This is a genomic window from Lysinibacillus sp. NPDC096382, from assembly GCF_044762845.1.
In the GTDB taxonomy this organism is placed as follows: Bacteria; Bacillota; Bacilli; order Bacillales_A; family Planococcaceae; genus Lysinibacillus.
This window is the reverse complement of the sequence record NZ_JBIWFC010000025.1, coordinates 1-57,671: the sequence shown is the minus strand read 5'-3', so window position 1 is coordinate 57,671 and position 57,671 is coordinate 1. Positions and strand designations below refer to the sequence as shown.

Annotated in this window: 50 protein-coding genes and 1 other annotated feature (1 of these 51 running past the window's edge); of the genes, 11 read left to right on the top strand and 39 right to left on the bottom strand. The window is 36.1% G+C overall.

Features of this window, described 5'->3' with window-relative positions; genetic code table 11:
- From minC to ACIQZA_RS23160, 27 genes are all read right to left on the bottom strand, one after another.
- Positions 1–341 carry the 5' portion of a septum site-determining protein MinC gene (gene minC / locus ACIQZA_RS23290; RefSeq protein ID WP_400932932.1) on the bottom strand. 328 nt of this gene lie to the left of the window's left edge, so only the first 341 of its 669 coding nucleotides appear in the window; its start codon is at positions 339–341; its stop codon lies beyond the left edge, outside the window.
- 27 nt (positions 342–368) lie between these two features.
- The gene (gene mreD / locus ACIQZA_RS23285; protein WP_142509018.1) at positions 369–893 is read right to left on the bottom strand and encodes a rod shape-determining protein MreD; all 525 of its coding nucleotides are present in this window, start codon (positions 891–893) and stop codon (positions 369–371) included.
- Positions 893–1,819, bottom strand: coding sequence for a rod shape-determining protein MreC (gene mreC, locus ACIQZA_RS23280; protein WP_402884170.1), 927 nt, complete (start codon positions 1,817–1,819; stop codon positions 893–895). The genes mreD and mreC overlap by 1 nt, the downstream gene beginning before the upstream one ends.
- A gap of 12 nt (positions 1,820–1,831) precedes the next feature.
- Positions 1,832–2,851 carry a rod shape-determining protein gene (locus ACIQZA_RS23275; protein WP_132356994.1) on the bottom strand — a complete coding sequence of 340 codons (1,020 nt, stop codon included), beginning with the start codon at positions 2,849–2,851 and terminating at the stop codon, positions 1,832–1,834.
- A gap of 606 nt (positions 2,852–3,457) precedes the next feature.
- Positions 3,458–4,129, bottom strand: coding sequence for a RadC family protein (gene radC / locus ACIQZA_RS23270; RefSeq protein WP_402884208.1), 672 nt, complete (start codon positions 4,127–4,129; stop codon positions 3,458–3,460).
- Positions 4,130–4,163: 34 nt separating this feature from the next.
- The gene (locus tag ACIQZA_RS23265; RefSeq protein ID WP_400932922.1) at positions 4,164–4,757 is read right to left on the bottom strand and encodes a Maf family protein; all 594 of its coding nucleotides are present in this window, start codon (positions 4,755–4,757) and stop codon (positions 4,164–4,166) included.
- Between the two features lie 99 nt (positions 4,758–4,856).
- The gene (locus tag ACIQZA_RS23260) at positions 4,857–5,504 is read right to left on the bottom strand and encodes a hypothetical protein (RefSeq protein WP_142509022.1); all 648 of its coding nucleotides are present in this window, start codon (positions 5,502–5,504) and stop codon (positions 4,857–4,859) included.
- 528 nt (positions 5,505–6,032) lie between these two features.
- Positions 6,033–7,286, bottom strand: coding sequence for a bifunctional folylpolyglutamate synthase/dihydrofolate synthase (locus ACIQZA_RS23255; RefSeq protein ID WP_402884172.1), 1,254 nt, complete (start codon positions 7,284–7,286; stop codon positions 6,033–6,035).
- Positions 7,283–8,578: a bifunctional folylpolyglutamate synthase/dihydrofolate synthase gene (locus ACIQZA_RS23250; protein ID WP_402884174.1), complete on the bottom strand. Its 1,296-nt coding sequence runs from the start codon at positions 8,576–8,578 to the stop codon at positions 7,283–7,285. The genes ACIQZA_RS23255 and ACIQZA_RS23250 overlap by 4 nt, the downstream gene beginning before the upstream one ends.
- Positions 8,579–8,870: 292 nt before the next feature.
- Positions 8,871–11,516 (bottom strand): valine--tRNA ligase, encoded by a 2,646-nt coding sequence (locus tag ACIQZA_RS23245; RefSeq protein WP_402884176.1) that lies wholly within the window; start codon positions 11,514–11,516, stop codon positions 8,871–8,873.
- A 126-nt stretch (positions 11,517–11,642) separates the two neighbouring features.
- Positions 11,643–11,921, bottom strand: a binding site (T-box leader).
- Between the two features lie 268 nt (positions 11,922–12,189).
- Complete coding sequence (locus ACIQZA_RS23240) at positions 12,190–13,053, bottom strand: valyl-tRNA synthetase (RefSeq protein WP_402884178.1); 864 nt, start codon at positions 13,051–13,053, stop codon at positions 12,190–12,192.
- Positions 13,054–13,534: 481 nt separating this feature from the next.
- Entirely contained in the window at positions 13,535–13,981 is a 447-nt protein-coding gene (locus ACIQZA_RS23235; RefSeq protein ID WP_400932912.1) for an SRPBCC family protein, read from the bottom strand.
- 646 nt (positions 13,982–14,627) lie between these two features.
- On the bottom strand, positions 14,628–15,920 hold the full coding sequence (gene hemL / locus ACIQZA_RS23230; RefSeq protein ID WP_402884180.1) for a glutamate-1-semialdehyde 2,1-aminomutase: 1,293 nt from the start codon (positions 15,918–15,920) through the stop codon (positions 14,628–14,630).
- Positions 15,921–16,901, bottom strand: a complete 981-nt coding sequence (gene hemB / locus ACIQZA_RS23225; protein WP_400932909.1) for a porphobilinogen synthase — start codon at positions 16,899–16,901, stop codon at positions 15,921–15,923.
- Complete coding sequence (locus ACIQZA_RS23220) at positions 16,898–17,659, bottom strand: uroporphyrinogen-III synthase (RefSeq protein WP_402884182.1); 762 nt, start codon at positions 17,657–17,659, stop codon at positions 16,898–16,900. The genes hemB and ACIQZA_RS23220 overlap by 4 nt, the downstream gene beginning before the upstream one ends.
- A complete protein-coding gene (gene hemC / locus ACIQZA_RS23215; RefSeq protein ID WP_142509030.1) occupies positions 17,649–18,581 on the bottom strand; it encodes a hydroxymethylbilane synthase in 933 nt (310 codons plus the stop codon). The genes ACIQZA_RS23220 and hemC overlap by 11 nt, the downstream gene beginning before the upstream one ends.
- Positions 18,582–18,599: 18 nt before the next feature.
- Positions 18,600–19,427: a cytochrome c biogenesis protein CcsA gene (gene ccsA / locus ACIQZA_RS23210; protein WP_142509031.1), complete on the bottom strand. Its 828-nt coding sequence runs from the start codon at positions 19,425–19,427 to the stop codon at positions 18,600–18,602.
- 189 nt (positions 19,428–19,616) lie between these two features.
- Positions 19,617–20,972, bottom strand: coding sequence for a glutamyl-tRNA reductase (hemA, locus tag ACIQZA_RS23205; RefSeq protein WP_400932902.1), 1,356 nt, complete (start codon positions 20,970–20,972; stop codon positions 19,617–19,619).
- A gap of 985 nt (positions 20,973–21,957) precedes the next feature.
- The gene (locus ACIQZA_RS23200) at positions 21,958–24,861 is read right to left on the bottom strand and encodes a vWA domain-containing protein (protein WP_402884185.1); all 2,904 of its coding nucleotides are present in this window, start codon (positions 24,859–24,861) and stop codon (positions 21,958–21,960) included.
- A gap of 19 nt (positions 24,862–24,880) precedes the next feature.
- A complete protein-coding gene (locus ACIQZA_RS23195; protein ID WP_400932898.1) occupies positions 24,881–26,335 on the bottom strand; it encodes an S-layer homology domain-containing protein in 1,455 nt (484 codons plus the stop codon).
- Positions 26,336–26,632: 297 nt separating this feature from the next.
- Entirely contained in the window at positions 26,633–28,294 is a 1,662-nt protein-coding gene (locus tag ACIQZA_RS23190; RefSeq protein WP_402884187.1) for a hypothetical protein, read from the bottom strand.
- A gap of 161 nt (positions 28,295–28,455) precedes the next feature.
- Positions 28,456–28,629: a YjfB family protein gene (locus ACIQZA_RS23185; protein WP_012295488.1), complete on the bottom strand. Its 174-nt coding sequence runs from the start codon at positions 28,627–28,629 to the stop codon at positions 28,456–28,458.
- A 119-nt stretch (positions 28,630–28,748) separates the two neighbouring features.
- Positions 28,749–29,330: a ribosome biogenesis GTP-binding protein YihA/YsxC gene (yihA, locus tag ACIQZA_RS23180; RefSeq protein WP_400932894.1), complete on the bottom strand. Its 582-nt coding sequence runs from the start codon at positions 29,328–29,330 to the stop codon at positions 28,749–28,751.
- A 4-nt stretch (positions 29,331–29,334) separates the two neighbouring features.
- Positions 29,335–31,659: an endopeptidase La gene (gene lon / locus ACIQZA_RS23175; protein ID WP_400932892.1), complete on the bottom strand. Its 2,325-nt coding sequence runs from the start codon at positions 31,657–31,659 to the stop codon at positions 29,335–29,337.
- A 229-nt stretch (positions 31,660–31,888) separates the two neighbouring features.
- On the bottom strand, positions 31,889–33,160 hold the full coding sequence (clpX, locus tag ACIQZA_RS23170) for an ATP-dependent protease ATP-binding subunit ClpX (protein ID WP_142509037.1): 1,272 nt from the start codon (positions 33,158–33,160) through the stop codon (positions 31,889–31,891).
- 826 nt (positions 33,161–33,986) lie between these two features.
- Entirely contained in the window at positions 33,987–35,276 is a 1,290-nt protein-coding gene (tig, locus tag ACIQZA_RS23165; RefSeq protein ID WP_400932889.1) for a trigger factor, read from the bottom strand.
- Between the two features lie 112 nt (positions 35,277–35,388).
- Positions 35,389–36,378 carry a CDC27 family protein gene (locus tag ACIQZA_RS23160; protein ID WP_402884190.1) on the bottom strand — a complete coding sequence of 330 codons (990 nt, stop codon included), beginning with the start codon at positions 36,376–36,378 and terminating at the stop codon, positions 35,389–35,391.
- Positions 36,379–36,766: 388 nt separating this feature from the next.
- On the opposite strand from ACIQZA_RS23160, the gene ACIQZA_RS23155 reads away from it, so the two are divergent.
- The 7 genes from ACIQZA_RS23155 (at position 36,767) to ACIQZA_RS23125 (ending at position 44,604) form a co-directional block, all read left to right on the top strand.
- A complete protein-coding gene (locus tag ACIQZA_RS23155) occupies positions 36,767–37,234 on the top strand; it encodes a hypothetical protein (protein WP_400932885.1) in 468 nt (155 codons plus the stop codon).
- A 319-nt stretch (positions 37,235–37,553) separates the two neighbouring features.
- Entirely contained in the window at positions 37,554–38,396 is an 843-nt protein-coding gene (locus tag ACIQZA_RS23150; protein WP_400932883.1) for a DUF2785 domain-containing protein, read from the top strand.
- Positions 38,397–39,227: 831 nt separating this feature from the next.
- Positions 39,228–40,169 (top strand): cytochrome aa3 quinol oxidase subunit II, encoded by a 942-nt coding sequence (gene qoxA, locus ACIQZA_RS23145; protein ID WP_142509042.1) that lies wholly within the window; start codon positions 39,228–39,230, stop codon positions 40,167–40,169.
- Positions 40,170–40,196: 27 nt separating this feature from the next.
- Positions 40,197–42,140, top strand: coding sequence for a cytochrome aa3 quinol oxidase subunit I (gene qoxB / locus ACIQZA_RS23140; protein WP_400932881.1), 1,944 nt, complete (start codon positions 40,197–40,199; stop codon positions 42,138–42,140).
- Between the two features lies 1 nt (position 42,141).
- Complete coding sequence (gene qoxC, locus ACIQZA_RS23135; protein WP_142509044.1) at positions 42,142–42,741, top strand: cytochrome aa3 quinol oxidase subunit III; 600 nt, start codon at positions 42,142–42,144, stop codon at positions 42,739–42,741.
- Complete coding sequence (gene qoxD, locus ACIQZA_RS23130) at positions 42,741–43,025, top strand: cytochrome aa3 quinol oxidase subunit IV (protein ID WP_400932878.1); 285 nt, start codon at positions 42,741–42,743, stop codon at positions 43,023–43,025. The genes qoxC and qoxD overlap by 1 nt, the downstream gene beginning before the upstream one ends.
- 718 nt (positions 43,026–43,743) lie before the next feature.
- Positions 43,744–44,604: a DUF6612 family protein gene (locus ACIQZA_RS23125; protein WP_402884192.1), complete on the top strand. Its 861-nt coding sequence runs from the start codon at positions 43,744–43,746 to the stop codon at positions 44,602–44,604.
- Positions 44,605–44,660: 56 nt separating this feature from the next.
- Here ACIQZA_RS23125 and ACIQZA_RS23120 read toward each other — a convergent pair whose 3' ends face one another.
- From ACIQZA_RS23120 to tsaA, 4 genes are all read right to left on the bottom strand, one after another.
- Positions 44,661–44,786: an alpha/beta hydrolase fold domain-containing protein gene (locus ACIQZA_RS23120; RefSeq protein ID WP_400933178.1), complete on the bottom strand. Its 126-nt coding sequence runs from the start codon at positions 44,784–44,786 to the stop codon at positions 44,661–44,663.
- 507 nt (positions 44,787–45,293) lie between these two features.
- Positions 45,294–46,436 carry a DUF418 domain-containing protein gene (locus ACIQZA_RS23115; protein WP_402884194.1) on the bottom strand — a complete coding sequence of 381 codons (1,143 nt, stop codon included), beginning with the start codon at positions 46,434–46,436 and terminating at the stop codon, positions 45,294–45,296.
- 564 nt (positions 46,437–47,000) lie between these two features.
- A complete protein-coding gene (locus ACIQZA_RS23110; RefSeq protein WP_403009991.1) occupies positions 47,001–47,234 on the bottom strand; it encodes a GNAT family N-acetyltransferase in 234 nt (77 codons plus the stop codon).
- 185 nt (positions 47,235–47,419) lie between these two features.
- The gene (gene tsaA / locus ACIQZA_RS23105) at positions 47,420–47,881 is read right to left on the bottom strand and encodes a tRNA (N6-threonylcarbamoyladenosine(37)-N6)-methyltransferase TrmO (RefSeq protein ID WP_402884211.1); all 462 of its coding nucleotides are present in this window, start codon (positions 47,879–47,881) and stop codon (positions 47,420–47,422) included.
- Between the two features lie 296 nt (positions 47,882–48,177).
- On the opposite strand from tsaA, the gene ACIQZA_RS23100 reads away from it, so the two are divergent.
- Both ACIQZA_RS23100 and ACIQZA_RS23095 read left to right on the top strand, forming a co-directional pair.
- Positions 48,178–49,182, top strand: coding sequence for a nucleoid-associated protein (locus ACIQZA_RS23100; protein WP_402884196.1), 1,005 nt, complete (start codon positions 48,178–48,180; stop codon positions 49,180–49,182).
- 159 nt (positions 49,183–49,341) lie between these two features.
- Entirely contained in the window at positions 49,342–49,650 is a 309-nt protein-coding gene (locus ACIQZA_RS23095; protein ID WP_400932868.1) for a hypothetical protein, read from the top strand.
- A gap of 310 nt (positions 49,651–49,960) precedes the next feature.
- Here the strand turns inward: ACIQZA_RS23095 and ACIQZA_RS23090 are convergent, their stop codons facing one another.
- From ACIQZA_RS23090 to ACIQZA_RS23070, 5 genes are all read right to left on the bottom strand, one after another.
- Positions 49,961–50,230, bottom strand: coding sequence for a metallophosphoesterase family protein (locus ACIQZA_RS23090; RefSeq protein WP_402884200.1), 270 nt, complete (start codon positions 50,228–50,230; stop codon positions 49,961–49,963).
- A complete protein-coding gene (locus ACIQZA_RS23085; protein ID WP_402884201.1) occupies positions 50,211–50,498 on the bottom strand; it encodes a metallophosphoesterase family protein in 288 nt (95 codons plus the stop codon). The genes ACIQZA_RS23090 and ACIQZA_RS23085 overlap by 20 nt, the downstream gene beginning before the upstream one ends.
- A gap of 22 nt (positions 50,499–50,520) precedes the next feature.
- Positions 50,521–51,024, bottom strand: a complete 504-nt coding sequence (locus ACIQZA_RS23080) for a DinB family protein (RefSeq protein WP_400932862.1) — start codon at positions 51,022–51,024, stop codon at positions 50,521–50,523.
- Between the two features lie 74 nt (positions 51,025–51,098).
- Complete coding sequence (locus ACIQZA_RS23075; RefSeq protein ID WP_402884202.1) at positions 51,099–51,641, bottom strand: TlpA family protein disulfide reductase; 543 nt, start codon at positions 51,639–51,641, stop codon at positions 51,099–51,101.
- A 50-nt stretch (positions 51,642–51,691) separates the two neighbouring features.
- On the bottom strand, positions 51,692–52,069 hold the full coding sequence (locus tag ACIQZA_RS23070) for a hypothetical protein (protein WP_142509053.1): 378 nt from the start codon (positions 52,067–52,069) through the stop codon (positions 51,692–51,694).
- A 309-nt stretch (positions 52,070–52,378) separates the two neighbouring features.
- On the opposite strand from ACIQZA_RS23070, the gene ACIQZA_RS23065 reads away from it, so the two are divergent.
- Together ACIQZA_RS23065 and ACIQZA_RS23060 are read left to right on the top strand one after the other, a co-directional pair.
- Positions 52,379–52,858 carry a DUF6530 family protein gene (locus ACIQZA_RS23065; RefSeq protein ID WP_400932857.1) on the top strand — a complete coding sequence of 160 codons (480 nt, stop codon included), beginning with the start codon at positions 52,379–52,381 and terminating at the stop codon, positions 52,856–52,858.
- A 19-nt stretch (positions 52,859–52,877) separates the two neighbouring features.
- Positions 52,878–54,254 (top strand): MATE family efflux transporter, encoded by a 1,377-nt coding sequence (locus ACIQZA_RS23060; RefSeq protein WP_400932855.1) that lies wholly within the window; start codon positions 52,878–52,880, stop codon positions 54,252–54,254.
- A 609-nt stretch (positions 54,255–54,863) separates the two neighbouring features.
- On the opposite strand, the gene ACIQZA_RS23055 is transcribed toward ACIQZA_RS23060, so the two are convergent.
- From ACIQZA_RS23055 to ACIQZA_RS23045, 3 genes are read right to left on the bottom strand one after another with little or no spacing between them, the layout of a single operon-like run.
- Positions 54,864–56,219, bottom strand: a complete 1,356-nt coding sequence (locus ACIQZA_RS23055; protein ID WP_402884204.1) for a sensor histidine kinase — start codon at positions 56,217–56,219, stop codon at positions 54,864–54,866.
- The gene (locus tag ACIQZA_RS23050; protein ID WP_400932851.1) at positions 56,216–56,854 is read right to left on the bottom strand and encodes a response regulator transcription factor; all 639 of its coding nucleotides are present in this window, start codon (positions 56,852–56,854) and stop codon (positions 56,216–56,218) included. The genes ACIQZA_RS23055 and ACIQZA_RS23050 overlap by 4 nt, the downstream gene beginning before the upstream one ends.
- 12 nt (positions 56,855–56,866) lie before the next feature.
- Entirely contained in the window at positions 56,867–57,442 is a 576-nt protein-coding gene (locus tag ACIQZA_RS23045) for a glycoside hydrolase family 73 protein (protein WP_402884207.1), read from the bottom strand.
- Positions 57,443–57,671: the final 229 nt, after the last annotated feature.

The following is a 57,671-nucleotide window of genomic DNA, read 5'->3' as shown; positions in this document are numbered from 1 at the left end:
GACGAACGCAGAACTTGACCCGATCTGACCACACCAATATATGTATCTTGTTGACTTTCAATCCTTTTCTGGTTGCTCTCATGGACAGTCAGTACTTCACTTTGCACCTTTGAAACAATTAATTGCTCAGTTTCCTGAACAATTTTAATAAGCTCTTTGATTTGTTCAGCAGAACAGTATCGATAGCCCAAATATAATTGTACATCTACTTTACTATCGATACCGCTTTCTGACACTTTCTTTTTAAGCTCTTCTACTAAATCGACATACGAACATTGATCGTCTAAACGAAGAACAAATCCATCCTTTGTCCCCTTCATATTAACTAACTGTTTTTTCATGAATGCCTCACCCCACGTTGTTCTTTATTAAGAAACTTCACGTGCTCTCTGCAAGACACGCGCATTAATTAGATACTTGAAGGCCCAACCAAGAATCATTAAAAACAGTGCATTTGCAATGATCGTTGGCAGCAGTCGTGAACGTAAAAATTCCGATAATGGGATCGTTGTAAAGTCAATAAGATAGAAGAATTGATAGAGTATAAATTCTAAAATTGCTACTAAAACAACTGAAATCGTCGTTGTCACAACTAAGTGCTGATGAATAACTTTCACAATAGACCCTGCTAAAAAACAAATAAGCGGAAACAGTACTGAATATAATCCAATAATATCAATGTAAAACACATCATACAAGACACCAAAAAAAAGTCCATACATTACCGCTCGCTGACGGCTGTAATAGATGGATATAAATATTAAATATAAGATTAAAAATCTCGGAACTAAATAAAAGATTTGCCCTTTCACTTCAATCGGTGAAAACATAGCAAACTCCGGTTCTACCAAAAATAGTAAAACTGCCACAGAGGGGATGAGAAACCGAACCATTATTCCGCCTCCTCTTTACCCTTTTGTGGATGTGTTAAATCCTTGTTCGATGTATTACCAACAGATGTATTACCATCAAATCCATCTATTACGGTAGCGGACCGTTTAGCAATAACAACATAGTCTAAAATTGAAAAATCAGCAGCTGGTTTAACATAGGCCAATTTTGTTAAGCCAAAATCATCTGTACTTACTTCCGTTATTTCTCCGATTGGCACATTTTTAGGGAAAATACCGCCGAGTCCTGATGAAACAACTTGCTGACCCTTTTTAATTGTTAAACTTGAATCGATTCGCTTCATGATGAGTTCATTACGCTCTTTATCATAGCCCTCAATTAAACCGTATGCTTGTTTATCTCCTTGAACCATCGCAGAAACACGATAGTTTGATTTATCAGTATATAAAAGCTCTACCTCAGACGTGAAGGGTGTCACTGAAATAACTTTACCAACTAACCCTTTTGCTGTCATAACTGCCATATTTTTTTCTACACCGTGTGAAGATCCTTTATCTAAAATAATCTTCTGTTCCCACTGGTCAGGATTTCTAGCAATAACTGTGGCATGAATCGGATCATAAGCTTTTAAACTTTCCGATTTGTCCGTAAGCTCTTGAAACTTTTTAATATCAGATTTCAAGTCCGATGCCTCAGCCTGTACGGCTGCAAATTCATCTAAGCGTGCTTTTAAACGTTTATTTTCTTCGTACGTGTTTAAGAGGGAATCAATACTATTAAAAACACCAGTAATATAATTCGCCGGCTTCGCAACAATAGATTGTGCGACGCCGACAGTGTCTTTAATAATTTGCTCTGGTAAAGTTGCATTCGTCCGTTCACGTAATGAGAAGCTAATCAATGCCACAAGAAAAACCATGCCTACGAGTAGCAAAATTAATTTCTTATTGAAAAAAAAATGTGGCATTGCCAAACCCCCTTACCCTTTAACTTGTTGTTGACGAATTAAATCAATATGTTCTAGAGCCTTACCTGTACCAATAGCAACACAGTCCAGTGGATCTTCTGCGATAAATACTGGCATATTAGTTTCTTGGCTAATGACTTTGTCTAAATTCGTTAATAGCGCACCACCACCTGTTAGTACAATTCCGCGTTCCATTACGTCTGCAGATAATTCAGGAGGTGTTTGTTCAAGGGTTTTTCGAACACCATCAATAATAGATGCTACCGCTTCACGTAAAGATTCAGAAATCTCCTGTGAAGAAATTTCGATCGTTTTTGGTAAACCTGTTAAAAGGTCGCGTCCTCTAATTTCCATTCTTTCTTCTGGGCCCTCAGCCAATGCTGTACCAATTTCCATTTTTACTGCTTCCGCAGTACGTTCACCAATTGTTAAGTTATATGATTTACGAATATACGAAATGATAGATTGGTCCATTGCATCCCCGCCAACACGCACGGATTCACTTGTTACAATACCACCTAATGATATAACCGCTACCTCTGTTGTACCACCACCGATATCAACGACCATTGACCCTGTTGGATCCCATACTGGTAAGTTCGAACCGATTGCCGCTGCAAATGGCTCTTCAATTGTAAATGCTTCTTTAGCACCTGCTTGGCGAGCAGCATCAATAACCGCACGTTGTTCAACCGATGTAATACCGTAAGGCACACAAATCATAACATTCGGTTTTTTCCAATTGCCACCAGAATTTTTACAAGCTTCTTTTAAATAGTATTCTATCATTGCTGTAGTAATATCAAAATCAGCAATAACGCCATCTTTCATAGGACGGATTGCTACGATTGACCCAGGTGTACGACCAATCATATTTTTCGCATCATTACCAACTGCGACAATATCTCCCGTTTTTGTATTTTTCGCTACAACTGAAGGTTCGCGTAAAACGATTCCCTTCCCTTTTATAAACACTAATGTATTCGCTGTGCCAAGGTCAATCCCGACATCTTTACTTCCTAATCCAAACAATTTGTGTACTCCCTTTCTATTTAAGCCATACTTTCGTTGACATCAACTGCACCCAGGCGTATTTCCCCCCGAGCCTCTATCTTCATTCACCCAGTGTTAGACACCTACTGAAAAAAACTACACACACTCATTTATCTCACACCTGTTGGAGTGAGAGTCTTTTTCTGAATAAAAATAAAATCATACCGTTCATTATAACGGAAAAACGCAAGAATTTGTAGTGCCACATACCTCTTCTCGCGGAAAAGATACTATTTTAATTCCCACCCAAACAAAAATAGTATGTATAGATTAGCATATAATTTTTATTCTTGTAAGACAACGTGTAATAGGCTACCAATTTTTGTGAATATTATAGACATTTCTACGAATACAGTAACGTTTTCTATCAGAAAAGGTTCGCTATTATTTTTAGTTTTCCGCAAAATATTACAAAATATTTATTTTTAAAATAATAAAGCGATTTGATTATTTTATCCAATTTGAGGAAATATAAAAACTCTGCAAAATACATTGCAGAGCTCAATTATGCCCCGGCATAATTGCGTGACATCCTCCGGAGGCTTGAACTTCTTTCAGCGGATGTTTGACACCCGCAAAAAGAAGTTAAAAATATCCTTTTTCTTTCAAACTAATGAACTGATGATCACCGATGATAAGATGATCAATTAAATCTATGCCTATAATATAACCAGCCTCTAAAATTCTTCTCGTCACTTCAATATCCTCATCACTAGGTGTTGGAACACCGCTAGGATGATTATGAGCACAAATAATAGAAGCCGCAGATCTTTTTACAGCTTCGCGATAAATCTCCCTAGGATGGACGATTGAAGCATTTAGACTGCCTATAAAAATCGTCTGTCTATGAATAATTTGATTTTTTACGTTTAGAAAAAGAACTACGAAATGCTCCTGATTCAGTGAGGTCATATCAGGCATTAAATAGGCAGCTGCATCTTCCGGTGAACGAATCGTATATTTTTCATCGTTATATTTCTGTGCGAGACGTCTACCGAGTTCAATTGCCGCTAATAATTGAATGGCTTTGACCTCACCAATCCCTCTAATAGCAACCATTTCTTCTATTGTTGCATGTTTCAAATGATGTAAACGTTCAAAAACGCTTAGAACGCGATTTGCAAGTACAAGAACAGATTCTTCTTTCGTGCCTGTTCTTAGTAAAATCGCCAGCAGCTCCTGATTCGATAAACTCATAGCTCCTTGTCTCCGTAGTCTTTCGCGTGGTCGATCCTCTATATTAACGTCTCGTATCATCGTCCTTGGTAAAACATCATTTGGCAAAAAAGCCTCACTCCTTCGCAAATTGGATAATATTGAGTGCTATCAATTGCGTAAACAACGCTGCAAGTGGTAAGCCGACAACATTGTTATAATCTCCTTCAATTCGTTTAACTAGAAGGGTTCCAGCAGTTTGAATGCCATAACCACCTGCTTTATCGAAAGGATCTCCCGAATTTACATATGCTTCGATGAGCTCTTGCGATAAATGATGAAAAACAACGTTTGTCTCTTCGACGAATGTAGTTTCATTACCGTTAGGCTCAATAATGGCAACAGCTGTCATGACCGCATGACGCTTACCTGATAAGCGCAATAAGTGAGAAATCGCCTCCTCACGATTTTTAGGTTTATGGAGTAACTCATCCTCATAAACAACAATCGTATCTGCTCCAATAATCGTGGCTTTTGGGGCTTTTTTCGCCACATCACGTGTTTTTAATAGAGCTACACCTTTTACATAATCTTGCATTGTAGTTGCCTGGACGCTTGTCTCTTCTACTTCACTAGTTATTATGTCAAATGGAAGTGATAGCATAGCAAGCAATTCCTTTCGTCGTGGTGAAGCTGAAGCTAGCACTAGCTTGTGATTTGTTTTAAACATTATCTGACCATTCCTCCTTATTAGTTATCATAACGGAGAATTTTGGATTTGAAAATTTTCTAAATATCAAGATAATGCTTATTTCACCATCTTTTGTGCTTAAAATTTCACTTGAAGACAAGCATTTTTCGATTTGTAATGGGCAAAAACTTGTAAGCGAACGATGCTAATATCTGTTGAAATAGACGATGCTGCCGCTCCAATAGATTGCCAATCAGCAGGCAACGTAGAATCCTTCGATTTATCCTTAAAATTTAATTTTGTTGCATTTTTGTCAGCTAGCACAGATGGAAGTTCTGCAATCATTGCCTCCTTACAACTGTCACCGCTTAAAGTAAATGCTTTTTTAAATGTTGCAGGATCTTTTAAAAAGACAAGCTGACTTTCATCTGTAACCATACTTGTCCAAACATAAAATTTTCCGTCAACCTCGACAATGGCACTTTCTTTTAATGAAGGATGTTCAGCTACAAACGAGCTTGCACTTTCATAATTTGAATAGACCCCTGCTTGACTTGCAAAAAACAAGGGTCCGTTCGTTGCTCCTCCTGCTGTCGGAATTGTTTCTTTTGATGAATTACCATTATTACTTTTAGTGGCTACTTCAGCGTTATCATTTTTTAAAGAAAATTTAGTACTTGCTTGAAGAATACCTAAAAAAAGGGCTACACCAAAAAGTCCAACTATTCCTCCAATAATCATCGCTCGAAATACTTGTTTTTTCATCACATGACTGACAATTTTCATTCGACCATCACCTCTTTCTTTAACATATCAAAGTCAATTTAGACAAGACGGTATTGTTACAATTTGATATATAAGTATATGTATAAAAGAATGTGTAAATGCGAATTTACTATATTTTGATTTAATAGTTATTTTCGATGTTTCACTTCAAATTTAAATATTTTTGCTACGAAAGTTTTACTATAAAAAAAGAGGTGGATTCTTTACTCTATTATGTGTACCTCTATCAAAGATTAATTTTGCTCCAAGAAAAAAAGGAGTTAATAGACAGTAATAGAGTATCACCATAACGTATGGTTGAGTTCCGTTCCGACTGGGCGCTTTTATTCGTTTTCACCAAGAAAAAATTTTCGTTTAGTATGCAAGAGAATAAATGGGAATACACTAGAAAAAAGCGCTCGAGGGAATCGAAGGCGGAATACTCAAAAATTAATGAATTATTATTCACACTAAATTAAAAAAATCAGGACTCATTTTTAATGAGTACCTGATTCTTTACTGTAAATATATTGTTCGCTCAACTAGATGTTAAATATTTTTTAATCTACTACGTACTTCCGTTAATAAATACAACGAACCCGATACAATCGTTCTCGATTTGTTTTCTGACTGTCGTTTTAAAAATTGCACATAATCCTCTAAAATTGCTTTATGAGAAGCGTTCGACAGCTTAAGCATGTTGTGAGCAGCCATCGCACGGGGATTATTGAAATCAACAAAGTAAAAACAATCACTTACCTGCTCGAATTGCTGCAAAATCTCTTTTACAGCCTTATCAGCAAGAATACCAATTACAAAAGTAATCTGCTCATCTGGAAACTCTTGCTTAATCGTTGCTATTAATTCTTTAGCACTCGCTGGGTTATGCGCACCGTCTAAAAAAATATAAGGCATAATTTCTTCAAAACGTCCTAAAATAGTTGCGTTTTTCACAGCTTTTTGAACAGCTTCTTCACTAACTTGTAACTCTAATGCCGTCGCCACTTCAAAAAAAGCTGTAATAGCTAGTGCCATATTATTTGCCTGATGAGCCCCCTTCATAGTGCGCGTAAGCTTTGTTATATGGAAGCCATTGTCGTTATGCATATAGCTCTCTCCATCTTTCTCTTGTTCCACATAAAATTGATGATTTAGTTCAAGAACGGATGCATACTTTTTTTGAGTTTCCTGATAAATTAATTTCTTCGCTTCTAACGGTAGATCCCCGATAATAACTGGACGATACGGCTTAATAATTCCTGCTTTATGATGAGCAATACTTTCAATCGTATTTCCTAAAAAATTCGTATGCTCTAATGCGATACTCGGTATGATCGACACAATTGGTGTAACCACATTCGTACTATCAAGTAAGCCCCCCATTCCTGCTTCAATAAGGGCAATATCTACATCACTAGCGACAAAGTGTAAAAATGTTGCAACCGTTAAAAGTTCGAAATCTGTTAGTTTCCCACTTAGTCCGGCAGTCTGCATTTGTTGAAATACATCATTCATTTCCGCTTCTGTAATAGCTTGACCCGCTACTTGAATTTGGTCATGTACGTCCACAATACAAGGAGACATAAATTTACCAACACGTAAGCTATGTTCTTTGGCGATAGATTCTAGCAATGTAAGTGTAGAGCCTTTACCGTTAGTCCCTGCTAAATGCACGACTTGCAATTTGTTTTCTGGATTACCTACTCGTGCCAATGCCTCTTCAATCGCAGTTAGACCAGGTTTAATAACATCATCACTCTGAACATTCCACTTTTCCTTGTAGCTATTCAATTTTGGAATCATCGTTGTTCCCCCTGTAGCCATTGTCGTATTTCAGCTATAAAATACAATGAGCCTGTAATGACGATAACATCCTCATTATTAGTTCTTTGGTGTAGCATCGTTTGAACCATTTCACGCCATTTCGCATTATACATTTTGTTCGTATTTGTAGATAATGCAGCTAATTGATCAGCAGGCATAGCATTCGGGAGCTCAATTTGTGTAAATGCAATGGATGTAGCAATACTATCCATTAAAGCAATACTTTTCGCATGATCTTTATCCGATAATGCTGCATATATAAATCGATAGTTTTGGCGTGGATAGACCGTTTTAAGCGTTTGAATTAGTGCGGTAGTTCCTTCAGAATTATGTGCTCCGTCTAATATAATATTGCCCGGCAATTGCTCAAATCGGCCAGCCCACTGAGCTTTTGCCAGAGCTTGATGAATTGATTCATCTGAAATATCAATGGCTCCATTCTCTCTTAACGTCAGGATTGCTGTAATCGCCAGGCTTGCATTATTTATTTGATGCTGCCCAGCCATTTTTAATGGGACAGCTACCATCTCCACATTTTCTTTTCGGTAATTAAAATGCTGTATATTAGTACCTTGTTCAATGTTTTCAACCGTAAAGTTCTTCCCTAAAACAAAACATGGGGCATGACGCTCATTTGCTACCTCTTCGATAACAGTAAGTGCCTCCTCACTTTTAACACCCACTACAACAGGTATATTTTCTTTAATAATGCCAGCCTTCTCAAACGCTACCTTTGCTAATGTATCTCCTAAAAACGCAGTATGTTCTAGTGAAATCGTTGTAATAATTGAAATTAAGGGCGTTATGACATTCGTAGCGTCTAAACGTCCACCCAGTCCTGTTTCAATCAGCGCAATATCCACTTCTTGATCCGCAAAATGTTGGAACATAATAAGTGTTACAACTTCAAAAAAGCTCGGAAAGTCACCTTCATAATGTGTCTCAATAATCTCAGCAACGTTGTTCATATAGTGTAAAAATTGTTCATCAGAAATTGGAATTCCATTAATAGTCATACGTTCATTAACACGCTCTAAATGGGGTGAAGCAAAGGCGCCAACTTTATAGCCAGCATGTTGTAACATTTCTCTCAGCGCATTCACTGTTGATCCCTTTCCATTTGAGCCTGCTAAATGGATAGCTCGTAGCCTATCCTGTGGGTTATTAAGAAGTGCTAATACCTCTCGTATTAATACGAGAGGTGCACGTTTATAATCAACTGCCTTTAACGTAAAAATAAAATCTGTACATTCTTGCATCGTTTTAAACAAAAGAAACACTCCCTCTTACTACAATATCTCTATTTTAGTATAAGTAGCGCCCAATACACATACATTTCGAAAAAAACTCTTATACTTTGAATGAAAGCTAAAAAACACACATAAAAACACTTTAAAAAGTGAGAATCAATGTGTTTTTAAGTTGATTTCACACTATTGTAGTTGTTGTGCACCATAGTGCTCCCACATGATCTAATTACTAAATATTTTCACCTAAAACAACACATATCTTTTGTTGCATACAAAAAACAGCGGATGACTTTCGCCATCCGCTGTCCCAATCTTACATATTTTTCAGTTCTTCTAAACGTTTTAATACAACCGCATGTTTACTTTCGTAATCGGCTAATTTTTCACGTTCTGCATTAACTAATGCTTCTGGCGCTTTGGACACGAATTTTTCATTCGATAACTTACCAGTTACAAGTTTGACTTCTTTTGACCACTTCTCTAATTCTTTTTCAAGACGAGCAATTTCTTCTTCTAGATTAATAAGTCCAACAAGCGGTAGGAATAGCTCAGCTCCAGTAACTACTGCTGTCATTGACTGACCAGGAGCTTCTAAACTTTCTCCAATTGTTAGCGTTTCTGGATTACAGAATTTTTCTAAATAGGCTTTATTGGCTTCAAGCACTGTAGCCGTTGCAACATCCTTCGCTGAAATGTATAGCGGCACTTTTTTGCTCATAGGTGTATTTACTTCCGCACGAATATTACGTACTGAACGTATAATATCCATTAGGAGCTTCATATTGTCTGCTTCCTCAGCAAAATGAAGATCCGTACGTACAGTTGGCCATGCTGCCACTGTGATTGATTCACCTTCATGAGGTAAGTGCTGCCAGATTTCTTCTGTAATGAATGGCATGAATGGATGTAATAGACGCATCGTTTGATCTAAAACGTAAGCTAAAATAGAACGAGTTGTTTTCTTAGCTGCTTCGTCATCACCGTATAACGGTAACTTCGCCATTTCAATATACCAAGAACAGAAATCATCCCAAATAAAGTTATAAAGCTCGCGGCCAACTTCGCCAAATTCGTAGCGTTCTGCAAGAGATGTTACACGTTCAATTGTTTCATTTAAGCGAGTTAGAATCCATTTATCGGCAACTGATTTTTCACCAGTTAAGTCGATTTCATCAAATGTCATACCTTCCATGTTCATTAAAGCAAAACGAGAGGCATTCCAAATTTTGTTAGAGAAGTTCCAAATTGCTTCTACTTTTTCAGTTGTATAGCGTAAATCCTGACCAGGTGAAGATCCAGTAGCTAAGAAGTAACGTAATGAATCGGCACCATATTGATCAATAACGTCCATAGGGTCTACACCATTGCCAAGTGATTTACTCATCTTACGTCCTTCACCATCACGTACTAAACCGTGAATTAAAACATCTTTGAATGGACGTTGATCTGTAAATTCAAGACCTTGGAAAATCATACGAGAAACCCAGAAGAAAATAATATCATAACCAGTTACAAGTGTGCTTGTTGGATAGTAACGTTTGTATTCTTCATTTGTCTCATCTGGCCAACCCATTGTAGAAAATGGCCATAGTGCTGACGAGAACCATGTATCTAAAACGTCTTCATCTTGTGTCCAATTTTCTGCATCTGCTGGTGCTTCTTTTCCTACGTAAATCTCACCTGTTTCATTGTGATACCAAGCTGGGATTTGGTGACCCCACCATAACTGACGAGAGATACACCAGTCACGAATGTTTTCCATCCAACGAGAATATGTGTTTTCGAAACGAGATGGTACGAAGTTCACTTTTCCTTCTTCATCTTTTTGAAGAGCAAGTGAAGCATCCGCTAGTGGTTGCATTTTTACGAACCATTGTGCTGAAAGATACGGCTCTACAACAGCACCAGAACGTTCAGAGTGGCCTACTGAATGTGTATGCTCTTCAATACGAATAAGCACGCCCGATTCTTGTAAATCAGCTACGATTTGCTTACGGCATTCAAAGCGATCCATACCGTTATACTTGCCAGCAAGCTCGTTCATTGTACCATCTTCATTCATTACAAGAATGCGTTCAAGGTTGTGGCGGTTACCAACCTCAAAGTCATTAGGATCATGTGCTGGTGTCATTTTTACAACACCAGTACCAAATTCCATATCTACGTAGTCATCTGCTACGATAGGAATTTCACGGCCAACGATTGGTAAAATAACTGTTTTACCGATTAAGTGTTGATAGCGCTCATCTTTCGGGTGAACGGCTACCCCAGAGTCACCTAGCATTGTTTCAGGACGTGTAGTCGCAACTTCCACATATCCTGAGCCATCAGCTAATGGGTATTTCATATGATAGAATGCACCTTGAACATCTTGATAAATAACTTCAATATCTGATAAGGCTGTTTTTGCAGCAGGGTCCCAGTTAATAATGCGTTCACCGCGATAAATTAAGCCTTTTTCATATAATTGAACGAAAACAGTTTTAACTGCATCGGAAAGACCTTGGTCTAGTGTGAAACGCTCACGAGAATAATCTAATGCAAGACCAAGCTTCGCCCATTGATCGCGAATATGCCCAGCATACTCTTCTTTCCATTCCCATGTTTTTTCTAGGAATTTTTCACGCCCTAAATCATAACGTGTCATATTATCTTCACGTAGTTTGGCCTCTACTTTTGCCTGTGTTGCAATACCTGCATGGTCCATTCCTGGTAACCACAGTGCATCGTAACCTTGCATGCGCTTCATACGAATTAAAATATCTTGTAATGTTGTATCCCAAGCATGACCAAGATGTAATCTACCTGTTACATTCGGTGGTGGAATAACGATAGAATAAGGCTCCTTATTACTTGTAGGCTGCGCCTCAAAAAATTTCCCTTGTAACCACCATTCATAACGACCCGCTTCAATGGATTGCGGATCATATTTTGTAGGCATTGAAATGTTTTCTGTCATTTTGACTCCTCCTGTTGACTTAATAATTTTACCGGTGTGAGATCGTACCAATCGTTCTGTTTTTATGTCTCAGCTAGAGGCACATGTACCAGAAGATTAATGAAAATAAAAAAAACTCCTAACGTCTAAAAGGACGAAGGAGTTTAAATTCGCGGTACCACCTTTAATTCCAGCAGAAGCGAGTTAAGCTGCCACACATTTCATCAGAAAAAAATGTACTACTCGCTTAAACCTTTTACTACTGGCTCTCAATTCGGTAACGGTGTTTAACCGGCTTTAACTACTGCTAGTTCACTAAAGCTGCTCGAGGGCTACATTCAATTAGGTACAAATAGAAACTTTTCAGCTACCGTTTCCTCTCTTAAAATGTACTAATAATTTACTCTTCCCTGTCATAGCATCTATATTCGACTTTTTCACATTGTACCGCAAAATCGTGCATTTTTTCAAGTGATTTAGTCATTTTTAGGAAGCACTACTAGAAAAGGAAGTGAAAATTCAAATGCGACGACGTAAGTATAATCCTTGGCTTTTACCACCATGGTTACGACAATTTCGTTTTTATTGCAAAACGATAATTGTACCAATTTGTGTTTTTCAGTTTATACGTGTCATCATCATTCCAACATCTGGAGATTTTATCATCTTATTGCTCCTGCTACTTCTATGCTATTTACTTTTGAATGAAGTCATTTGAAACACGAACCTTTAGCGGTGTATAATCTTCCGTTAAATCCCAAATCATCGATGGAACTTCATGCCAGGAGCTGGATTCACGGACTACAATATGACTTGAGGATTCCCTCAACATTGTTTTTTGCTCAGCTGGTGCAGGCTTTTCTTTTTTGTCTGAAGCTACTATTGCTTCAGACTTTTCCTTTTTTACTGCAAATGTTACAAACTTTGATTTTTCCTCTTGTTCTGAAGTTGTTACAACTGCAGATTTTTCTTCTTGTGTCGAAGCCATTACAGCTATAGTTTTTTCTTCTTGTGCCGAAGCTACTACAGCCGCAGGTTTTTCTTCTTGAATCGAAGCTACTACAGCCGCAGGTTTTTCTTCTTGAATCGAAGCTACTACAGCTGCCGTTTCTTTTATAGGGGATCCCTTCTCTATTTGAGCTGAGGCATTGACAGTAACAGGCTGTTTTTCTAAAGCGAATACTGGCTCAGGCTCATTAAAAATACTTGTAACCGTCCATTCGAGCTGACACATCTGATTCGTCAATTTAGGTCGAACATCCTTTACCGTTAAATCTTCAATAGCTGCTTCCTTTGGTAAATCCACATTTAAAGGAACTGCATACTCAAAATAACCAGTATCCCCTTGAATATCGAGAGCATTAATTTGTACTAATTCTTCATCATCAAGGAAAGCTTTCATGTCTTGAAAATCAAAACGAACATGCGCTGTGATATGATAGATACCCATTAAACGTAGAGAATCTTCTAACTGCATCGTCTGCCACCGTGGCTTAATTTGTACATCTGCTATTTCTGTTGGACTGCCATAACCAGGAAAACAAAAAGTTTCACTCATATTCCAAGTTTTCTGTTCGATAATAATCCCTCCCCTTGCATCATATGAAGTTCCGAAGGATAGTATGCTATAGGATGATTAATCAATTTCGTCTTGGCGTAAAAATTTTTTGTTTTCGTGAAGATATACAATGCATTCGGATTTTGTATTGTTCCCAAGGGGAGCGCCCCGGCCGTAATGGGAATCAGCCCCAATAATGAGCCTAAAAAAGGCATACTAGAACGTCTAGCATGCCTTTTTACTGTTTATATCAATTATGCCTCAGCATAATGCGTCTGGAATCGGCTTTGTGCTTGTACAAAGCCGATTCCGTGACATCCGCCAGGGGCTTTGGGCCAACAAATGTTTTTGTGGGAAAGTGAAGCGTCAGCGGTACCAAGGTTGGTCACTCAGGCATTTTCACAGGATGTGAAGTTTTTAGCCTGAGTTCCCCTATTTTAGCGAGTGTTTGAACATCCGCTGAAAGAAGTTAACAGCGTTATTATACATTCACCAATTTAATTTTATTTGCTACACGGTCTGTTAACATTTGTGTTGCTTTAGGTACAATCGGCTTAAAGATTGGATTTAAAATCGGACCAGCTAATCCTCCTGCAGTTACTTCTAAAAAGCCTGTCATTTTTGTATTTTCTGCATCAATACTTTCTGCTAGGAAATAACCGTTTCCTGAAAAGTTATCAGAAAGTCCTTTTAATTCGAATGTTACTTTTGTAGGCGCTACCCATTCTAAAATAGTAATCTCTACTTGTACTGTTTTTTTCAAAACACCAACATTGCCTTTAAACGTCCAATTTGAATGTTTTTCATCAATCATTTCATGTGCATTATAACCTGGGACAAGCTTTGCCCATTTTTCCATATCACTGACGAAATCCCATACATTTTCAATTCCCACGGGTACTTCGACCATATGTGTGCCAGTTGCCATATCAATTCACTACTTTCTTTTACGAATAGCTCTATTATATACGATTTCGCCCACAATTTGGCTATGCTGAAAGTTATAATTTTAATAAAAATTTTTTCAAGCGGAAGCGATCATACATTCATTGTCATTTAACGGGTAAAAATGGATCATCACCAAAACGTGTGGTTGATTTCCGTTCCGACTGGGCACTTTGTTGCTGTCGCTACGCTTTCGCACAGTTAAAACATTTGTTGCTGTCGCTACGCTTTCGCACAGTTAAAACATTTGTTGCTGTCGCTTCGCTTTTGCACAGATAAAACATTGCCGCTGACGCTTCGCTTTCGCGCAGAGCAGAGCTTCCTGGGGGCGTCCGATGAGCCCCTTCGCTGCAGGGTCTCGGGCCAACACGATGTTGGTCACGAAGGCGTTATCACAGGATGTGATGGTTTTAGCCTTCGTTCCTCTATCGCTGATCCCCAAGGAGTCGCCCAGTCTCCACTCCAATCAACTAATTTACATAGTAGACGTTTTAACAAAAGTCATACACAACTTTTGGTGATGAACCGCAAAAATATAAGCCATTGTAGACAAAGGCAAATTACATTAGTAAACCACAAAAAATAGCATGCCAGAAAATTCTTCTAGCATGCTATTTTGTAACAACCTATTATCTTGCTAATTGTGCAAATACTTTATGGAAGGCATCAACTGTTTTTGCGATATGCTCCTCTGTATGTGCGGTAGAAATAAATAAACCTTCAAATTGAGATGGCGGTAAGAAGATACCTTCCTCTGCCATTAGACGGAAGTATTCAGCGAATAATTGCAAATCAGACGTTTTTGCTGAATCAAAATCTATAACATCTTCATTCGTAAAGAAGAAACCTATCATTGAACCAGCTCGATTTACAGTATGCGGAATATTGTATTTCGTTGCTGCTTCACGGAAACCAGCCTCTAATTGATCTCCTAGCTTTTTGAAGTATTCATAAGAGCTATTATCAAGGCGAGATAATGTTTCATAGCCTGCCGTCATTGCTAATGGATTCCCTGACAATGTCCCAGCTTGATAGATTGGACCAGCTGGTGCTACCTGCTCCATAATTTCCTTTTTCCCTGCAAATGCGCCGACAGGAAGTCCACCGCCAATTACTTTTCCTAATGTTGTCATATCTGGTGTTACATCAAAATAACCTTGTGCACAGCCATAGTCAACACGGAAGCCTGTCATAACCTCATCAAAAATCAACAATGATCCATGTTCCTTTGTTAATTCACGTAAGCCTGATAGGAAGCCTGGTAGTGGAGGTACAACGCCCATATTTCCTGCGACTGGCTCAACAATTACTGCCGCAAGCTCTGAACCAAACTTTTCGAAAACTAGTTTTGCTCCTTCTAAATCATTGTACGCTACTGTTAACGTATTACGTGCAATATCCGCTGGGACACCTGGGCTATCAGGTAAGCCCAATGTAGCTACCCCTGAGCCTGCCTTAATTAGTAAGGAATCTCCGTGACCATGATAAGAACCCTCAAATTTCAAAATTTTATCGCGTCCTGTAACACCACGTGCCACACGTAAAGCAGACATCGTAGCCTCTGTACCAGAAGACACGAAGCGAATCATTTCCATACCTGGAAGTCGATCTAACACTAATTTGGCTAATCGATTTTCTGTATAGCTAGGTGCTCCAAACGAAGAGCCTTTCGCTGCTGTTTCTGCAATTGCTTGTACAACTTTAGGATGTGAATGACCTAAAATAAGAGGTCCCCATGATAATACATAATCAATATATTCATTGCCATCAATGTCTTTAATAATAGCACCGTGACCAGATTCCATGAAGATTGGATCCATATTTACGGATTTGAATGCACGTACTGGGCTACTAACACCGCCTGGCATTAAGTTAATTGCTTCAGCATAAGCTTGTTTTGATTTTTCGTAAGAACGCGTCATTTATTTCTCCTCCAACCAACGTACAACATCTTTAGCATGATACGTAATGATTAAATCTGAGCCTGCGCGTTTCATGCTAAGTAACGTTTCAAGCACTACTTTTTTCTCTTCAATCCAGCCATTAATAGCCGCTGCTTTGATCATTGCATATTCACCAGAAACGTTATATGCAACAATCGGTAATGTATAGTTATTTTTTACATCACGAATAATATCTAAATAACTTAGAGCTGGCTTAACGATTAAGAAATCTGCACCTTCTGCAATATCAGACTCTGCTTCACGGAATGCCTCCATACGATTCGATGGATCCATTTGGTATGATTTACGATCACCAAATTGAGGCGCACCATCAGCTGCTTCTCGGAATGGACCATAGTAGCTAGATGCATATTTTACGGCATATGACATAATCGGAACATTTTCAAAGCCTGCTTCATCTAGACCTGCACGAATGGCAGCCACAAATCCATCCATCATATTGGAAGGAGCGATGATATCCGCACCGGCTTTTGCTTGTGATACTGCTGTACGTGCTAAAACATCTAATGAAGGATCATTTAAAATTTGATCGCCTTCAATTACGCCACAATGACCGTGATCTGTAAATTCACATAAGCATGTATCTGCAATGATTAAAAGCTCTGGGTAGCGAGCTTTAATAAGTCGTGTTGCTTCTTGCACAATACCATGATCATGGAATGCACCAGTTCCGGCTGCATCTTTTTCTGCAGGTAAGCCAAATAAAATAACCGCAGGAATACCTAAAGCAACAACTTCATCAATTTCAGCTTCAAGTTTATCTAATGAAAATTGAAAAACTCCCGGCATAGAAGATACTTCATTTTTAATGTTTTCGCCTTCAATAACGAAGATTGGATAAATTAAATCTTCTTTGTGTAAGTATGTTTCTTTTACCATTGATCGTATGGCAGCATTTGCACGCAAACGACGATGTCTTTGAAATTGTAATTTTGTCATTTTCTTTCTCCTACTTTCGTTATTTCCTCGATGACTGCTTGCATTGTATATACGCTCGGCATAACATCCACAATAGCACCGTGATTCAAAATAGCTGCTTCTGTAATATGACCGATTACGGCTACACGTACTGCCTCCCAACCAACTACCGAAGCTACATCCTTGGCGTAGACGTCAACAGCGGAAGGACTAGCAAAAATCACTGTGACATCGCTATTCGCGCGGATACATTCAATCATTAATTGCTTTTGGTCGTGTCGCTCAATCGTTTCATAAACTGTCCATTCCTTCAATTTAAAGGGCAACCCTTCCTTCAATGTCTTTTTCGCTCTTGCTCCACGAATAAATAGACATGTAGGATTGCTACCTGCTACACTCGGAAATTCTTGAACAAATACATCTGCACTAAATATAGAAGGCATAAAGCTCACATGGAATCCTAGCTGTTCTAGGGCTGTAGTAGTTTTAGTACCAATAGAAGCAATTTTCCCGGGAAAATGCGCTGCATTTACGCTAAATCGTCGCATCTTACTAGCAAAAGCTTCTACAGCATTTTGACTCGTAAAAATGAGCCATTCAAATTGACGCGCAAACTCTAGTTGCATATCATCATTTCTATTGATCAGCTCGCAAGTTTCAATCAATGGGGCAATTACTGCTTGGCCACCTAAAGCTGTAATGTCATCTATTATTGTTGTCGTTTTAGATGTACCTGTCAAAATAATAGTTTTACCTTCTAAAGGTAAATTATTTTGCATCTTGCTCTGCCTTTACTCGTTGAATTAATTCAAAAGCACCTTGCTTCGTTAAAATTTCAGCAAGCTCTTTTCCAACTGCTTCCGCATCAGTGCCCACAACAGTTTCCTTATAAACAACTGAAGCGTCTGGAGCAGCAACAAGTCCAGTTAATGTAATTTCTTCCCCATTAGACTTTGCGTATCCTGCGATAGGTACTTGACAGCCTCCATCCATAGCAGCTAGGAAAGCACGTTCTGCATGCGCTTCTTGCCATGTAATGCTATCTGTTAACTTGCCTAATTCTGTTAATAGCTCCGTATCGTCTCCACGACATTCAATACCTAGAGAGCCCTGTGCTACTGCTGGTAGACAATCTTCAACAGGTAAAAACTCAGTAACTACATCATCGCTCCAGCCAAGGCGTTTTAGTCCAGCTGCTGCTAAAATAATAGCGTCGTATTCATCAGTTTCAAGTTTAGCTAAACGTGTATCCACATTTCCACGAATCCATTTAATTTCTATATCTGGACGGACTGTTAAAAGTTGAGCACTGCGACGAAGAGAACTTGTCCCAACAACAGCTCCTGCTGGAAGATTGGCAAATTTCACATGTCCTTTTGAAATAAATGCATCACGCGCATCTTCACGTGGTGGAATACAGCCAATTACTAATCCTTCAGGCAGTACTGCAGGCATATCCTTCATAGAATGAACAGCAAAGTCAATTTCTTTGTCATAAAGTGCTTGTTCAATTTCTTTTACGAAAAGCCCTTTACCACCTACTTTAGATAGCTGCACATCTAAAATTTGATCACCTTTCGTCACAATTTCTTTCACTTCAAATTCAAATGGTACACCAGCAGCTTTTAACTCATTGATAAACCAATTTGTTTGAGTTAAAGCTAGCTTACTTCTCCTAGAACCTACAATAATTTTTCTCAACAGTCTCCAACCTCTCTTCTAATACCATAAATGGAATCGTGATAAACTACTTCCTAAAAAGAAGTTAACAACAACTAATAGGTAAGCGTATATATGTACCCACGCATAACTTGTCCCTGTCAGCTTACTCTTACGATTCACATACAATATAAAGCAATACAAAATTAAAATAATAAAGGACCCAATAATCTTCGCATCAAAAATTGAAAAACTCTCTAGCGTTAGTAGTGCCCATTCAAACCCTAAAACTAAACTTACAAATAGCACTGGAATAGCAATGAAAAATGAAACATTCATCCAGTTACTCGTCTGCTGTAGTGATGGTAACCTTGTCCATAAATGTGACCATTTTTTCTTTTTTAGCAAACGATATAATACTAAATACAATATCGCAAAAACAAATGTTAACGAAAACATTGCATACGATAATATTGCAAATGATATATGAATAAAAAGCAATTCCGAAATTAAAGTATCGCTAACTACTCCTGTAGACCGTTTCGGCATAAAAGTAAAGATACTAGCGAATAAAAATCCTAGTATATTAATAATAAACACCGGTAGATCAACCCGTGCAATACAGTGTAAAATAATTGATAATGTCACGAGCAACCAGGAATAAAAGAGAATCCCTTCTGACAACGATAAAATCGGAAAACGCTTCGTTCCCACAAAAGTTAATAGTATAATGGCACTTTGAATTACCCATACGAATGAGACAAGCCAAAAAGCAATCCGCCTTGCTTTTATTTGTTTATAAAAGTAATCAGTAAAGTAACATACTAGACTGATCCCATACAAGACGATCATTACTTCATAGAGCCTTGTCATTGTCAAATCAGCCAATAGACATCCCTTCTTTATTTTGAGAGTGCTAAAGTAATGTACTTTAGCCTAGAAAAAAACGTTTTCGTATCCTTAGTTTACCACACAGATACGAAAACGCCTCATTTAATATCAGTAGAAAATCTCGTTCGCGGGAAAAAGCTCGAAGGAAAACTTTTCTAAAGTTGCACCGCGAACACCTAGACATCTTTAGAAAGAATACTTTGGTTCAGTGGAAGACTGTACGCGTTCTTTGCGTTCAAGCTCTTGTTCTGTCATCGCAGTAACTTCAGCTTCCACAGCATCCTCAATACCGAAAATTTGTTGGAATAAACGTAACTGTTCATTTGCTTTTGGTGAATTTGCCATTTCCTTAGCTTGTAAAATTGGTTCTTTTAAAAATTGATTAATAATAGATTTCGTATGCTTACTTAAAATTTTACGTTCTCGATCCGTTAAATCTGGCATTTTATTTTCAATACTAATCATTGTCTCTTCTTGAATATGATTCGCTTTTTTACGTAAAGCCGAGATGACAGGGACAACGCCAAGAGTTGCAACCCAATCTTTAAATTGCCCAATCTCTTTGCCAATCATCGATGAAATATCAGCAGCAGCACGTTCACGTTCTGCTAAGTTTGCTTCGACGATGCCTTGTAAATCATCTATATCATATAAGAAAACATTTGGTAAATCTCCAACACGTGGATCAATATCACGAGGAACTGCAATATCGACCATAAATAATGGTTTACCTTTACGTAAACGTTCAACAAATTGCATCAATTCATAGTCAATAACATAATCTGTTGCACCTGTAGACGTAATTAAAATATCCGCTTCTAATAACGAACATTGTAGTTCCTTCATAGATTTTGCTTCACCGTCAAATTTAGCTGCCAAACTTTCTGCTTTTTCGAACGTACGGTTAATGACGGTTACTTTTCCTACACCGCTACCGTAAAGGTTCTCAATAGCAAGTTCCCCCATTTTCCCTGCACCTAAAATTGCTACATGTTTCCGTTGTAAAGATCCGAATATTTTCTTCGCTAATTCAACTGCTGCATAAGAGACAGATACCGCGTTTTCACCGATAGCCGTTTCATTATGTGCACGCTTCGCAAATGTCACTGCTTGTTTAAATAACTGATTGTATACCGTACCTGTCGTTCCAATCTCTTGTCCATTTAAGAAGCTTTTTCGTACTTGTCCTAAAATTTGAGTTTCGCCAAGTACCATCGAATCAATTCCAGCAGTCACTTTAAATAAATGTTCGATTGCCTCATCTTCTTCACGAATTGTTAAATACGAAGAAAATGTCTCCACAGGTAAGTCGAACCAATTCGCTAAAAATTGTTTCACAAAATGACGTCCGGTATGCAATTGATCAACTACTGCATATATTTCTGTGCGGTTACATGTCGAAACAATAACATTTTCTAATATACTTTTTTGCTTCTGTAGCGCTTCCATTGCCTGTGGTAGTTCACTCTCTATGAATGATAACTTTTCACGAATCTCAACTGGCGCCGTTTTATAATTCAAGCCTACTACGATGGTATGCATGAATAACACCTCTCACGTTCTAATTAACAAATCTCATTATAGCACAGTTCGACAAGAGTTCATCAATAATTTGTGAACATGTCATGAAGAACTAAAATTCGTTATCTACATTAGAATTATTATAAACTAAGTGTAACAAATTATACTTCCTGTTTCAAATTTAATGTTTTCCAGAACATTTTCTTTAATGGCTCATTATCAAAACGTGTGGTTGATTTCCGTTCCGACTGGGCGCTTTCCTGGGGGCGTCCGTTGAGCCGCTTCGCTTCGCTGCAGGGTCTCGGGCCAACAGGATGTTGGTCACGAAGGCGTTATCACAGGACGTGATGTTTTTAGCCTTCGTTCCTCTATATCGCTGATCCCCAAGGAGTCGCCCAGTCTCCACTCCAATCAACTTATTCACATGATATACGTTTTATTAAAGGCATTCCTATCTTCCGATGATGAACAAATAAAAGATGATTGATATTGAAGATTCCTAAAGGCAATTTCTAATTATTCATACGTACAAACTATTACTTTCACGTTGGAATAAGGATAATCAATTATTTTATTCTTTTTAGGTAAATATGTCTTTCGAAATAAACAATAGAGTTAAACCAAATCTTACAACTCTATTGTTCTTTTAATTATTATTGACGTAAGAAAAATGCCTATGTTGAATTATTATTTTTAACAAGGCTAAATTTACTTTCTTATACTATTGTTCCCTAATTCTAAATTAAGATAAGCATTTCTGTATGTACATTAATCATCACCTCAAAGTATCTTTAGGTGTATTATTGCCAAATTTAATAAATTAACTAAATAAAAGCTTCATTTCGAAGGTTAGGATAAATTTTTTTGACATATATGATGAAGATAAGTTGATTGAATTGGAGGTGCAACGGAAATCAACCCCACGTTATGGTAATAAGTATATAAAATCAAAAAAAGCTGAACTAATTTTGTCTATTAGTTCAGCTTAATTTTGAGTATTAATCTATTAATTTGTAATTGTCACAGTTTTAGTAGCTATAATTTTACCGTCTTTATCATATGCTACGAATTCAATCTCATTATTAACTTTGAAGTCCTGCATTGTTTGCACTGTTTTTGTTAGCATGTAGACATTATCACTACGCTTTGTCAATTCAAATTGCACATCTCCACTTAAAGAAGGGAAACGTACATTAATCTTTGCAACATTTGAGCAATTACCATCGATTCTTGCATTCATCGTAATATTGCCTTTGCGTAGAGTGACTGTCGCTTCTTCAAATAAATCTTCAGGATTCACGCAACTTGAAGGCGCAGTTTTACATAAAATTGCATCAATAATTTTTTGGAAAACTTGATGTAATTGTAAGTTATCATTAGCGTGGTAATAAGTACCACCAGTTTCAGTAGCCAGTTGCATTAAAATGGCATCATTAACTTGTGATTTTTTACCGATACTTACAGTGTAAACCTTGACCCCTTTATTTTTCGCATCGTTCAGCACTTTTGTCATTTTAGATTTACTTGTTTTACCGTCTGATACGACAATTATAGCTTTTGAAGTTTTCGAGTCATTTGAGAATTTAGACAGAGCTAGATCTATACCTGCAAAAATATCTGTAGCACCCTTCTCTTTTGATGCTTTATATAGATCTTTTTTCAAGACATTGTCTGTGCTGCCCTCTCCAAGAACAGTAGCTTTTGTATTTGTTTCAATAACAATATTATTTTTAGCCTTAATTTGATTGATTACTTCCATCATCTTCTTACCACGATAATTTGTTTGATCAGAAGCTTTCATGGAAGCAGAGTAATCAACTACGTAAGCAACTTCTGTTGCTAAAGAACAAGAATTTTTACTAAAGTAAGGATTTGTGAAAATTTCCTTTGGTATTGTTTTATCTTTAAAATCCTTCAATATTGTTGCATAACGAGGATCTATTTTATTAACTAATGTTGCTTCAGCTTTTGATTTTCCATAAATAACCGAATCAAAGTACGCTACAGCCGTCCCTGGGCTTCCTGTGTGATTTAAATAATCCGAAGTATTTGTCACAAATGAAGCTGTTTTCTCAACACCATCAAATTTAATTTTCACTGTTCCTTGGTAGTCAGTAATAATTTCTCCACCTGGTCTTACTAATGTAACCATAACCTTCGTATAACGATCTTTACCCGATGGTCTTGATGCCGCATCTGCACTTTCCTTTAATGCTTCCACTCGTTTTTTATAGGCCTCTACTTGACCGAGTAATTTACCACCTTGGTATTTTAATAATACTGTTCGGTCGTAGTTACTCAAGCTTGTAAGAATTGCATAAATTTTCATGACACTATCATAATGCTCGAGCGTCAGCTGTTTTTCGTCTGGCATATAGCCCATAAGTTGAATAATAGAACCGACTGGATTAATATTCTCAACCTGTGAGGCGATCGCATCATCGATTCCTTGAATACGGTAAATAGGACGCCCATCATCTGAAATCATATACATGATTTCAATCTTATCACTAATAGAATCCTTTAAGCGTTTTTGAATAATTGTTTCGAATAGCCAAGCTGAAATATTATAATTCTCAAACTGTAAGATGGCATTTTCATAGCCTAATGCAGGGTAATTTTTATCACTGCCACCATATTGTAAATATTTATTTTCAACATTTCCTAAACTATTCGTTACATTCGTTTGCTGTCCAATACTAAATAGCTTTTCTTCTGGATTAATCCAATGAACGTTAATAATGTTTTCAGTAAAGAACGTTGGTAATTTTTCATACGGTACATATGGAGGTGTGACATTTCCATTTTCATCATCCGTGTTTGCTGGATCATACACTTGATAATCAATGCGCATTTCTGGCTGAGGTGAGTAACGTACATGTGCATTCAATTTCTCACCTACAAGACATTTCATACCAGGATCTGTGTTGTTAATAAGCTCAAATGTAATTGTATCACGTACAGATTTTGTTAATTTTGGTGCTATAACAATTGCAGAGACAGTAGAGCCATCTGATTGTACATTTCGAACAGCCTCACCAGATGTGTCAACGATTTTTGCTCCATATGACGAAGTTACACGGAATGTATAAGATTTATCATCAGGTATTGGATCACCATTACAAGCTTTTAAAGATACAGTAATGAGCGTTGAATCTTGATTATTTGCAATTAAATCTGGTTTTTCTACATCAATACTTTGAAGAGCATTATTCACATACTCTGGTCCAGTAAAATCATTAGAATTATCTTTTGGCTCTTCAAATTCTGCGTTGTTTGAGCCCATGAAGCCTGGCGGTAATGTGATTTTATCATTATCACGACCTGCTGCTGCACGTTTTAATCCTAGTACAGCAAAGTTGCCGTTTTGTACACTGCGATATAAAAATTCAGCAATATCTCCACGAGTCAGCTTTGTAGAAGGATCGAAATCGGCAAATGTCTTTTTACCAGTGCTTCCTGTTGAAATATCATTTGTGTATAAATATTGAACCGCCTGAGGCTCGTCTAAATCTAAACCTTTAAAGGCAGCATATATACGCGCAAATTGTCCACGTGTAACAGCTTTCGAACGATTTGCTGTTGTGTAAGTACCATTGAACGGTAAATAAAACTCACTGTAAAAGTTATATGCGACACTTTCGTTATATGTTAATGCATAGTTCTTATCGAGCTTCGTAAACATTACAACAAGCTCTCGATCAGTTATTTGCTCATTAGGTAAAAAGTTATTAGCGCTATTTAATGAGAGTAGATCATTATCGACTGCCCACGAAATAGCTTTGTATTTACCGTTATTTGTTGGGACATCATTAATTGTCGTAGCTGCTTGGGTCACAGCTGGAGCTGCTGTCACCAAAATTAGTACGAAACAAAGCAAAGATAGAAATGCTTTTTTAGCATAGGTCATTTATTTTTCAGCCCTTTCGTTAATTAAAGAACAATATGTCATCTCGATAGTTTTGTTTTAAATCGCTTTCCAAATAATTCAAGAAACGTTCTAATACTACGGATGCTTGTGCTCGCGTTAATGGTTGATCTGGATTAAATCGACCTGTTGTAGGGTCACCAGTCATTAATCCTAACTCATTCGCAATGTATATACCGTCTTTTGAATAGTTCGGAATTTGCGCATCATCCTTAAATTTCGTCATATAACCTGGATTTGGCGCCTTATTTTCTAGCCCTAATGCACGTACAAAAATCGTAGCGGCTTGAGCTCGAGTAATTTGATTATCAGGTTTGAAGTACTCTGGCGTTACACCCTTAATAATTCCTTTTTTATACGCAGACTCAATATAGGCATAATCTTTCACCGTACGTTTAACATCTTTAAAAACACTTGTAGCTGATGTCGATTTTTTCGTTTTCGGTTCTTCCATAACACGTAAGTCAACTGCCTTACCAATCGCCGTTGTAAAGTCAATACGCTTCATAGGGGTATTTGGTGAGAAGAAGTTACTTGCATCAGAGTAAATACCTAAAGAGTATAATTTTTCAATAGCTCCTTTTGCATAATGCTTTGATAAATCACGGAACTTAGGAATGATTAAACGCTCTATTGTCGGCATATATTCTTTATCTAAATCAAGAGTACCTTTTTGCCCAGAGGATAAATCAAACGTATATTCAGAAATAACATCTTTTTCACTTACTACCGCATATCCACCATCAAAGCTACCTAAACTTCCTAAGTTTTCTTCATAGTTTAGTACACGTGATTTGCTTATTGATAAGCGATTTTTCACATGGCTAGTCTTACCGTCGCTATATTTATAAACAGCTTCTGTAATTTGCGTTTCTGTCGCTCCCCAGAAGTTTTCATAGCCAGCATGACGACTATCAGTATCAATTGTTACTGTATTTTGAACTGCATTTTTTCCAGTTCCAGTTTGATAGGCATATGTTTTTCTTGAAATCACATTACCTGAGTAATAATCAGAGGCTGCACGATTGTCCGCTACAGTCCCTTGTGAAAATTGGTAATCTACCAATGTATATGTTATTTTCCCAACAACAATTTTCTCAGTATACTTTTTCACTACACCATTCGATGTTTTTTGACCAATCGTAGCATAATCTACGACATCAGATTCATAGGTCATATTTCGTGTCAATGTAGCACCATTACTTGCTGTTAGCTTTAGACTATGTGTTTCGGTTAACTTTCCTTTAGATTCTTTTTGTGTAATTTTAATGTCTTTACTAGTACCTTTAAATATAATGGGTGTTCCTGTAATGAAAACAGCTTCCTCATATGTATATTCATTTTTTACAGCACCTGTTGTTTCTAATGAAACAGCTGATGCATTTTCTGGGATAGTAATTCCAATAATAAATACAGCAAGAACCACTAACATTATTTTAGATAAATGTTTTCGCATTCTTTTTTTGTTCCTCACTTTCATTCCATACATATCCGCATCTGGGGCTGTCAATAAATTTCTTCCACTTAACAAAATAATCAGGTGTGTTGATTTACCATTCTTATCTGCTTTTATCAACACACCTGGAAAATTCAAGGTCAATTATGCCTCGGCATAATTGCGTCCGGAATCGGCTTTGTGCTTAGGCCTGCAGATGTCTTTTGCGCGATAGCGTAGCGGCAGCGGCAATTGTTTTTTGTGCAAAAGTGCAGTGCTAACGTAAACTCACAGAAGACTCACAGACTTCTAAATTGATTAATCAACTAATATTAAATGAGCTTTGACAAAACGATCTGATAATACTACTAAACGATCAGAAGGTTTTAAATCAGATGCTTGAATAACTTTACCAGCTTTAATAATTGTAGCTTGGTCAATATTCATATCAATCATTTCACCAGCTTCATACCAGCGACCATTTTGCCATTGACTAACGCTCTTCACATTAATTACAGCCGGGTATTTCGATTTAACTGACTGTAGTTTACCAGTTAACATTAATGGTGCAACAGGCTTCGCTTTATTAAGCATATGAAGGGCCTGCACATGACCATCCTTTACATAGAAGTATCCATATTCGCCTTCATATAAATGAAGCTCAATATCAGGAATGACACTATATATTTTGTTACCATTATCTACTATGGCTTTTGTTGAATTACTAACAGATAGTACAGTTCGCTCTGTTTTCTTGAAGACATTTGACTCGATCTTCATCGCATCATCAATTTCGATTAAATAACCATCTGCTTGTGATAAACGTCCATAATATAATTCATGACCTGATAAGTTTGGTGACATAAAGCTATCACTTGTTACTTGAACAACTTGGGCATAATGATCACGTGCAGCACCGTCCGAAATTACAAAGGCTGTACCATACGCTAATAAGCCAGTAGGTTCAATTAAACGACCATTTCTAATTAAAATCGTTCCATCGTGGAAGTATAATGTACCGGCAGATTTAAGTTTTAATAATTGATATTTAGTATCTACAGAAAGCATAGGCTCATAGTAAGTTCGCTCATTGTTTTTCAATACAACAATCTTTTCAATCACTTCTTTGCCAAATTGTTTAACAGTTGCATAATATGCCTGACTGCCAATGTAATTTTTCAACTGACCTTTTTCAATTTTTGTATTTCCAACAAATATCGGAACCTTCGATGAAAAATTCATTGTTGATAAAGCCGTTGTTGTGTCAGAGCCAAACTGCCAATTTATAAAAGCATGTTGGTTTTTGACAGTTAATTTATTTGTATTGGCATTAACTGTCTGTATCTCACCTTTATATAGGTTTTCAACTAATGTACCCGTCTCACTAATTTCTATTTTTGTGATAATGGATGTGTTTCGATTTTTAAGGCTAAGCTTAACACGATCCCCCACATATAAGGCGCTAATATCGACAGCTGAGGAGTTTTTTTGATATTCTGTATCTTTATTTATATAGTAAGTTGTTTCCTCCCCAATATCTGGTTTCAGCATAATGAATAGTCCATTTGGATCAATACTTGTCACTGCTCCAGCAAGTGTTTTTGTATTTTGTGCAACTGTTGGAGATTCTGTTTCACTTGTAGAATTAGAAGTACCTCGCAGCTCAACAACACTGCGAAGAGAAATTTCCGCTTCTACTTGCATTCCCATCTTAAAGCCTTCGATTGTTGTCACTGTATTATTAATATACAGGCGAGCACTATCATTTATATTGTATGTAACTTGACGACCGCTTTCATTTTGCAAAGTAATTTTACTAAGCTTTTTTTCTATTACTCCGTTAGCATTTGCATATTCTGAAAATGTTACATCAACAAAGGTTCCAGTCACCATTTGGGCAGCATGAGCTGTTTTATTCGATGAATATCCGAGAACCGTTAGTAACACAATCATTAGTATGTATGGAATCTTCTTCAACAAATCCCGCCTCCTAAAAAATTGTTATTAATATATAGTATATCGTACTATTGGTAGTTTTTCCTATTCAAAAAGTTACATTTTAGTGCTTTTACTTACTTTTTAAATCTACCATTAGACATAAAGATAGAGGTAGCTTCCAATTTCAAGCTACCTTTGCTTCATCATACTTGAACGTCAATTGTATGTCCGGCTGTCGGATGTGGAGCATCTAACATTTCAACTAATTGTTCTGTATTTTGCTGTTGCATCTCCATTGCCTGTTTCGTTACAGCTAGAGATACATTTTGCATTAAAGTTGCTTGATTCATGGCCATTGATAAAGCTGCGATATCCATTTAGTCCACCTCCTATTTAATTTATCGGTCAGTTGTTCCATTCATCAAGCGATTCTCCCTATTATTTAATAAAAAAACATCTACTGTCCTAAATAAAAGACTCAATAGATGTTTTTTTATTACATTTTATTTTCGATCGTACGCCAAGCTTCTTCAAAGCCAAGTCCTTTTTCTGAAGAAAAGACAATAAGAGGATCATTTTTTTCCATGTCTAGCGTTTCTTTCACGATTTTTTTATGCTTATCCCATTTACCTTTTGGAATTTTATCTGCTTTTGTTGCAATAACAATACAAGGAATATTGTAATGCTTTAAAAAATCATACATCATGCGATCATCAGCTGTAGGGGGGTGACGTAAATCAACAATTTGTACGACTGCCTTTAATTCATTGCGTCCAGTGATGTAACGCTCAATCATTTTTCCCCATGCTTCACGCTCAGTTTTTGAAACCTTTGCATAACCATAGCCCGGAACATCTACAAAAAATAATTGTTCTTCAATTTTGTAAAAATTAAGCGTTTGTGTTTTTCCGGGCTTAGAAGAAATACGTGCTAAAGCCTTACGACCGATCATTCGGTTAATAAAGGAGGACTTCCCCACATTTGAACGACCGGCTAGTGCAAATTCTGGCAGTCCATCTTCTGGATATTGGTCTGGTCTTACAGCACTTATGACCATTTCTACGTTATGGACTTTCATTTTCTTAAAAACCTCCGTCCAGTGCATGGGCTAATACTTCATCAGCCGATGACACTAGTTTAAATGTTAGTTGTTCGCGTACACTTTCAGGAATATCCTCAATATCTCGCTCATTATCTTTCGGGCAAATAATTGTCGTTAAACCCGCTCGATGCGCACTGAGTGTTTTTTCCTTTAAGCCACCTATTGGCAGTACACGTCCACGTAATGTAATTTCACCTGTCATACCGACTTCACGGCGTATTGGACGGTGTAAAATTGCAGAAACAATTGCGGTTGCCATAGTAATACCTGCGGAAGGTCCATCTTTAGGAACAGCTCCTTCAGGAACATGAATATGAATATCATGTGTTTCAAAATATTCTGCATCCACTTTTAGATCTTCCATCTTTGAACGGACATACGATAAAGCTGTTTGAGCAGATTCCTTCATGACATCGCCGAGCTTCCCAGTTAACTGCAATTTTCCTTTACCAGGTGTTAATGATACCTCAATTTGTAATGTATCACCACCCACAGTTGTATAAGCAAGCCCAGTAGCTACACCGATTTGATTTTCCTCTTCCGCTTGTCCATATCGGAAACGATGTTTACCGAGTAATTCCTCTAACGTTTTCGAGCTCACTGTTACTCGTTTTTTCTCACCAGAAACGATGATCTTAGTGATTTTACGACAGAGGGTTGCGACTTGACGCTCTAGTCCGCGAACACCTGCTTCACGAGTATAATAACGGATAATATCCACTACTGCTTCGTCTTTAATAATAACTTGTGTTTTTTTCAAGCCATGCTCTTTTAACTGTTTCGGTATTAAGTGATTTTTCGTAATTTGCTCTTTTTCAATTTCTGTATAACCAGCAATTGAGATTACTTCCATACGATCTAGTAAAGGCCCAGGAATTGTACTTAAATCATTCGCAGTTGCTATAAATAATACATTTGATAAATCATAAGGTTCTTCGATGTAATGATCACTAAATGTATTATTTTGAGCCGGATCTAAAACTTCAAGCATTGCCGCTGCAGGATCTCCCCTGAAGTCATTAGACATTTTATCAATTTCATCTAGAAGGAACACAGGATTAATAGTTCCTGCCTTTTTCATCCCTTGGATAATACGACCTGGCATTGCCCCAACATACGTACGACGATGACCACGAATTTCTGATTCGTCTCGTACCCCACCTAATGAAATACGGATAAATTTGCGATCCAAGCTTTCTGCAATAGATCGAGCTAATGATGTTTTACCTACACCTGGAGGGCCAGCCAAACATAATATTGGTCCACGTAACGATTTTTTCAACTGACGTACAGCTAAATATTCTAATATACGTTCTTTTACTTTTTCTAACCCGTCATGATCACGATTTAAAATATTCTCCGCATGTTCGATATTCATGCGATCTTCAGTCGCATTCGTCCATGGTAATGAAACAATCCAATCAATATAGTTTCGGATGACGCCACTCTCTGCACTAGCCGCTGGTAGCTTCTCGTAGCGATCCAACTCTTTAAGCACTACTTCTTTCGTTGATTCAGGCATTCCTGTTTCGTCAATACGTTTACGTAATTCAGCTACTTCGCCAGTTTTTCCTTCGCGATCTCCTAGCTCAGTTTGAATAGCTTTCATTTGTTCACGTAAATAATACTCCTTTTGTGTACGCTCCATGGATTGCTTAACTTTTGTATTAATTTTCTTTTCAAGATCAAGTACTTCTTGCTCGTCATGCAAACGAATAATTAAATGATCTAAACGCTTCTTTACATTGAGCATCTCTAATACTTCTTGTTTATCTGCAATCTTAAAGGGTAAATGCGATGCAATAATGTCTGCTAAACGACCTGGCTCTTCAATGTCTGCCACAGTACTGATGGTTTCAGGTGTAATTTTATTGGAGCCTTTCGCGTATCTCTCGAAATACGTTAACAACGTACGCATTAAAGCCTGCGTTTCTACATCCTTACCGTTTGATTCTTCCTTAACATCGATGTCAACAATCGTATATTTTTCTAGCGCCCGATAGTTAGACCATGTTGCTCGCGCCACACCTTCCACTAAAATACGCAGTGTTCCATTTGGTAATTTTAGCATCTGTTTGACATATGCCATCGTACCAACTGTATACAAATCTTCCTCTTCAGGCTGTTCATCATGCACTTCTTTTTGTGTTACCAATAATATCAATTGGTCCTCTAGCATCGCTTGTTCTAGCGCCGCTACAGAACGATTTCTACCCACATCAATATGTAACACCATCGACGGGTATACTAAAAGTCCACGTAAAGGCAATAATGGTACACTTGTTGTTTTTTGTATTGTCACCATGCGGGTATTCACCTCCGTCAAAATTTTCTTATTCACTCCCACGCTACTAGTATGTGTCTAAAAAGCTGATTCACACTAGTTAATCAATTGAGCCAAAAATTTCATCTAATTACAGTTGGCTTTATGTATGAATGAATAAAAAGCTGACTGTCGATATGTGCGAATATTGCACAATCGAAGTCAGCTAAATTACTCTTTATCTCATAACAATAGACATAGTGTCTGTTCGTTATGCTGAAGTTTTTGTGTCGCTACCTTCATCGAGTTCAGTGCCATCTTCAAGAAGCAATTTCGGTTTTTCTTTATCCGTAATTGTTTTTGCCGTAATGATACATTTTTTCACATCTTCGCGTGAAGGTAGTTCGTACATTACATCAAGCATTGTTGACTCAATAATTGAACGAAGACCACGTGCACCCGTTTTCCGTTCTATTGCTTCTTTTGCAATTTCAGAAAGAGCACCTTCATCAAACTCAAGCTCAACACCATCTAGTTCAAGCATTTTTTGATATTGCTTAGCTAGTGCATTTTTAGGCTCCGTTAAAATTTGTACAAGCGCAGCCTCGTTTAATTGTTCTAGACTTGCAAGTACTGGTAATCGACCGATAAATTCTGGAATTAGACCAAATTTTAATAAATCCTCTGGAATTAGCTTTGCCATAATTGAGCCTTCATCCATATCAATTTTGTTTGGATCTGAACCGAAACCAATTACTTTTTCACCTTGACGACGTTTAATAATGGATTCTATTCCATCAAATGCTCCACCCACAATAAATAAGATGTTTGTAGTATCAATTTGTAAAAACTCTTGGTGTGGATGCTTACGACCACCTTGTGGTGGAACACTTGCAACTGTACCTTCTAAAATTTTCAGAAGAGCTTGTTGTACACCTTCACCAGAAACATCACGTGTAATGGATGGATTTTCAGATTTACGTGCAACTTTATCGATTTCATCAATATAGATGATTCCTTTTTCAGCACGCTCGATATCGTAATCTGCGGATTGAATTAATTTTAATAAAATATTTTCAACGTCCTCACCAACATAACCAGCTTCTGTTAGAGAAGTAGCATCTGCAATAGCAAAAGGAACGTTTAATATACGCGCCAATGTTTGGGCCAATAAAGTTTTACCGCTACCAGTTGGGCCGATTAACACAATGTTCGATTTTGCTAATTCTACATCATCAATTTTACTATTTGTATTAATGCGTTTGTAGTGATTGTAAACCGCAACTGCTAAAGCTTTTTTAGCACGTTCTTGCCCTATTACATACTCATCTAAAATCGTTAAGATCTCTTTCGGTTTTGGAATATCTTGGAATTCAATCTCTTCTTCAACACCCAGTTCCTCTACAACGATTTCTGAACAAAGTTCGATACATTCATCACAAATATAAACACCAGGACCTGCAACTAGTTTACGTACCTGTTCTTGTGGTTTTCCACAGAATGAGCATTTTAAATTGCCTTTTTCATCATTAAATTTGAACAATATGTTTCACCCCTATTCAAGCAACAATCTTACAAGATTATTGAATCTTTATCAAATAAATTGTCTGCATCTATTTACACCATGGCGTTTATGTTTCAAGATTTCAAAAAGTTTTCGACATTTATTGCACAAAAAACATTATCATTTATTGCAAATAATGCCCATTCATTAACTTGATGAATTCCAGCTCTTAACCTTAGTGTGTAGTTGGATTCTGTGTGTATAACTGACTGATTCTTCAGAAACCTCTAGCACCAAAGACCTTTCTTTCCGTCAAGATCTCTGACTCTCGACTGATATTTGGCTTGTGGCTTCACTGAAATACCGTTAATACAAGTTAAAAATACTCAAGTAACTTATATTTCTATTAATTACGCCTCGGCATAATTGTAGCTGTCGCTTTGCTTTCGCGCAGAAAACATTTGCTGCTGTCGCTACAGAAAATAATGGCTGAAAGAAGTTAAAATCTATTATATTCGCCAGAGGCTTAACTTCATTCAGAAGAGGATGTATTTCGTTCTCATTTGGAAGAATTGAGACATCAATTTGATCTCTACTGAATAAAGTCAAATTTTAGCATCGTGTGAAAAGTCAAACAATACTATGTATTAGAGAAGTGTAAAGGCCTTTGCCTTATCCCCTTTTCAAAAAAGTATTTCCTTTTGGAGGATGCTTTTTGCGGTGAAAGTAGTCGTAATATTAATAATATAATTAACTGAACTAAAAGGGGAATCTAGCTTATTCTAAATAAAAAATATGTGATAAAACAAGGCACGGTTTAATGCCGTACCTTGTTTTCATTTTTTTATCCAGTTACAAAAAAATCCTATTCAGTAATTTTAGCGTTTTCCACTAAAAATTCAACTGTTTTTTGAATTTTAATGTCGTTTTCAAGAACTGCTGTGCCGCCTAAAGCTCCAGTAATTTGCTCATTAGTCATGTTAAATTGAGCAGCCATTTTTTCTAATTCAGCTGCGATATCAGCTTCAGATGCTTCAATTTTTTCAGCTTCAGCAATTGCTTCAAGTGTTAAAGATACACGTACACGGCTTTGTGCTTCTTCTTTCATTTGTCCACGTAAATCTTCTTCTGATTGACCTGAGAATTGGTAGTAAAGGTCTAAGTTCATGCCTTGCATTTGTAAACGTTGACCAAATTCTTGTAACATACGATCAGTTTCAGAGTTGATCATACCAGCAGGCACTTCAAATTCTGCATTTTCAGCAGCTTTTTCAACTAATTGATCACGAAGTGTTGCATCAGATTCAGCTTGTTTTTGTTCAGCAGTTTGCTCTTTGATTTTAGCGCGTAAAGCATCGACACCTTCAACTTCTGGGTCTAATTCTTTAGCGAATTCGTCGTTTAGTTCTGGAAGAACTTTCGTTTTAACTTCTTTTACAGTTACTTTGAAAGTAGCTTCTTTACCAGCTAATTCTGCTGCATGGTATTCTTCTGGGAAAGTAACAACTACGTCTTTAGATTCACCAGTTTTTACACCTACAAGTTGTTCTTCAAAGCCAGGGATGAATGAGCCTGACCCGATTTCTAGTGGGTAGTCTTCACCTTTACCACCTTCAAATGCTTCTTCGCCTACGAAACCTTCAAAGTCGATAGTAGCTGTATCGCCTTCTACGATAGCTTCGTCTTCTTTAATTTCAAGCTCTGCTTTACGAGCTAATTGGTCTTGAATTTGTGTTTCTACTTCTTCATCAGTAACTTCTACTGGAAGTTTCGCAACTTCTAAACCTTTGTATTCACCAAGTTTCGGCTCTGGTTTCACTGTTACTTGAGCAGTAAATGTGAAATCTTTACCGTGTACGAAGTTTTCTGTACCAGAAATTTCTGGGTAATCAACTGGCATAATTCCAGCTTCATCGATCGCTTTTGAATAAGAATCAGGAACGATGATTTCTAAAGCATCTTGGTATAAAGATTCGATACCAAAACGTTGTTCAAACATTTTACGAGGCATTTTTCCTTTACGGAAACCTGGAACGTTAATTTGTTTCACAACTTTTTTGAACGCTTGGTCCATTGCTGCGTCTACTTCTGCAGCTGATACTTCGATTGTAAGAGTACCGATATTACCTTCTTGTTTTTCCCATTTTGCTGACATGTATAAATACCTCCAAATAAATAATCAAGTTTAAATGTTAGACAATTCATTCGTAACTACGATTTTGACAACCATTTTAGTATAACATAGATGCGTATAGTTTCAACTTATTTCATACCTCATGTAGTTCAGTTAGTTTTTCTAACATTTGTAAAAAGTCAATGATTTCATAATCCATTTCCTGTACTTTTCCGAGCATCGATTGTACAAAGTCAATATAACTATAAGCAATATCATCGGCTTCGAATGGTTGCCATTCAAACGGATACGTTACAATGGAATGCTTCGCCATTAAATATTGTACCATTTCCAACGTCGCTGGGTCTTGCTCTAATTTATTTTCAATTATTTTTTTTACTTCCCTATACTGAGGCAACTGATTTGGTAGGACTAAATTATTAGGATTAACAGTTATTGTTTCATCAAATTTTGAGACAGTAATGTCAATCGACACTTCTTGTTCCACTAATAGAATTAATGCTAAGCTCTGAACAAATGGATGGATTGTTGGACATTCAATAATAGCTTTCAATGCTATTTTTAATTGTCGTACATTCGTATCCATTAAGCGATGCAGTCGAATAGATTGTTCGTTTGGCGTTAATGCACTAAATTTCGAAAGTTCATATTCTTGCTCTTCTAACAATCGTTTAGCATCCTCTTTTTTTTGGAGATTCTTAGCAACCTCTTGATTCAAGCTTCTTATGCGTTCAAATTTCTCAAGCTGATCTTCTGGAAGTACGTTTTCTTCAATTAATGTCGTAATTAACGATTCTACTTGATGGTATTCCTTTAACTGCATACATACTGTAACATACAGTTCCATTACTTCTACATACAATGTCGTCCCCATAGCAAACAATTGCTCACAAACATTTTTAACTTTATCGTATTCTTTTAATTCATATAAAGCATACGCGTAGGTACTTAATGCACTTTCGTCTCCATCTTCATATGAAAATGCACTTTCAAAGCTTGCCACAGCCTCTTCATATTGATAATTTTCCGCATACATATGTCCTTCACGTATTAATGTTTGAACAGCACCAGGAAAAACAACAATATTGTCATGTTTGATAACATGCCGTTTTCGCTTTGTCATTTTTCTCACCTCTTTAGCTCTATTTTACTTATTAGTTTCTTATTGAATAATCATCATAACATGGAGTTGATTTCCGTATTCACTGAACACTTTACCAGTAAGCTACTCTTATTTGACCTCGAAGGTTTGCCACACATCTAGGAAGCTCCCCACCTTCACTCCAATCAATCCCATTAGTTGAAATACGCTTTAAAAAATGTTACTTTCAACTTTTTAAGTAAATAACAACACATATATACAATCTATCCACTGCTCGTTTCTAACAAAAATATCCACTTTAGTATTTCATATTTTGTAATAAATTGTATTATAATTAATAATATCTTTTTTATTACTATTTACAGACACCAGCTTTGTAATTTAAAGTTCTTCACAAGGAGTGGAATACATGCAATTAATAGATACAGTCAGTGAATTTGGTAGTAGCATCTCTTCTATGTATGAGGCACTATCAATTAAAGTTGTATCGTTATCTACAGCGGACGGTCCCCATCTGAAGGATTATCCGATTGAATTTGAACTACTCACAAGAACTAAGATTGATGTATATACACAAGAAGCGATTACACATATTATAAGTATCAAAGGTCACATTCCTGGCTCCATTTCACTTGGACACCAACATGAGTCACTTTTTATTATTCCCCAAAATGTACACATTGAATGCAACTATAAACTGCTAAGTATCGACAAAAAAGATATGCAACGAATCTTAATGCACGCTCAACCGAACTTTCATTATAGTGAATGGCTAATCGATGCCATTATAAATGCAAATATTCTTGTAGAATTAAAAACTAATCAAAATACCTTTATCGAATGGCCGCTCGGTATAAAGTCAGCCGTTATATCATAACTAGGATGAGACATACTTTAATAGGTATGTCTTTTGTTTTGAGCTCGTTTATTAAGTCTACTCCTTTTTGTTGCTTGTCTATCATATCAACTTTCTGTTGATTCTGGAATTCCCATTGTGAATATACTCCTATATCACTAGAAAACTTCACAACTCACAAATTATCATTGAAACGCTATAATAAAAATGCATAGCTCTAAAAGCATTTACTATGTCTGCGAATTGTTATAAAGGTAATTACAAAGACTACTGATTATCAAGGAATATATTAAAAAAAATGCTCTTATAGAGAATTAACTTAACTTCGGGGGAATTACATATGGATATCAAAAATACTTTACAATCATTTTCCACTATGACACATTCAGCTCAACAAGAATTAATGTTACAAAAAGGCGATTGGTTGTTACAAGAAATGTTAACGCACATCGGTTCACCAGATGCCGAATTACGCGACAAATTAATTTATCGTACTTTTATTAATATACTTAGCGATAATTTATTGAGCACCGAACAGTTACAATATTTATTTGATACTGTTACAAGCGACGATTTTTTATATTTAAAGCTAGGTGAAGAATTGACAGATAGTGTCTTTACACGTTCGTTTTCTGCTTTACTTGCAGCAGGTATTCTTGCAAAAGATGCTGAACTACTGGTATTAAATGATGATCGTCTACAAGCTTTCTTTCAAAAGATTGGCCGCTATTTATTATTGGAAAAAGATACACGAGGTCATGTTCATGATAAGGGCTGGGCGCATAGCATTGCACATGGTGCAGATTTAGCAGCCATGACGATTAAACACCCTAAATTTAACTTACAGTATGCACCTCTCATCTTGCATGCATTAAAACTTGTTACATGGAAAGATACTGTCTTCGTCAACGATGAGGAGGAACGCTTAATGAATATAATTGAAGCGTTACTAGCTCGTAACTATTCCGAGGAAGCATTAATAGAATTTGTCGATCAAGTATTTGATAAATTTGAAATGCATTTAGTGACTCAGGGCTATAACGAAGCCTTTTTTAGTGGACGTACATGCACATTAAATTTAATGAAAACATTGTACTTCGCCTTAAAGATGAATAACCTAGCCTTAAAACTTCAAAATACTATCTATGGACAAGTAGCAAAATGGCTAAAGTTAGGAGCTTAAAATTATACTCATTACCTGGCGTATTTGTGTCAAATAAAGATAAATCACTTTCTTTCTGCTTTGAACATTTATTTTCGTCTTTGTAACCAAAAATAGCAAACCAAGGATATCCTTAGTTTGCTATTTTTACTTTTTGGATAAAATATTTATATTACATTATATGGAAGTCCGTAATTATATTAACATAATTAATATTATCCCCCTTCCCATTCATCCCTTACATTTAAAATTTATCCTGATATATCCATAATCCATCTTTTCGCGGACTCATCTTTCAAAAAAACGCAACAAAAAAGCACTCAAAACCTCAACATAACGGCAATTTTATTACAAAATGAAGTCTAAAATGTGAAATGATATTTTCACAAAAAAAACTATTTACATGGTTAAACACAAGAAACTCAGTGTTTTCAACGTTTCAACAGTGTTTATTTAATTAAATGCAAAAATACTAATATTGAAATAACGATTTTTGTTCAAAAAATGTTCATAATCATCCTCGGTTTACTATTAAAAATATAAAAAAACAATTTTTTTCTTTGAAACGAGCGTATAATCCTATTTGCAAACAAAGACATTTTGTGTCGGTTGATTATGATACTTTGTCTAAAAAATCGATTACAAAGATTAATGATTTTGCGAACGCTTGCACTAGACCAATCAAATACTAGATTCAATGTTTCATTATGAACCATGCCATTGTAAGTTTTTCTTATTATTTGATTGGTACAACAACTAAAAGAGGTGACCGTATTACCCACTATTTATAAATTCGATCTATATAAAACAAATGAAATTTATGAATAGCCGTTTTATAGAAAGGAGTCAAACATGAAGAAAAAGTTAAGCTTAATGTTTATTGCATTCGGTGCGCTTGCAGTTCTTTCTGGCTGCGAACCCCTAACAATCTTTGATCCAAAAGGGCCAAATGCCAAAACATTATCAGACACAATTATTTTATCCATTATTACAATGGCCTTTATATTACTAGTCGTGTACGTGCTTTTAGCATTTATGTTAACAAAATACCGTGCTTCAAAAACACCTGCCGATTATGAGCCTCCTCACGAAGAGGGTAGTCATCTACTTGAAATTACATGGACAGTTATCCCTATTATCATAGTGGCATTCTTAGCAATTGTTACTGTAAGAACAACAAGTACGGTAGAGTCAACACCAGAAGGTTATGACAATAAAGAGCCACTTGTTATTTACGCATCATCTTCTAACTGGAAATGGCATTTTAGTTACCCAGAGCAAGGTATTGAAACTGTAAACTATGTAAATATTCCAACTGACCGTCCAATTGAGTTCAAACTTTACTCTTTCGGACCAATCACAAGTTTCTGGATTCCTCAATTAGCTGGTCAAAAATACGCGATGAGTGACATGTTAACAACTATTCACCTTGCTGCAGATGAGGTTGGTTCATTCATGGGCCGAAACTCTAACTTCAGTGGTCGTGGTTTTGCTGAAATGGAATTTGAAGCGCAATCTATGACACAAGAAGACTTCGACAAATGGGCTACTGATGTAAAAACAAAAGAAAAACCATTAACAGAAGAAAAATTTGATGAACTATTAAAAGCAGAACATGTTGGTCGTTCAAGCTATTCATCTACACACTTAGAATTTAGACCTGCTCCAATGGAACACAGTGAACACATGAAAATGGGAGACATGGATCATAGTGATATGAACATGTCTGAGAAAGAAATGGATCACTCTAAAATGGATCATGGAAATCATTCTGAAGCTACACATTCACATTAATTTTTTTACCCGAAAGGAGCGCATCCAATGAGTATGGAAGAAGTATTCCATCCTATGCAAGAACCGATGATTTTAGCGGCAGCTATTAGTATCGTAGTTGGAGCAGTGGTTATCGTAGCTGGCCTTACGTATTTCAAAAAGTGGGGCTATTTCTACAAAAACTGGCTATCAACTGTTGACCATAAAAAAATCGGTATTATGTATATCGCTACAGCACTTTTGATGCTATTCCGCGGCGGTATCGATGCATTGTTAATGCGTGCACAAACGGCAGTTCCTGATAATGGACTTCTTGATGCACAACACTATAATGAGATTTTCACAACACACGGTTTATTAATGATTTTATTCATGGCTATGCCATTCGTAATTGGTTTAATGAACGTTGTTATCCCACTGCAAATTGGTGCACGTGACGTTGCCTTCCCACGTCTAAATGCAGTCAGCTTCTGGCTATTTGCAGCTGGTTGCGGTTTACTAAACCTATCATTTATTATTGGTGGTTCACCTGATGCTGGTTGGACAGCATACTTCCCACTATCTGGGACAGAATTTAGTCCAACTGTTGGGAACAACTACTATTCTTTAGCTTTACAATTATCAGGGATTGGTACGTTAATGACTGGTGTTAACTTCATCGCAACAATCATTAAAATGCGTGCACCTGGTATGACATTAATGAAAATGCCAATGTTCACTTGGTCAATTTTAATAACAAACATTATTATCGTATTTGCATTCCCAGTATTAACTGTAGCACTTGCTTTAATGATGCTTGACCGTCAATTCGGTACACAATTCTTTGCCATGCAAAATGGCGGTATGGATATGCTTTGGGCCAACCTATTCTGGGTTTGGGGACATCCTGAAGTTTATATCGTTATCCTACCTGCTTTCGGTATCTTCTCTGAAATCATTGCGACATTTGCACGTAAAAACTTATATGGCTATAAATCAATGGTTATGAGTATGGTTGTAATTTCGTTACTATCATTCTTAGTATGGGCCCACCATTTCTATACAATGGGTCACGGTGTAATGGTAAACAGCGTATTCTCTATTACTACAATGGCAATCGCTGTTCCGACAGGGGTTAAAATATTTAACTGGTTGCTCACAATGAGACACGGTAAAATTCAATTTACAACTCCTATGCTTTATGCTCTTGGCTTTATTCCTATCTTCACAATTGGTGGGGTTACAGGGGTAATGCTAGCAATGGCAAGTGCTGACTATCAATATCATAATACGATGTTCTTAGTTGCCCACTTCCACTATGTATTAATTCCAGGTACAGTATTCGGTGTACTTGCAGGTTACCACTACTGGTGGCCAAAAATGTTCGGTTTCCGTTTAAATGAAAAACTAGGTAAAGCTGGTTTCTGGTTTATCGCAGTATGCTTTAACGTAACATTCTTCCCTCTATTCATTTTAGGTTTAGATGGTTACGCTCGTCGTATGTACACTTACTCTGAGTCAACTGGCTACGGCCCATTGAACATGCTATCGTTCATCGGTGGTATTGGTCTTGCTGTCGGCTTTGCGTTAATCGTATATAACATTTACTACAGCTGGAAACATATGCCACGTAATGAAAAAGCAGATGTTTGGGATGGTCGTACGTTAGAATGGGCTACTCATTCTCCAGTACCAGAATATAACTTTGCAGTAGTTCCAACTGTTACTCGTTTAGATGAATTCTGGTTCGCGAAAAAAGAAGGTCGCGATATTACAGCAGGTAAAATTGAAAAGATTCACATGCCTAACAACACTGGCACACCATTCTGGATGAGCGGATTCTTCTTCCTTGCAGCATTCTTCGCTGTATTTAATCTATGGATTCCAGCCATCATTAGTATGATTGGTGTATTCGGCTTTATGATTCACCGTTCATTTGAAAAAGATCATGGTCGATACATTTCAGTTGAAGAAGTTATGGCAACTGAGAAAAGCTTGAGAGGTGATAAATAATATGAAAATCGATTCTTCACTTCCATTAGAATATAGTACAGAAGAAAATCGCCTGAAAATTTTCGGTTTCTGGGTTTTCCTTGGCGCCGAAATCGTATTATTCGCCACACTATTTACAGTGTATTTCACACTTCAAACACGTACAGGTAGTGGCCCAAATGGCGCTGAGATTTTCGAATTAACACCAGTATTATGGGAAACTTTCTTATTATTAACTAGTAGTTTCACAATTGGTCTTGGTGTTCACGCAATGCGTATTGGCAATAAAAAAGCGATGATGGCATTTTTCATCATCACACTTCTATTAGGTCTTGGCTTCTTAGGCATTGAGATTGATGAATTTATCACATATGTTGATGAAGGTGCAACAATTCAAACAAGTGCATTCTTATCGGCATTAATGACTTTACTTGGTACGCACGGTGCCCACGTAACATTCGGTTTCTTCTGGGGCGTTGCAATTTTAATCCAAGTAGCTAGCCGTGGTTTAAACCCACAAACGGCTAACAAAGCGTTTATCTTCTCACTGTACTGGCACTTCTTAGACGTTGTTTGGATTTTCATCTTCAGCTTCGTCTACTTGAAAGGACTGATTAGCTGATGAAGGAACTATTCCCAAAACAACATGTGATGGGCTTCGGCTTCTCACTATTACTAACTGTTGTAGCTTTATCTGTTATTAAATTCGATATGTCTCTTAACATGGCATTCGCCGTTTTACTAGTAACTGCTCTTGCGCAAGCAACTGTACAATTAGTATTATTCATGCACATCGGTGAATCTGAAGACAAGAAAACGTTATATACAACGATTTTATATTCAGTATTCGTAGGTGTTGTCACAATCATTGGTACATTATTCGCAATGATCTGGGGCTATAATTGATAAACAAAGCCGAGAAAATGATATCATTTTCTCGGCTTTTTCTTTTTGTAAATATATTTTTCCACCATTGAAAGTAGACCCAACTCAAAACCGAACAACCCTCCCCCTACTCTTCCTTATGCAAACATAGCAATCACTGACCATATTAATTATTCCTCTGCATAATTGCGTCTGGAATCGGCGTTGTACTTGGACCTGCATCGATAAAAATAAAAGCCTTCGTTACTAACCTCCTATTACTGTCGCTTCTTTAGCACTACGCTTTCGCACAGAAAACATTCGTTGCCCAAGTGGTTCATCGGACGTCCCGCCCCTAGGAAGCTTTGCTCTGTGTGAAAGCGAAGCGTCAGCAACAAATGTTTTAACTGTGCGAAAGCGAAGCGTCAGCAACAAATGTTTTAACTGTGCGAAAGCGAAGCGTCAGCAACAAATGTTTAAGCGCCAGCCAGAGTCACCCCCACGTTTTAGTTAAGAAAAACACCATTGCAATATTTCACAATAACTAGCAACGGATTTATTAATCATTTATTATTATTTATGAATAAATTTTCTTGCTACTCATAGTGAGTAAGAAGACTTATCAATCAAGACATGCGATAGGTATTTACTATTATTTTATTTTTGAACTAGTACTGTTTTTAAAATAATGAAACTTTTACTATTATAGTAATGTATACTAATAGGTGATGTTTTTACCAACGAATAGGAGATGAAAGTAATGAACAAATTTTTTAAAGTTTTAAGTGTTGGAGCACTAGCACTGACACTAGCTGCCTGTAACAGTAGCGCTACCCCTAAGAAGGACACGACTAATAAAAGTAAACTCACTTTAGAGCAAGTGTATGAAAAAGCGATAGAACGCCAAGCTGACATTAAAAGCACGAGTGCAAAAATGGAGACGACTCAAGATTCCAAAATTGGATCAGGCGAACAATCTATGGAGTTTTCCATCAAATCGAAAATGGATATGGATGTAGTTACCGATCCTATTGCTATGCACTTATCAGGTTCAATGACAATGCCAGATATGGCTAGTGCAGATCAAAAAAGTATGGAAATGCCGATTGATATGTACATGAAGAAAGATCAAGGCTTTTTTATGAAGGATGAAACAACTAAAACTTGGTATAAATTACCAAACGAACAATTTGATGCAATGATGGAACAAACTGCATCATCTGCAGACGCTAAGGCACAATTAGAACAGCTTAAAAACTTTATCAAAGATTTCAAATTCGAACAAACAGATAATGCATATATCTTATCTTTAGACGCTAAGGGCGATAAATTTAAAGAACTTATCGATTCAGAAATTAGCAAATCAATGAAAGATATGGGTCTTGAAGAAAACCCACTTGATAACTTAACAATCGATAAAATACACTATGTTCTAGAGATTGATAAAAAGACTTTCGATACAAATAAATTGGATATGAATTTCGATTTAAAAATGAAAGTTGAAGATCAAGAACTATCAATGAAAACAAAATCAGTTGTGACATACACTGAATTCAATCACCTAAAAACAATCGACATCCCACAAGAAATTATCGATAAAGCACAATCTATTGCACAATAATCAATATAAAAGGAATCTGCATACTTTAATGTACGCAGATTCCTTTTACTTAGGTATCACTTTAATGAAATCAACTTTTTATAGTCCAACGATACTACAATACAATTTGCTTCATTCACAAAACGTTGGCATAGTAAATCATCACCCTCTGAAGCACCTAGTACATACCCTCCTCCATGAATTCATAAAAGCGCTGGCATTTCCTCCACCTTTTCCTTTGGCTCCTAAATTCTAAAACATAGTGAATCATTATCATCTGGTCCTTGCATCATTTTGTTTTGTTTTCAACAAAAATCTTGTCTGCTATCGGAGCAGGTTGAGCAGTTGCTACTAATCCTCCAAGTAGCCTCCAAATTGTCTAATTCTATAGGTGGCATTAGTGAGACGTCTCTCTTAGTTTTTGATCAATACGGTTTTCCATTCATTTCATCCTTTGATCATTAAAATTTCATAATTTTTAAGAAGTTAATCCACCATCAAGCATCGAAATTAAGAAACCTATCACATTTGCAATCTCTTCTGGCGATGCGAGACTTCGCATGGTTCGTTTTCCTCTGGATTCATCTCTATTCCCTTCGTCAAATTCGTTATTCACTACCAGGACATTTAGCATTTACTCTTATTCCACTAGAACCATATTCGAGGGCTGCCAAAGGGGATTTCTCTCATCCCCTTTGTTGTAAAATTATTCAATCACTATTAATACTCTGTTCTTTTCGCTTTAATCGACCATCAATCGACCAATTCGTCCATATCCGTAAAGCCTGCTCAAATGGGCCACGCTTGAATTTTTTAAAATATAAGACGCTGCCAATGCACTGCACACAATAAATGCCTAATCCAAATAATATCCCATTCAAGACACCTAATTTTCCGAACAACCCAAAACCATAGCCAAAAAATACAGTTGTACAAATAATAGATTGCATTAAATAATTAGTTAAAGACAGCTTACCAACACATTCAAAGGCATGAATAATAGAGGACGTACGCCATTTCTTATAGAGTAAGGCGGCTACACATACATAGCCTAACGCTAAAACTTGTGCCCCACTCATCTGAAGCATAGTCGACAAATCTCCATCTTTTAAACTTAAATATTTACATAGTATCCCTATAGGTACAAGTATCATACCTAGCTTATACCACTTTTGTTCCCGCTCTATATTTACAAATGCCCGCATTTTTGCAAGCGCCATACCAAGTAAAAACAACGGTGCATAAAATAATGACGCTACAAATAATAGGATAGATGTTTCTTGTTCAGGCATTAGCCTATTTAGACGAAAATTGACGACATCTAAATAACTACCATGTGCATAAATGGTATCTGCTTTTTCAATATACGCATTGATATCCTGCTGATTTGCTGGGAGATCTAAGTTAATATTCATTATAATTGCGACTGAAAATACAAAGAAAATACTAGCCCATATGATAATTGTTTTTGCTTTTCGATTAATGAATGGTAACAAAAACAGAATCATACAACCGTAATATAAGAGTATGTCACCTTCCCATATAAATGTAGTATGCAGCCAGCCTAATAAAATGAGTCCCATGCTCCGTCGAAGTATAATCCATCGACTCTTCATCCCTTTTTCGCGTACAGATTCAATTAGCTTTATAAAAGAAAATCCAAATAACAGTGTAAAAATAGGCATAAAAGATCCACCAATAAATACCCTCACAAAATCCCCTGCACTTTGTGATGATAAATTTTTTAAGGCTCCATGCATGCCATATTGAAAAATTACTAAATTAGCAAGTAAAATCCCAAGCAAACTAAATCCACGAAGACTATCAACGAACGAAACCCGTTTCAATCCCATCATGTTTCCCCTTTCCATTCATTTAAAGAAAGAATAACGTAATAACCTTATAGCTATTTAATCGTAACCTTAAGACGGTCTTAAAAAACAGAAAAATAGGACTATTCTGTTTTAAATGCATAAGGGGATATGAGAATGGACGTATGTATTTTGTTCGATATCAAACAAAGACTTCTACTCATTAAATAGAAGTCCCATGTTATTGAAAAGCTATTATCTTAATGAATTTAACGTGAACATTCTTCAGAAAACGAGGGGTAAATATCCGTTCCGACTGAGCGCCTTCCACGGGGCGTCGTTTGTCCGAAAAGCGAAGCGACCGCAAAAGGGTTTATCTGCGCGAATGCGAAGCAGCAGCATCAACAAAAGGCGTTATCAAAATACGTAATGCATTTAGCCTCCGTTCCCCGAACTCGCTTCATCCGATCGAGGAAGAATTTAAGCTTTACATATTCATTTACTTCATTGATATGCTTTAGCATCTATAGAAGAAGCAATCCTTCAAAATCCTTCAGTTCCGAATTAGGATTGTTATACGTATATTCATAGCTCATTCCAGTTTATCTACAATTCGTAAAGATGCCATGTTTTCAGGATGAACAACAGCCCAATCCTATAAAATGCATAATTCATCAAAGCTTTTGTTGCTTCAGCTGTTATTCCTCGCCCTCTATAAGCTTCAGAAATACCGTAATAAATTTCGATTTCTGTGTTTTTTACATCATCGGGGCCAAGCCCGCAATAACCAATTATTTTTTGACTCTGCTTCTCTACAATAGCTAGATTAAGCTTATGTATTTTAGTAGGCCTGTTTTTTAAGTTACATTGAATGGATCACTCTATTACTCGCTGAACATCATCGCGGCTCGGCACGTCCTCTGGGATAAATCAGTAAAAATTAGGCTCAGAAACGACTGCATATAACTCATCCAAATCAGTGAAAGTATATGGACGAATTACTAGTCTCTCGGTTTCAATATATACTAGTCCCAATAATTCTTCATTAAATCAGTTGCCCAACATGGCTGTTTTATGTCACCTTTCGGTAAAAATTCTTTCATTACAGGTTTTATATCAATGATTGGTGTTCCATCAATAGCATCTAAGCCTTTAACGATTAATGTTCTATCTTTTAATTCTAGTAATTCTACAACTGTTACGCCTATTTTATTAGGTCTATTTTTACCTCTCTGTGCAAAAATACCAACTTCCGGATAGTCCGTATTATTTCTTGGATGTCTCGCTTCATATTGAATTTTTTCAGCTGCCACTTTGTCAAAATAAAAAATTATTTCTAAATGAGAAAAATCATCAATCCCCTTTAAAGATGATTCATACATATCTTTTGTCAATTCAATAGTAGACATGACGCCACCCCAATTGTCGTCTTCAATCATTGTTCGACTATTGCTCACTACAGCTATTGGTTTAATGTTATAAAGCATATCAAGACCTCTTCTCTTTGTAGATTTCTTCATGCATAGTTCCATTTAACCCCAGTATACTTCAGCTACCACCAATGTAAATTTAAGGTAATGTACTTGTGATTTCAAAGGAGTTTCCCCTATTTAATAAAGAACCCATAGTCTCTCCTTATAACAAATGTATCAACAAATCTCTTAAATGCATGTATTCAATGTTCTTTTTTATTTTATTATTCGTAAAAATAAAATACATGAAAATGTTGCGAGGAATATGATATGGTATATTATCTACAATGAAATTTTAGAAGGTGGAAAACATGCTTGAAGTAAGTGAAAGTAAGTTATTACAATATATTTTACATTTTATTGACGATACACTCGTGTTAGGTGAGGAATCATTATCACAGCCAGAGGTCATGCTAGAGGCAGCTTTTACACAGCTAGCGTTTAGCAAAATCGATTTAGAGCAGCAATTCGAATTTTTTCATGAAACAGACATTGCCTTAAACGAGGTTTACACATATGTGAGGGCAATATTTGATCAGGAGACTAGTTTCTTAGAACAATCAATCAACATTGCTAAACACTTACATAGTGTATCTCAACATCCTAACATTAAAAGTGGCGAATTGTTTATTGGATTATTTGACAATTGTTTTCTTGCTACAGAAGCTAAAAAAATAATCGCCATCGTTAAAATTGATGAAAAGGAAATGTTTTTAGATGTTAAAAACGATCACAACAAAATGGTCGTCAATGGTGTTGATGGAATTAATGTAAAGAAAATTAATAACATGGCCATTATCGTAGATATGGGAACGGATGAGGCACCTGCTGTCTTTATGAAAACAAAAAGGAAAGAAGATATTGTCTACTGGCAAGAACGATTTTTAAAGATTAAAGCAGCTGATGAACATTATTACAAAACGAATTTAGCGTTAACAGAATGCAAAAAATATATTTTAAAAGAAGAAAGCTTTACAAATACTGAGAAACTTGGGCTTTTAAACAAAACGCTTGATTACTTTAGAAATGAAGATGAATTTCAAGTAAATAATTATATTGAAACAGTATTTGATAATGCTGAACCAACACAAAAAGATATTATTATAAATTCGGTAAAACCATATGAAACCATAATTTCTGAAAGTGCGCTTGAAAAGGCTGAAAAAAAATATAAACGTAAAATTAAACTCGATTCTAATATTGAAATCCAGGTAAATGTACAGGATATCGAGCAAGTGGGAGAACTAATTGAAGTAGGCTACGATGAATCTACAAATCGAAAATTCTACAAAATTTATTTTCAGGAAGAACTATAATGATATACTTGTGGCTTTCCAAATGTTTATAGGAAAGCCTCTTTTTATTGTTTAAAAAACTTATTTCCACAATGAGGATCTCAAACAGAACCATTTCTTTCAAACTATTACCAAATATGTTACAATTTCCTAAAACGATTAAGGAGGGGCGTTTGTAATATGTCCTATATAAACGAATTACTTAATAATATTGATAGTGCTTCCATCGAGATTTTACTTGAACTCCTTTTAGTAACTACATGTATTTCAACCATAATTTATTTAGTAACTAAAAACCAATATATTTCATACTTATCGTCTGCACCAATATTTTATTTTCTTTCATTAAATTTCAGTCACAATTCTCACTTCATTCTGCTCGTCTTAGCAATGACAGTTCAAGCCTCTGTTATTTTATTTATCCAAAAGAAGGACCTACTAAAAGTAATTACAGCGAAAGAGCAAAGCTCACGTCAATATTTAAAATGATACAATAAAGGACTTGTTTGTATGATTTATCAACAAGTCCTTTTACTTTATTATCCTATTAATTTGGCATAATTGCCTCGGAGGCTTTAGCTTCTCTCAGCGAATGTTTGGACACCCGCTGAGAGAAATTAAAATACCACCTTAAACTCTTCCGCATTTTAATGCTCTGGCCCAATCAGACCTATTTTGAACTTCACTTTGTTTAATAGCTACCTTAATATCGTAAGGAATGCTTAACTGCTCAATCATCCATTCACCATTCCGCTTTTCTACGACTGTATAATTCGCAAATGATGTACCGGATTCAATCTTAATAATAGAACGGTTCAACTTCTTCATAAGCAGGCAAACCGACACTGCCTGGATTAATAATGATTTTGTTATTAGGTAAATAAACAATCGTTGGAAAATGGGAGTGACCACAAAAAATAATATTTTGTGTGATATCTTTTACTAATTTCATTATTTCCTCTGTCTGTTTTAAAGTAACACCATTTGGCGTTATTTCATTCAACATATATAGCTCATCATTTTCAGGTGAAGCATGACAAAAGTAAAAATCATCTGTCTGAATCGACAATGGCAGGTTTATGTTCTTCTGAAAGCACGTTTATTACATATTGCACGGTTGGATTTTCCGATGAAGACTCCAACAATATCCGATCACAATTCCCACTTACACTTTTAATATTTGTACTCTTTATCATTTCATATGTTTCTAACGGGAATAACGGTCCGTAAAGAGTGTCACCTAAATTATATATCTTATTGATACTTCTATATTTTATATCCTCTAACACTGCTTTTAATTTATTTCCATGAATATCTGATAATACAGCTATTTTCACACTATCATCGTCCTAATTAGTTTTACATTTTTGGAGCTTCCATACCGAAATTTGCCCACTCCTCTTTAGCTGGCCCATAAATGCCTGGGACAGTTAATCCCGCCTGTCGCATGAGAACCGTCATTTGTCCCCGATGGTGATTCTGATGTTGAATCAAGAACATTAACAATGTACCAATTCGCATTTCTTGACCGAAAAAATTGATGTCCTCTTGAAGGGTTTGATCAGTCCAATTTGTTTTTACTGCTTTCACAAATGCATTATTAGTTTGGGAATAGCTATCTGCAATAAATTGTGCTGAAGTGGGAACAGGATAATCTTTAGATGGAGCATCAAATGGTAAACTTGTATTTGAAGTAATGATTCGAATTGCAGTAACAGTATGCCAAGCAATACGTCCTAAAGTCCAATTTTCAGACGTTATTTCCTGTTTAAGAGATTCATCAGTTAGATTATTTAATAATCCCTGTGTACAATTTGCTTCGAACGCCCAAGACTTAAAAAAATCATTTAAACGCTGATACATAAAAATCCCCCTCTTTTCTTAAAAGTAACACCAACAGAAAAGTGCTCCCATCGTAAAGGAACAGTGTTTACAGTTTAGTAGAGTGTATCAATATATTTATTTAATTCTTTTTGATTAAGCCCTCCTTTTATCGAGTATTTCAATATACCTTTAGAATCAAATATAAAAGTTGTTGGATAAGCCATTATTTCAAATGATTTTTGAAGCTTACCGTCTATATCAAGAAATAAAGGGAAATTCAAATTGTATGTTTCTTGAAATTTCATGGCATTTTCACTACTATCATTAGAAGTTGCATTGATCGCTAACAGCTCAACATTTTCTGCTTTATTGTTATAAAAATCCCTAAATTCAGAAGCCTCTTCTTGGCATGGTCCACACCAAGATGCCCAAAAGTTAACGATTAGGACCTTTCCATTGTATTCTTTAAATGTTGTTGATGATTCGTCTAATCGTGTTAATTTTGCATCAAAAACAAGCTGTTTTGTTCCATCTTCATTTTCTACTATCGGATTGACTGTTGTTTCTTTTATGAATACATTTTTCACAACAATTCCTACAAGTAATACGACTAACAAAGCAGATATATAATAACCTAAACGCTTTTTAACCTGCACAAAATCACCTACTTAACCCTTTTTAATTATCGTTTTCTCTTAAAACGTACCTAGATTGAATTTCGATAAGCTAACATTAATTTTTCTTTGGCTTTCTGACCTGCTATTCCGTTTTTTAATAATTCATCAGATTTTTGGTGATCTAAAGTTTTTGTAAATTGATTGATTAGGCTATCCAACAAAACGTCGGTCATCCCGCCTGTGCTTTGATTTGTATCTTGTCCCTTTGGTAATTTTGTTTCTTTAATCATTACTCTTTCACCATTTAATTTTGTTATATAATGACGAATATAACCACCTTCTCTTATAATTTCATATTTCACTTTTGCCTCTTTATTTTTATCTAAAAATAAATCTGGAGATAGTCTATTATTTTCACCTTTTTTAATCGTATTTATGTAATTATTATTTGTAGGTTGGATTCTCATTCTATTACCCTCTTTCATTCGTTTTTCCGATTTTCAAAGAATAATGCCTATTTGATTTCCATTATATAAACCAATTACCATTTTAACCAATTTAACGAATTCAGTCTACTCTCTATAAATTGTAGTAACTATCCCCTTTAATCAATGCAGTCTTACAAGATAACATTTCAACTAATTTGTTCGTCGGACCCATTATACGAAAAATTTCCCACATAAAGATTGACCTCCGAATTTGTCCAATGCTATATTTACTAATGCAGTAATTTACTAAATTACTAAAAATAGAACTAACAAAGGAGGATGTAATTGATGAAAATACCTACTCATTTAAAGCATAAACCTGTTATTGTTGCTGAAAATTATGCCAATATTGATGGGCGCACTGCTTATCATACAGATGCGCAAGGGCTGTCACTTGGCTTAGCTCAATGGAATGACAGAGGCAAGGTTGATATTTCGGCTAAAGTGTGGCGTCATACAGGTGGTAAATGGTCACGTCAATCGGAAGAATTACCACTTCATCGTGTGCTTGACCTTGCTATATTAGTATGTGAATCTCAGCTTCATTTTAAGGAAGCTTATCGCTACGATCATTTATATGATGAAGAAAACCCTGTTATTAAACGTATTGGCTTACAAGGGGATGCAATGACAGTGGAAGTATGTACGGAAAATGAACAAATTGAAGAGGATATTAAGCTCTTTAATCAAGCTTTAAGTGCGGATGGTGAACTAATTGGCGAACGCCTGCACACTCTATCACATATTTTAAAAGAAATGGGTTATTAAAACCCAAGAGGGGATAAAAATGAACCAACAAATTTTACATGATGATAAGAAACTGCAAAAAGCTTTTTTTAACTTTTTAATCCCGGTTATGCTAGCGAATGTGCTGCAGTCACTAGGGCAAGTCTTTGGCATGTTTATAGTTGGGCGCAATTTAGGTGTTGATGCGCTGGCAGCAATTTCAGCATTTTTTCCATTCTTCTTCTTTTTAATGGCATTTGCTATTGGGATTGGTTCAGGTAGCTCGATTTTAGTAGGGCAAACGTATGGGGCTGGCAATCATGAAAAGATGAAGGAGGTTGTAGGGGTAACTTTAGCCTTTACAACGATTTTATCGATTGTCGTCGCGATTTTTGGTGGCTTTTTTATTGAGTGGATTTTACGCTTTATGCAAACACCCGCAAATATATTAGATATGAGTATAAGCTATGCTCAAATCTTATTTTTCACATTACCAATTATGTTCTGGTATATGGTGTACACAACCTTTATGCGTGGTGTAGGTGATTCCAAAACACCTTTTTTATTTTTAGTCATAAGTGTTATTTTAAATATCGCATTCCTACCACCATTAGTTTTCGGCTGGCTTGGTCTGCCTAAGTTTGGTTTAAACGGCGCTGCTTATGCCTCTGTGTTATCCAATCTAGTGACGATGTTATTATTATTTGCCTACTTGCATAAAACAAAGCATATTTTACGCTTAGACAAATCGATTCTACAGCATTTTAAATTAAAGAAGGATATTTTAGCTTCATTACTAAAGTTAGCCATTCCAGCAAGCATTAGTATGGTTGCAATCTCTGTAGCAGAAATTGCTGTAATAGGCTTTGTTAATGTTTACGGCTCCGATGCTACGGCTGCTTACGGTGTTGTCAATCAGGTCGCTAGCTATGCGCAGGTGCCGGCGATGAGTATTGCTATTGCAACCTCTGTATTTGTGGCGCAGGCTTTAGGGGCAAACTCTACGGATATGATTAAAAAAATTCGTCAATTTGGTGTGCTCGTTAACTATATTTTAGGTGGCGCGATTATTTTAATCATGTATTTATTTGCGGAGCCTATTTTATCTTTCTTTATTGATAAACAGGATACGGTACTTATCGCCAAGGATTATTTATATATCGCGTTTTGGAGTTATTTAATTTTTGGCCATACACAAACCGTTTCAGCTACAATGCGAGCTACGGGTGTTGTCTTATGGCCTACAATTTTCCTAGTCATTGCAATTTGGGTAGTCGAGGTACCATTGGCGTTTGTTTTGTCGCACTACACTACATTCAAGCTAAACGGCGTTTGGATTGCTTACCCTACTGCCTTCTGTGTACATTTTGTATTACAATACGCATACTTCAAGCTAGGCTGGCAAAAACGAACATTAAAAGCAATGCTCAGCGATTAATTTTTTATGATAGTGTCTGTAGACAAAGTTATATGTAACTTTGTCTACAGACTTTTGTATAGGTGTATAGAGTAAATAGTTTTGTTGACCCACCATTATTTAAGCTTGGCTAGGCGGGATTATTCCCCAAACCAATAAGATAAAGAATACCAATCCAATTAAAAAGAATATAATTGAAGCAGTAAATATCGGACCTAATTTATAAGTGAAACGTTCTCTTTTCAGAATTATGCCTGTTTGCCCACTAGCTTGAGATGCAAATAATCTAGATATAGCTCCCCACTACTTGAAAAGTAAAAAGTGCCCCCAGCAAAAACTATACCAGTGCAAAACATTACCTCAAACAATCTTACGGAGAAAAATGAAGCAATAAGGATTTATCAAAACTTTTTATTAATTTATTCAAAGTTAATTAGGCTTATTTCTTTAAATACATGTATGGAAAGATACAACTACCAAATAAAAAACAATGTTGCGATTGTTTGTTTTTTAGACTAGTTATGCAACATTGTTAATGTTTTAATTGTTATTTAAAGGTAGTTCAATAACTGTTATCATTTAATTTTAAGGCTCATTAAATTTTTAATTAGCAACAAGCAACAATATGGTTTAATGCATATCCACGCGATTATGATTTACAAAATCGATTTTAAAAATGATTTTACCGTTAGATAGCGTTGCTTGAGTTGAATATCCTAATTGTTCAGTAAGGCTTTTAACAGTAGCAAGTCCTAGCCCCGTACCTGAAAAGTTCTTGTCACGAGAGCTTTCTCCAACATAAAAGGGATGCCATATTCTAGATATATCAGTCAAGGTAGTATCATTACTAATTTCAAACACACTGTCTTGACTAAAGAAAATATGAATTTCATTTCCAGAAGCATATTTGACTGCATTACTAATCATATTTTCAAAAATGAAATGTACTTTATCTTGCTCAGTCGTCAGCATAAATTCAGTAACTTCAGTTTTAAAATAGATTTGTTTTTCCTCTTGTATATGTCGATAGTTATCCAGTATCTCATTAATCAACATAATTAAATCAAAGTTAGTTTTATTAGAATCATTTTCCTCTGTTTTGGCGAAATAAAGCATATCTGTAATTATTTTTTCCATTCTATCAACTTGCTTGTTAATGGTTGCAAGATAAGTTCCATCATCTATACCATCTTCAATCCCACTGGAATATACTCTAACTAATGCTAAAGGCGTTTTAAGCTCATGGGTTAAACCTATCATAAATTGCTTTAAGTCAATGTTCCGTTTAGATAAATCCTGTTGCGCTTTTTCGAGTGCCTTACTCATTTTATTAATACTTTTTGCAAGGTCCTCAATTTCATCTCCTGTCCGAATTTCTGCCTGTTTAAAATCCAACTCACCAATTTCTTTTGCAACCTTTGTTAATTTATTTAAAGGTCTTGTTAGCATTCTAGAAAGAAAGGCAGTAATTATAATAATTACTAAGATACTGACTATCAAAAAAATTATATTAAAGCGATTAATAAAATAAGCTATTTCAATAAAACTAGCCATAGAGGCTCCAATCATAATTAGATGATCATCTTCTTTTTTATAATGAGCGATAAAACTGGATTTTTGTTTTCCTTGATTATAAAGTTCGCCCACAGTCTTATCCTCTTTAACTTTTTGTAATATTTCTTCAGAAACCCAAAATTTATTAAGTGCTATATGCTTCCTTGCAAGTTGGTGTTTTAAATTACTATTCAGGTCTTCGATAGTATCATCTAACGATACCGAAAGAATAGTCACATCAAATTGTTTCTCCACCAAGCTCTCATCACCCAATTCCTGATAAGCTATAAAAGCATCAGATACCTTTTTATTAAATTGATGAAGGTAATATTTTGGTAGAAAAAACTGACTTACCGCAAGTGAGATGCTAAATGTGATAATAACAACAAGGGTTATATAAATAGTTAATTTTGTTCCAATTTTTTGTTTCATTCCGTTGTGCTATATCCAACGCCCCGATGAGTTTGGATAATATCCTCCCCAATTTTTTCACGTAGACGTCGAATATGTGTATCTACCGTCCGCGGATCGCCCATGTACTCTATCCCCCATATTAAATCAAGCAGTTGATCTCGGGTTAAAATTTGTCTTCTATTTTGGCTAAATATACGTAAAAGCTCAAATTCAGTCTTTGTTAAAACCAATTCTTTTCCATCTCTCCATACACGTTTGGTTGAAATATCAAATGATACATCGTTTATTTGTTGAATGGATTCCATTTGCAACAATTTTTTTGCCCTCATTAATAAAACTTTTGGATAAAATGGTTTATTTACATAATCATCAGCGCCATCAGACAATGCAATAAATTCATCTTCTCCAGTATCTCTGGCTGTCAGTATTAAGACTTTAATTTTTTGAGTCCTCTTCATTTCGCGGCAAACTGTAATCCCATCTTTTTCTGGCATCATCCAATCCAAAATGGCCAAATCAATTTTTTCATTATAGAAAATATCAAGTGCCTCTGAACCATTTGTAGCCGTAAATACCGTAAACCCTTCCTTTTTGAAATAACTTTGTAAAATCCTTAGCATATCTAGTTCATCATCAGCGATAAGTACATTCATTATATTTATCTCCTAATTATCATATTTACCTAACTTATACTGTTCTATAATAGCAATTAATTTTTCAGGATACTTAGGATCTGTGGAATAATGGTTTTTTTTCAAAGCATGGGCTGCTTCTTGATAATTTGCTGCCGCAAGAACATCATAATATTGTTCCTTATTCCAACTCGTTCCGTCTAAAAATAATTTAGTATGGTCAATTAATGCACTTTTCAAATCGGGATAAGCTCTGAATTCAGCTTCTATTGTATAACTTTTATTATTTTCATATTCGATAGTTGGCATTTTTACTGACTTACCTTTGTAGCTACCTTTTATCCCAAATAAATTATTTGCCTTTACAGCTAATTCACTTTTGCCATAATTCGATTCTAGTATAGCCTGAGCTATTATTATACTCGGTAGTACTCCTCCTGTTTGCTGGTTTAATTTTACAGCTATAGGGGCGATTTCATCTATAAAATGCTGATTTTCTCTATTTTCTTTTTGAAATGGTCTTATAGAAAAAACTAAAAGTAAAGTTAAACTAACAACTAGTACAATTATTGACACTTTGAATTTTCTATATTTGTAGATGCTTTTCATTATATAACCTCTTTTTGAATGAATTTATTACATGTATTTTAAAAGAGGAATGTTACAGTCATTTGACAAAAAAATAATATGAGATGAAAAACCTTTAATACGATTAATGAATACTTTGCTCGCTTATTTCCATAAAAAACATACTAACATTAGTAGTACAAACCAAGGCCATGGTTTGTGCTACTATTTTTTTATAGTAGAAGTGAAGAAAAGCCGACCAGCCTCTGGG

Excerpts from the sequence above, each read along its gene's own strand:
- mreD (WP_142509018.1), bottom strand. The coding sequence starts at position 893 with ATGGTTCGGTTTCTCATCCCCTCTGTGGCAGTTTTACTATTTTTGGTA.
- mreC (WP_402884170.1), bottom strand. The coding sequence starts at position 1,819 with ATGCCACATTTTTTTTTCAATAAGAAATTAATTTTGCTACTCGTAGGC.
- radC (WP_402884208.1), bottom strand. The coding sequence starts at position 4,129 with ATGATACGAGACGTTAATATAGAGGATCGACCACGCGAAAGACTACGG.
- ACIQZA_RS23265 (WP_400932922.1), bottom strand. The coding sequence starts at position 4,757 with ATGTTTAAAACAAATCACAAGCTAGTGCTAGCTTCAGCTTCACCACGA.
- ACIQZA_RS23260 (WP_142509022.1), bottom strand. The coding sequence starts at position 5,504 with ATGAAAATTGTCAGTCATGTGATGAAAAAACAAGTATTTCGAGCGATG.
- ACIQZA_RS23255 (WP_402884172.1), bottom strand. The coding sequence starts at position 7,286 with ATGATTCCAAAATTGAATAGCTACAAGGAAAAGTGGAATGTTCAGAGT.
- ACIQZA_RS23245 (WP_402884176.1), bottom strand. The coding sequence starts at position 11,516 with ATGACAGAAAACATTTCAATGCCTACAAAATATGATCCGCAATCCATT.
- ACIQZA_RS23240 (WP_402884178.1), bottom strand. The coding sequence starts at position 13,053 with ATGAGTGAAACTTTTTGTTTTCCTGGTTATGGCAGTCCAACAGAAATA.
- ACIQZA_RS23235 (WP_400932912.1), bottom strand. The coding sequence starts at position 13,981 with ATGGCAACTGGCACACATATGGTCGAAGTACCCGTGGGAATTGAAAAT.
- hemL (WP_402884180.1), bottom strand. The coding sequence starts at position 15,920 with ATGACGCGTTCTTACGAAAAATCAAAACAAGCTTATGCTGAAGCAATT.
- hemB (WP_400932909.1), bottom strand. The coding sequence starts at position 16,901 with ATGACAAAATTACAATTTCAAAGACATCGTCGTTTGCGTGCAAATGCT.
- ACIQZA_RS23220 (WP_402884182.1), bottom strand. The coding sequence starts at position 17,659 with ATGCAAAATAATTTACCTTTAGAAGGTAAAACTATTATTTTGACAGGT.
- hemA (WP_400932902.1), bottom strand. The coding sequence starts at position 20,972 with ATGCATACCATCGTAGTAGGCTTGAATTATAAAACGGCGCCAGTTGAG.
- ACIQZA_RS23200 (WP_402884185.1), bottom strand. The coding sequence starts at position 24,861 with ATGACCTATGCTAAAAAAGCATTTCTATCTTTGCTTTGTTTCGTACTA.
- ACIQZA_RS23195 (WP_400932898.1), bottom strand. The coding sequence starts at position 26,335 with ATGCGAAAACATTTATCTAAAATAATGTTAGTGGTTCTTGCTGTATTT.
- ACIQZA_RS23185 (WP_012295488.1), bottom strand. The coding sequence starts at position 28,629 with ATGGATATCGCAGCTTTATCAATGGCCATGAATCAAGCAACTTTAATG.
- yihA (WP_400932894.1), bottom strand. The coding sequence starts at position 29,330 with ATGAAAGTCCATAACGTAGAAATGGTCATAAGTGCTGTAAGACCAGAC.
- lon (WP_400932892.1), bottom strand. The coding sequence starts at position 31,659 with ATGGTGACAATACAAAAAACAACAAGTGTACCATTATTGCCTTTACGT.
- tig (WP_400932889.1), bottom strand. The coding sequence starts at position 35,276 with ATGTCAGCAAAATGGGAAAAACAAGAAGGTAATATCGGTACTCTTACA.
- ACIQZA_RS23160 (WP_402884190.1), bottom strand. The coding sequence starts at position 36,378 with ATGACAAAGCGAAAACGGCATGTTATCAAACATGACAATATTGTTGTT.
- ACIQZA_RS23155 (WP_400932885.1), top strand. The coding sequence starts at position 36,767 with ATGCAATTAATAGATACAGTCAGTGAATTTGGTAGTAGCATCTCTTCT.
- ACIQZA_RS23150 (WP_400932883.1), top strand. The coding sequence starts at position 37,554 with ATGGATATCAAAAATACTTTACAATCATTTTCCACTATGACACATTCA.
- qoxA (WP_142509042.1), top strand. The coding sequence starts at position 39,228 with ATGAAGAAAAAGTTAAGCTTAATGTTTATTGCATTCGGTGCGCTTGCA.
- qoxB (WP_400932881.1), top strand. The coding sequence starts at position 40,197 with ATGAGTATGGAAGAAGTATTCCATCCTATGCAAGAACCGATGATTTTA.
- qoxC (WP_142509044.1), top strand. The coding sequence starts at position 42,142 with ATGAAAATCGATTCTTCACTTCCATTAGAATATAGTACAGAAGAAAAT.
- qoxD (WP_400932878.1), top strand. The coding sequence starts at position 42,741 with ATGAAGGAACTATTCCCAAAACAACATGTGATGGGCTTCGGCTTCTCA.
- ACIQZA_RS23125 (WP_402884192.1), top strand. The coding sequence starts at position 43,744 with ATGAACAAATTTTTTAAAGTTTTAAGTGTTGGAGCACTAGCACTGACA.
- ACIQZA_RS23115 (WP_402884194.1), bottom strand. The coding sequence starts at position 46,436 with ATGGGATTGAAACGGGTTTCGTTCGTTGATAGTCTTCGTGGATTTAGT.
- tsaA (WP_402884211.1), bottom strand. The coding sequence starts at position 47,881 with ATGCTTTATAACATTAAACCAATAGCTGTAGTGAGCAATAGTCGAACA.
- ACIQZA_RS23100 (WP_402884196.1), top strand. The coding sequence starts at position 48,178 with ATGCTTGAAGTAAGTGAAAGTAAGTTATTACAATATATTTTACATTTT.
- ACIQZA_RS23095 (WP_400932868.1), top strand. The coding sequence starts at position 49,342 with ATGTCCTATATAAACGAATTACTTAATAATATTGATAGTGCTTCCATC.
- ACIQZA_RS23080 (WP_400932862.1), bottom strand. The coding sequence starts at position 51,024 with ATGTATCAGCGTTTAAATGATTTTTTTAAGTCTTGGGCGTTCGAAGCA.
- ACIQZA_RS23070 (WP_142509053.1), bottom strand. The coding sequence starts at position 52,069 with ATGAGAATCCAACCTACAAATAATAATTACATAAATACGATTAAAAAA.
- ACIQZA_RS23065 (WP_400932857.1), top strand. The coding sequence starts at position 52,379 with ATGAAAATACCTACTCATTTAAAGCATAAACCTGTTATTGTTGCTGAA.
- ACIQZA_RS23060 (WP_400932855.1), top strand. The coding sequence starts at position 52,878 with ATGAACCAACAAATTTTACATGATGATAAGAAACTGCAAAAAGCTTTT.
- ACIQZA_RS23055 (WP_402884204.1), bottom strand. The coding sequence starts at position 56,219 with ATGAAACAAAAAATTGGAACAAAATTAACTATTTATATAACCCTTGTT.
- ACIQZA_RS23050 (WP_400932851.1), bottom strand. The coding sequence starts at position 56,854 with ATGAATGTACTTATCGCTGATGATGAACTAGATATGCTAAGGATTTTA.
- ACIQZA_RS23045 (WP_402884207.1), bottom strand. The coding sequence starts at position 57,442 with ATGAAAAGCATCTACAAATATAGAAAATTCAAAGTGTCAATAATTGTA.